The following is a 57,671-nucleotide window of genomic DNA, read 5'->3' as shown; positions in this document are numbered from 1 at the left end:
TTGCAGAGAAAACGGATACATGACATGATAGTGCATGTGAGGTATGCGCTTTCAAAAGAAAACATGAAGGAGGAATAAAAATGGAATTGTCATCTAAAACAGTCCATTCCGGGACACGCCCGAAAACACGTTGGGAAAAGACAAAGATTAAAATTTTCCGTGGACGTCAGTTATATCTTTTCGTACTACCAGCATTACTTGTAACTTTAATCTTCTCATACATTCCAATGTATGGAGTAATCATTGCGTTTAAGGACTTTATTCCATCGTTAGGCATCTGGGGCAGCCCTTGGGTCGGCTTCAAACATTTTCAACGCTTCTTTGATTCTTATTATTTTTGGGACTTAATCAAAAATACTCTAGGAATTAGTATTTACTCGCTGATCGTTGGTTTTCCGTTGCCAATCATTTTGGCTCTGGCGTTAAATGAGTTGAAAGATGGTCGTTTCAAAAAATTCACGCAAACTGTGACTTATGCACCAAACTTCATTTCTGTTGTAGTTGTCTGCGGGATGGTCATCGCGTTTTTGACACCTTCTACCGGTATTATCAACCACTTACTTGATTTCCTCGGCTTTGAACGCATTGCCTTTATGACAGATCCGAAATGGTTCAAGACCGTGTATGTTCTTTCCGGTGTTTGGCAAGGAACAGGTTGGGGCTCAGTTATCTACTTGGCAGCCTTGTCTGGTGTCGATACCCAGTTGCATGAAGCAGCTACTGTTGATGGGGCCACTCGCCTGCAACGAATCTGGTACATCAATATCCCGACAATCATTCCAACGATGGTCATTTTGTTGATCATGAACGTGGGTAGCTTGATGTCCATGGGTTATGAAAAGATTCTCTTGATGCAAAATGCACTGAATATGGATTCTTCTAATGTGATTGCTACCTTTGTTTATAAGCAGGGTCTCTTGGATGCACAATACAGCTATGCTTCTGCGGTAGGACTCTTTAATGCTGCGATCAATGCCTTCTTGTTGATTGCCGTTAATAAGATTTCCCGTAAAGTCAGCGAAACCAGTTTATGGTAAGAAAGGAGACGAACCGAAAATGAACGTAAAAACAATCAAACCATCAAAAACCGATCGGATCTTTATGGGCTTTGTCTACCTTTTTGTCGCATTGGCTCTGATCTTGGTTTTATATCCGTTGATCTATGTGATCAGCGCATCAATTTCCAGTCCGACTGCCGTAAACTCCGGTGAGATGTGGCTGTTGCCAAAAGATGTTACTTGGGAAGGCTACAAGACAATCCTGGGATATGATACGATTTGGCAGGGTTACCGCAATACAATCTTCTATACAGCTTTAGGAACCTTCATCAATTTGGCTTTCACGTTGCCTTGTGCGTATGCGATGGGGCGTCCAGAATTTTTTGGTCGCAACGTGTTTATGAAATTCTTGATGGTACCAATGTTTATCGGTGGCGGATTGATTCCCAGCTACTTGTTAATCAAAAACCTGGGTATGATTGATACTGTTTGGGCGATTACAATTCCAGGTGCTGTTTCTGTCTATAACATCGCCATCACACGGACATTCTTCCAAAGTACGATTCCACGGGAAATGGAAGAAGCCGCCCTTATTGATGGATGTACCGATATTCAAATGTTCTTTAAAATCATCTTGCCATTGTCGATGCCGATTATTGCCGTTATGGGTCTGTTCTGCGGTGTCGGTCACTGGAATAGCTACTTCAGTGCATTGATCTACTTTACTGATAAATCCATGTATCCATTGCAATTGGTTTTGCGGGAAATCTTGGTCAATTCCGATATGGCAAAAGGTGGCACGGAAATGAGTGCCGCGGCAGCAGAAGTTGCCTACAGCAAACAGCAGTTGGCAGCTGTTATCAAATATGGTGTCATGATCGTGTCCACCTTGCCGATCATCATCGTATATCCATTCTTACAGCGTTACTTTGTTAAAGGCGTTATGGTTGGTTCTTTGAAGGGCTGATCAAGAAAATATTTATTACACGAAAGAGAGAGGGAAAAGAATGAAAAAGAAATATGTAGCGATTGCATCACTTTTGTTGGCAACATCCTTACTGACTGCTTGTGGCGGCGATACTGGCAAAGCAGACACCAAATCTGATGTCAAAGTTGAAAAGACTGGCATGCCGATTGTCAAAGACACCATCAAAATGACCATGATGGCACCAGGTCTCGGTAAAACCGAATGGGATGATTTGGCTTCTGCTAAAGCATTGGAAGAATTGACCAACATTGATTTTGACTACATCACACCTCCTGATAGTGATTTCCAAACCAAATTAAACTTGGCTTTTGCTTCCGATGAATTGCCAGATGTGATTTTTGGTGCCGGTAGCAAATTGAGTAACTCACAACAAGCAGACTACGGTTCACAAGGCCGTCTGATTGCCTTAGAAGATCTGATTGACGAATACGCACCAAATCTGAAAGCTATTTTAGACGAACACCCAGAATTCAGAAAATCAATCACTGCACCAGATGGACATATCTACTCACTGCCTCGTCTGTACCCAGAAGAAACGTCAAGCCCGCTGTACATCTCACCACTTTGGTATAACGGCGACTGGATGGAAAAATTGGGCGTGAAGGAATTGCCTAAAACAACCGATGAACTATATGATTTGTTAGTTCGTTTCAAAAATGAAGATCCAAACGGCAACGGCAAGCAAGACGAAATTCCATTGTCTGATGGGAATAAATTATTGATTATCCGTACTTGGTTGATGCCGGCATTTGGTATGAAGTCTCAAGGAATTGAAGAAGTTGACGGTAAAGTACGCTTTGCAGCTGCATCTGACAACTACAAAGAATACCTGGAATTCCTGCACAAATGTTACGAAGAAGGTCTCTTGGATAAGGAAGTCTTCTCTCAATCTTCTGACCAATATCAAGGGAACACAGAAACAAATAAAGTCGGCTTGTTCGGCGCTTATGCTTCCTACATGTCAACTGGTAAAAACCCTGAAGATGCTTTGACTGATCCAATGTTCATGCAATTGACATCTGATGTTCAAGAAACACCTTTGGCACCAGGACATCCACGTGTTACCACTGGTGTATTTGCCATCACTAACAAGTGTGCCTCTCCAGAAGCTGCAATGCGTTGGGCAGACTACTTGTACACTGAAGAAGGCAATGCCCTTATGAGCCAAGGTCCTGAAGGCGCATGGTGGGAATATGCTGAAAACTCTGAAGGCGAAAAAGTCCGCGTCTACAAAGGCGAAGACAAACAAAAAATGGAAGAAGACCGCGGGAAAGTCGGTATGGACTACGGCTTAGTAACACCAGGGATTTCCGTTGATAACACAGATGATCCAGTTCGCGCCAATGCAGACGATCCAACAATCAGCGTTTGGAACGAATTCCAATCAAAAGAAAAAGATGAAAAAGTAATGCCTTATACTGAAGTACCATTCCCAATCGTTTATATGACTAAAGATGAAGTAGATAAGATTGCTGAAAACTCTACAGATATCTTAACTTATGTTGAACAAATGGAAGCGAAATTCATCACTGGCGTTGAAAGCTTGGATAAATATGATGACTACGTGAAAACATTGAAGGGCATGGGCTTGGACGACTACGTGAAAGTTTACCAAGGTGCTTATGATCGCTGGGCTTCAGCTGAATAAGCTTACTAAGCACAACCACGTTCAACAAAAAGCAGATATTCATTATCTGGCTGCATCACGGAGACAATAAAACAGGAGGAACCCACCGATTTGCTCGGGGGATCCTCCTATTTTTTTGTGATATAAAAGCAAAAGGACAAATGTCGCGTCTAATTGCCAAACTGTAGATCGCTGACTTTCAGAAACTGGCGGGCGGTACTGGCAATGCCGCCAATCAAGACGGCCTGCTCTGCCAGTCGAGTATTGCGGATTTTTACTTGCTCGGCAAACCGGCTGTTGATTCCTTGTTGGACCTCAGCTATCAACCAAGGCAATTTGCGGTACACAGAGCTGTTAATTACCACCAACTCTGGATCTTGCAGCATCACCAAATTATTGATCCCGATAGCCAGTAAACGAGCTTTTTCCTTTAATAAAGAGGCGAGAAGTTCGGGGTGTTGCTGCCAAGCTGCGGCTAGTTGCTCTGAATTGTTGATCTCGCCAGCGACTAAAGCCGTGGCTTCCCGATAGATTACTGTATTGGAGACATATTGTTCCAAGCAGCCATGATTGCCGCAGGGACAAGGGGTTCCGCTAGGATAAAGAATCGTGTGTCCAATTTCTCCAATCTGACCATGGGCACCGGTATCTAGCTGACCATTGACTACGACGCCGGCACCGACACCGCTGTGGACGCTGATACTGATTAGGTTATCCGAGGCTGAAGCATAGGTGTATTCTCCTAAGGCGGCTAAATTGGCTTCATTTTGTAAAATCACTGGAAAGCCTAACTGCTCTTCCAGCAGGGGTGCAAGAGGCAGCCGCGTCAAATCGTAATAAGGTGCAAAGCCAATCTGCTGCTCATGAACCAAACCATGGACGGCCACTGTCATACCCACGATGCCATGGCGAGTCTGGGGCAGGTGTTCTTTCACTTCAGCAACGATAGCTAAAATCAAAGGGACCGCATTTTCGCTGGTTACCTTCTGGCGTTTTCTTTCCACTGTGGCGATGACCTCGCCGTCCGGATAGCTGAGAATACCTTCTGCATAGTTTGCTCCCAGATCGACAGCAATTACCACCCCGCAATGAGGAGCAAAGGTCAAAAGAATCGGTTTGCGCCCGCCAGCTTGAGAGGCGTCTCCGATTCCGGTTTCCGTAATCAGTCCATCATCCAGCAACTGCTTAGTAATGGCAGAAACTGAAGCTTTATTCAGGCCGACACGATTTGCCAGATCCGCACGAGAAATTTGTTTCTTGGTAATAATTTCTTGCAGAATACGTGCTTCATTATGTTCACGAATTGTGTATTTAGTAGAGATCACAAGATCCAACTCCTTTTTTGACAATAGTCAAGCAGCTTTATTCTACCCGAAAAGAAAGAGTTTCGCCGCCAAATCGACTGTTGTTGTTAGAAAAAATATTTTTTTGAAACCGCTTGACATTCGCCGATATTCTTCGTAAGATTGTCTTGTAAGTTAGTTTATCGTACAAACTATCCAAAAGCAATCAAAATTTGCGCAAGAAAAAAGGCGCTTTTTAAAACAAGGAGGATCCACCATGACCACTTATTTTCCAAATGTTGACAAGATTCAATACGAAGGCAAGCTGACAGCCAATCCATTTGCCTTCCGCCATTACAATGCTGACGAAATCGTAATGGGCAAATCTATGAAGGAGCATCTGCGCTTTGCAGTAGCTTACTGGCATACCATGACACAAGACGGCTCCGATCCTTTCGGCAACCCGACCAACATCCGTACTTGGGAAGCGGAGACGCCAATGGCAACTGCGAAAAATCGGGTGGAAGCTTTCTTTGAAATTCTGACCAAACTAGGTGTTGAATACTTCTGTTTCCACGACATTGATATCGCGCCAGAAGGGGATTCGTTGGAGGAGTTTTTTGCCAATATCGATGAAATCACAGATCTGATTAAAGAAAAGATGGATGAAACTGGCATCAAATTGTTGTGGAATACTGCCAACATGTTCTCTGATCCACGTTTCAACAATGGGGCGGCTTCCTCTAATAACGCGGAAGTTTTTGCCTATGCAGCCGCTCAAGTCAAAAAAGGATTGGATATCTCTAAAAAACTCGGCGGTCAAAACTATGTTTTCTGGGGCGGTCGTGAAGGCTATGAGTCTCTGTTGAATACGGATATGAAATTCGAACAAGACAACATCGCTCGCCTCTTCAAAATGGCGATTGCCTATGGTGAAAAGATTGGTCACAAACCACAATTCCTCATTGAGCCTAAACCAAAAGAGCCTTCTAAGCATCAATACGATTTCGATGCAGCAACTACAATGGCGTTCATTCAAAAATACGGTTTAGAAGGCGACTTCAAATTGAACTTGGAAGCCAACCATGCGACTTTGGCTGGTCATACATTTGAACACGAATTGAACGTTGCTCGTTGCTACGATGCTCTGGGTTCCATTGACGCTAACCAAGGGGATACGCTTTTGGGCTGGGATACAGATGAATTTCCAACAAATATCTATGACACAACATTGGCGATGTACGAAATCTTGGAAAACGGCGGCATCGCTCCAGGCGGGATCAACTTTGATTCAAAAGTTCGTCGTTCTTCTTTTGAAATGGACGATCTGCTGCTGGCTCATATCGCCGGAATGGACACCTTTGCTCGGGGATTGAAAGCTGCTGCGGCTCTGAAAGAAGATCGGTTCTTCGATGAGTTGAAGGAAAAACGTTACGCTACCTATCAAGAAGGAATCGGCGCCAAAATTGTTGCCGACAAAGAAGATTTAGAAACATTGACAGACTATGCTCTGCAGCATGATGATGTCAAATTGGAATCTAGTCATCTGGAAATGGTGAAATCTCGTCTAAACGATTACTTGGTGTAAACGTTTAAGTCAAGCATACAAGTGAAGCCGGTGCTTAGTTGCGCCGGCTTTTGTAAATTTATCAGCAGCAAAGAAAGCCAGCGCAGCCTGATTGCTGCTAATCACAATGGAGGAAAAAAGATGAGTTATGTATTGGGAATTGATCTGGGCACCAGTTCGCTGAAAGGGCTGCTCATGAATAAAGCCGGTGAAGTAATTGGGCAGGCTAGCAGTGATTACCCATTGCTGCATCCGGCGCCGGGTTTTTCTGAGCAGAATCCGCAGGAATGGCTGACAGCTTGTGAAGGAGTTTTTGCTCAGCTGAAAGAACAGGTGGCAGATTTCACTACAAAACTAGCCGGAATCAGTATCTCCGGTCAGATGCATAGTCTGGTTTTGCTGGATGAAAGAGACGATGTCTTGCGTCCGGCAATCTTGTGGAACGATGTTCGAACCACCAGCCAATGTCGTGAAATTATGTCGCGTTTTGGCGATGAACTGCTGCAAGTGACGAAAAATATCGCTTTGGAAGGCTTCACACTGCCAAAAATTTTATGGGTTCAGGAAGAAGAACCAGAAATCTGGCAACAGGTAAAAAAAATCTTATTACCTAAGGACTATCTGGGATTTTGGCTCACAGGCACTAAACACATGGATTATTCCGATGCGGCAGGAACCCTGATGTTGGATATAGCAGCTGGTCAATGGGCCCAGCCGGTATTGGATGAATTTGCAATTCCTGCGACATACCTGCCGGAATTGATTGATTCTACCGGCGAAATCGGGGAAATACGAAAAGAACTGGCAGAGGCGTTTGGCTTTGTTGGCCCAGTGAAAATTTTTGCCGGTGCTGCAGACAATGCCTGTGGAGCAGTGGGTGCCGGAATTTTAGATGACAGCGTGGGTATGGCCAGCATTGGGACTTCCGGGGTCTTTTTGTCATTGGAAAACGCGGCAGATAACGAATATGGCGGCAAACTTCATCTTTTCAACCACGCCGCAGCCGGTAAGTACTATGCAATGGGCGTGACCTTAGCAGCCGGCCACAGCCTCAGTTGGTTCAAAGATACTTTTGCACCAACGCAAGATTTTTCCGAACTGCTGACCGGTGTCGGAGAAATTGCGGCAGGTTCTGGCGGATTGCTGTTTACCCCTTATATCGTGGGGGAACGGACACCTCACGTGGACAGCCAAATCCGAGGCAGCTTTATCGGCATGGATACGACGCATACGCTGACTCATTTTGCACGGGCTGTCTTGGAGGGAATCACTTTTTCCCTGAAGGACTCACAGGTGTTGATGGAAGACGTGGCGCAAAAGCGTTTCAAGAAGATCGTCTCGGTAGGCGGCGGTGCGAAAAATCCTGATTGGTTGCAGATTCAGGCGGATATTTTTGATGCGGAAATTGTTACACTGACAGCCGAACAAGGGCCTGGTTTGGGAGCTGCTATGTTGGCAGCCGTGGGACTGGGCTGGTTTTCTGATCTTCAAAGCGCCAGTGAGGTATTTGTGTCTTACCAAAAAGGTGCCGTGCCGAAATCGGAAAATGTGGCGAAGTATGCAAAATTGTACCGCAGCTATCGAAAAGTCTATCCCGCAACGAAAGAACTCTGCCATGAGCTGGCGGAATTTCGCTGAGTAAAGACTAAAACCGTCAGTTATCGATTACAATTTGAAAGCAATGCTCGCTTTGTCGAAATGAACAACTCATTAGTTTTTGTGGTATTTTGCGAAAAAGCCGCGAATGTGCTATAATAGTTGATACGCGAAAGATATTATTATTCACAGAAATGTCGAAGTCACTTTTTATGAAATTTGATCCAACTGGCGCAGCTTAAGGGCTGCAAGGGCGTGTTAGAGGTTATGGGAACACGCTGTTTAAATGAGAAATACTTGAAGTTTCAGTAATAGTCTGATCCAACTTAAAAAATAAGAATATTGAGTAGTTAGATGGCCTTCTTCCTTTTGGGAGAGGGCCATCGTCAATTTAAGGGGTACTACGCTATTTGCAGATAAAAAAGACTCCTTCACCCACATCCAAATGAAAACAATTAAAGAAACAAATGAACCGGTTCAAAAATATCGCAAAAACTATTGCATTTCTTGAAATCGTTTGCTATTATCCTTTTGAACCGGTTCAAAAAATATGGAAATGAGGAGCAATACTATGAAATTCGTAGACAAACTGTCTGAGAAATTATTGCCAATTGTGTCAAAAATCAACAATCAACGACATCTGCTGGCAATCCGTGATGCCTTTATCATCACGATGCCTCTGGTAATGGCGGCATCATTTATGGTCTTATTGAATGCTTTAATTTTTTCCAACGCGGCTGTTCAAAAAATCGTTGACTTGAGCTTTTTGTCAGAATTAGCAGTAATTGTCAACAACGGAACAATGAGTATCTTGGCGATCATCGTCTGCTACAACATTGGTGTCAATTTGGCTAATCACTACATCAAGTCAAAAGCCATTGATGACCCGGCGTTCAATGCAGTTCATGCCGGTGTCTTAAGTTTGGCGACCATGTTTATTTTGATGCCGGCAAACACCTCTGTGACTTTGGCAGACGGTACGTTGGCAGAAGTTAGTGGTGTTTTTCCGCAAGCCTTGACTTCCAGTTCGGGTCTGGCAACTGCAATGATCTGTGCCTTGTTGAGTACAGAGCTGTTTGTCCGTTTAGCGAAGTTTAAAAAATTGAAGATCAAAATGCCTGACGGAGTGCCGCCGGCTGTTGCGACTTCTTTTAACTCGTTGGTACCAGAAGTGTTGGTAATTTTAGTATTTGGGATTTTCGTCTTTGTATTGAACAAAACTACCGGACTGAATGTACCGGATTTGATCAATTTGGCGATTCAAACACCGTTGAAAGGTTTTGTCTTGTCGGTACCGGGGATGCTGTTTATCCAATTTTTCTCAGATTTTCTGTGGGTTTTCGGGATGCATGGTTCCAGCATTTTGGCACCAATCAAGCAAGCACCAATGCTGCAATCCATTGAAGAAAATATGACGGCTTTCCAAAATCACCAAGCGATTCCCAACATCATCACCGAACCTTTTGCTAATGCTTTTGGTTTGATCGGTGGCGGGGGCTGTATCTTGCCGTTGGTCATTGCCATTTTGTGGGTGTCGCGCCGCCGTGACCAACGACAGATTGCAAAAATGGGGCTGACGACCTGTTTGTTTAACATTACTGAACCCGTGATGTTTGGGCTGCCAGTAGTGATGAACCCGATCTTTATGATTCCTTGTGCCATCATTCCTTCTATCAATTTAATCATTGCTTATTTTGCAACAAGTGTCGGACTGGTGGGCAAAACCGTGGCAGCTGCACCATGGATCACACCGCCAGTGATTCAATCTATAATCGCCACCGGTGGGAACCTGATGGCGGGAGTTCTGACGATTTTACTGATTGTTTTAGATGTCTTTTTATTCTTACCTTTTGTGATGGCTTCAAATAAAGCAGCCCAGCTGAGAGGAGACGATTTGATTGGCTGATTACCCTTATCAAAATTCTGACTTAACGATCCGCCAGCGGGTCTCAGACTTGTTGAGCCGCATGACCGTGGCCGAAAAAGTCGGTCAGGTAAACCAGCATCTCTATGGCTGGGAGTGTTATGAAAAACAGGCTGACGGCAGTGTTCAGCTGACTGAAAAATTTAAAGAACATGTCAGCTGGGGGGGTGGTCTGGGTGCACTTTACGGGTTGTTTCGTGCCGATCCCTGGTCAAAAGTCGGATTTGATAACGGGATCGCCCCGGAAGCTAGTTGGCAGCTAGTAAATCAGGTTCAAGCCTATGTAATGAGTCAGTCTCGTTGGCAAATTCCGGCACTGATTGTTGAAGAATGTCCTCATGGGCACCAAGGGCTGGGGGGCGTTTCTTATCCGACAAATCTCGGGCGCGGCAATACCTTCAACACGGAATTGATTGAGGCTTCCAGTCGTTTGATGGCACGGGAACTTGCGGCTAAAGGCGTCCATTTAGCGCTAGTCTCGACGCTGGATTTGGCAAAAGATCCCAGATGGGGACGCTCAGAAGAATGTTTTGGAGAAGACCCGATTTTGGCTGCCAAGATGAGCGAAGCGGTGGTTGCCGGATTTCAGGGACAACTGATTAATGAAACCAAGCCGTTTCTAGATCAGACGACAAAAGAAATTGCGAAAACACCTGAACAGATGGGTGTTGTGCTAAAACATTGTATCGCTCAAGGCGAGGCACTTGGGGGGCACAATTCCGGGACAGTGACAATCAGTGGCCGTGAATTTAATGACGTTTATCTGCCGCTTTTAAAGAGCACTCGCAATGCGGTGGGTGTGATGGCTGCTTACAATGATGTTGACGGCGTTCCTTGTCATATTAACGGCGAACTTTTCCGAGAGACGATGCGGGAACAGCTGGGATACCAAGGTTTAGTCATGGCTGACGGGGTAGCGCTGGATCGGCTGGGAGATGTTTTTTCTACAAAGATTGAAGGTGCGAGTGCCGCATTAAAAGCTGGTATCGACTTGAGCTTGTGGGACCAGACTTACCTGGAAATTGCGGATAGTATCACAGCCGGTATCGCTTCTGAAGCTGACCTGGATGAAGCCTGTGGACGCGTTTTGGCGATTAAATTTCTGCTGGGGCTGTTTGAGCAGCCTTTTGTGACAGACCCTAAAGACCGTTTTGCTGAATTGCTTTTAGAATCACAAGAGCTGAATCTGCAAGTGGCAGAAGAATCGTTGACACTGGTGAAAAATGACGGGATTTTACCACTTTCCAAAGCAAAGAAAAAGATTGCAGTTATCGGACCTAGTGGGGATAGTCTGTACCAGCTTTTGGGAGATTACACTGCCCCCCAAGAAGCGACAATGAATGACAAGACGATTTATCGACAGCTGAAGTCAGTGTTCTCCGATTCAGAAGTGGTTTATGCAGAAGGCTGTGAAGTGCGTAACCCAGAAGGTCAGGAAGAAAAAATCAGTGCAGCCGTTGCTTTGGCTGCAACTGCCGATGTGATCGTATTGGTACTAGGCGGCTCCAGCGCTCGTAATTTCGATATGGAATTTTTGAGCAACGGGGCAGTTTCTTCCAAAGGCATCAATATGGATTCTGGCGAAAACGTCGATGTTGCTTCTTTAACACTGGGAGGCAAGCAATTGGATCTGCTTGCAGCTCTCGCCCAACTGGACAAGCCGATTGTTTCAGTCATCATCCAAGGGCGGCCCTATGATCTTCGCGAAGTACATGCTGCATCACGAGCTGTTTTAATCGGTTGGTTCCCAGGCCAACAAGGTGGAGCGGCTATTGCAAGAACCTTGGCAGGAAGCAATAATCCCAGCGGTCGTCTAGGAGTAAGCTATCCGCTGAATTCCCAACAATTGCCGGTTTATTATTATCAAAGGGCAGCTTCAAAACAAGACGATTACTATGACGAATCCGGTGCGCCACTGCATGAATTTGGTTATGGGCTGAGCTATACGGAATTTACGTACGACAGCTTGCAAGTTACGGCAGATTCTGACACAATAACAGTGAGAGTGACAGTGAGAAATAATGGCCGCTGTGCTGGTAAAGAAAGCGTCTTGTTGTTTGTCCGCCTTCTAGGTGGCTCAGTGATTCAACGACACAAGCTGTTGAAAGATTTTGTCAAAGTTCAGCTGGAACCGGGGCAAGAACAGGAAATCACGCTGCTTTTGACTACAGAGCAGCTAAGCTTCACTGATCTTGATCGGGCAGTCAAAGCGGCGGCTGGTTGCAAGGTAATGGTGGGAAATCTGTCACAAGAGATCTATTTCAAAAAATAATAATCCCTTGCGATATGGCGGTCGGCAGTTTGTCGGCCGCCTTGTCGAGGCTTAAGAGCGGGTGCTGATGCTTGTTTTGAGCCGCAGAAGAAAGGAACCTACGTTATGTCATCCATCCGTGAAGTTGCCAAATTGGCAGGAGTCTCAGTGGGCAGTGTTTCGCGTTATCTCAATGGTCAGCAGTTAAAGGCTGCAAACATGGAGAAAATTGCTGCTGCTATCGAAGCGCTGGACTATAAGGAAAATATCATCGCCAAAGGGCTGAAAAATAATCGCAGTTTTTCGGTGGGGCTCTTGATGAATAGCATCTCCAGTCAGTTTGGTGCAGAGACAGTCAGCGCAATTGAAGGCGTCATGGAAGAAAACGGCTACTCCATTCTTTTGAGCGGGTTCAAAGGCGATGTTTCCATGGTAGATAAAAAGTTGGACTACTTGATGCAGCATGCTGTGGATGGGTTAATCGTATTTATGTCAGAACAGGATTGGGATGGCATGGAGCGCTTGGCGGAGTTGGATATTCCAGTTTTGATGATCAATAGTCCGGCACAAATGGCCGGCGTGGATCGTATCCAGGTAGAAGATTATAAGAGTGTTGAAACAGTAGTGGCCCACTTTGCTATTGCAGGACACCGTCGAATTGGTATCTTAGCCGCACCGCAAAATGATTTCGTGGCTCGAGAACGTCTGGCCGGTGCCGAAGATGCGGCTGCCGCCTATCCGCAAGTTCAGCTAGTGACAGCTATTGGGGATTACTCCCGTTCCAGCGGATATAACGGGGCAAAAGAACTTTTGTCACAAGAAATTACGGCCTTGTTGGTGACCAACTACAATATGGCAATGGGCGCTTTGGAGTACTTGCAGGCTAGCGGTGATCCGCGGGGGCGCCAGTTGTTGTTGGCGCACTATGACTATACTAGTGAGATGGCAGAACTCAGAAATGACCGAATCATCATCAAAGCACCTACCAAAAAGATTGGCCAATTGTCTGCTGAACGGTTGTTGTTGCGCATGAATGACACGTCTTTAACAGAGTCGGCGAGCCTTTCAGTGGCAAATGATATTTTTGGTATCCCTGATAAATAAGTTGCAGCTTGGGAAGCAAAGGACGCTTTTGTTTATCGGTATGGTCGAGTTTTATAACAAGCAGTAAAAACATATTCGATCTTGGGAAACGGGCTGTCAAAAAACGAAAATTAATAGTAAAATGGCAATGTAAACCGTATCCGTAAAAATTTTCACGAAGCGTCGACAGCCGGTTAAAAAAACAGGTTCGCTAAGATATTTGCAAAAGACCTGTTTTGTTGCAAGAAGCACCGGATATGGAAGAAGCGCAGCAATATCATATGCGAGGTCGTCGGCAAGATTCGTTGCAGGACATTATCTAAGGAGGAACAGACATGTATCAATTTCCAAAAGGTTTCTTGTGGGGAGCAGCAACTAGTGCCCCTCAATCAGAAGGCGCAGCAGCTAAAGACGGCAAAAGCCCTTCAACGTGGGATAAATGGTTCGAAATGGAGCCGGAACTCTTCTACGATCAAGTAGGACCGGAAAATACCTCTAACGTTTACGAAATGTATAAAGAAGAAGTTGCCAACATGAAGGCAATGAACTTGAATTCTTACCGGACATCAATTGCCTGGACGCGTCTTTTGCCAGATGGTAAAACATTGAATCCTAAAGCGGTTGCCTTTTATCGCTCTTACTTTCAAGAAATGGTCGACAATGGTGTTGAGCCTATTATCAACTTGTTCCATTTTGATATGCCTTGGTGGCTGATGGAAAAAGGCGGCTGGGAAGCACGGGAATCTGTGGATGCTTTTGCTTATTATGCAAGTGTGGCATTTGAGCAGTTTGGTGACATCGTTAAAAAATGGGCGACATTCAATGAGCCACTGGTTCATATCGAATGCGGTTATTACGGAGACGCTCACTGGCCAAAAGTTCACGATTTCAAACGGGCGCTGCAAGTCGGCTACCATACCATGTTGGCCCATGCCAAAGCAGTAGCTGAATTCCGTAAATCAAAATACAACGACGGCAAGATTTCTATCATTTTGAACTTGTCGCCAGTTTATCCTAAGAGTGATTCACCTGAAGATCTGGAAGCAGCGAAATGGGCAGATCATATCTATATCCGCAGCTTCTTGGATTGCGCGGTGAACGGGGCTTTCTCTGATGAATTTGTCAACATGTTGAAAGAAGCTGACTTGGCACCTGTGACAGAAGCTGGGGATAAAGAAATTTTCTTGAACAATACCGTTGACTTTGTGGGTTGCAATTACTATCAACCACTGCGAGTTCAAGCTGTACCGGCAGACCAAAAAGTATGGCCAATCAGCGAACCTCGGGATCTCTTTAGAGGCTACGACTGGCCGGAAAAACGCATCAATCCTCACCGTGGCTGGGAAATCTATCCACGAGGCATCTATGATATCGCAATGCGCCTAAAAGACAGCTACAAAGATATTCCATGGTATATTTCTGAAAACGGCATGGGTGTTTCTGAAGAAGAGCGCTTTGAAAATGGTGACGGGATTATTGAAGATGACTATCGTATCGAATTTATCGAAGATCATCTGGAAGAGTTGCACCGGGCGATTGAAGAAGGTTCCCCTTGCTTTGGCTACCACCTATGGACCTTTGCTGACTGCTGGAGCTGGCTGAATGCTTATAAAAACCGTTATGGCTACTATCGAGTAGATCTGAAGGATAACTTCAAGCGGACACCGAAAAAATCCAGCTTCTGGATGGCTGATGTCATTGAGCATAATGGTTTTGATCGGGAACATGTATAACCTTTTTGCATCTTGGCAAAAAGAACAGATTTGAAAATTGGACACTGTTTCGAAAACGAGGCCTGGCTGCAAGGGTCTGTTTTCGAAACGGTGTTTTTTTGAGGCGTTGTAGCGGGCTGAAGGAAAAAGCATAGGGATACGCCGGCTGCCAGCAGTGACAAAAGTAAAAAAACAAAGAGCAGTCAAAAGTTACACATCCCCGGAAGGCTAGCCACTATTGAAAGCGTTTGATAAATAAACTATTATACAGAGGTCTTTTTAAAAGATGGATGGAAAGGAGCAGGAAATCATGAAACATATTCAAATTTTGATCAAGCCGGCTTCTTCTTTATGCAATTTGCGTTGCAGTTATTGTTTTTATGCGGATATCAGCTCCATGCGGCAAGTACGTTCTTTTGGACGAATGAAGCCAGAGGTCACGGGGAAACTGATTGAGAATGTTTTTGCAGATTTGGAAGACGGAGACCGCTTGACCATCGGCTTTCAAGGGGGAGAACCTACCTTGGCCGGCTTGAAGTATTTTAAAAATTTTACTAGCTTGGTGAAAGCACAGTCTAAAAAAGTAATCGTATCCTATGCAATCCAAACCAATGGAACCAAGATCGATGAAGAATGGTGCCGCTTTTTAAAAGAAGAGGATTTTCTAGTGGGGCTTTCGATCGACGGCGGGCTTGAGTTTCATGATCGTCATCGTCCAGATGCTGCCGGCAGAGGGACCTATGGGCGGGTTTTGGCTGCCAAAAAGCTGTTTGATCGTTACGAGATCGAATACAACATACTCTGTGTACTGACGCAGGAGATGACAGAAAATGCTCCTTTGGTTTGGGAGTTTATCCAACAAGAGGCGATTTCCTTTATCCAATTTATTCCTTGTTTGGCAGAACTAGGAGAAGAGGAAAATGAATTTGCGGTAACACCAAGAGGGTTTGCTGCTTTTTATGGTGAACTTTTCACTCTCTGGCAGCAAGGAATGCAGCAGGGACAGTGCGTTTCTGTGAAACTCTTTGACGATATTACAAATCTGCTGGTAAATGGTGTTGTAGGTTCCTGTGGAATGCTGGGCCGCTGCCAGATGCAGTATGTGATCGAAGCCAATGGAAATGTGTATCCTTGTGATTTTTATGTGCTGGATGAGATGTGCGTCGGCAATATCACTCAACAGACGTTGCGGGAGTTGTTTGAACAGCCTTTGACGCAGCGTTTTATCTGTGACAAACGAGACTATCGGACTTGTGTGGGGTGCGAATTTTACAAGATGTGTCGTGGCGGCTGCAAACGTATGAAAGATGCCTGCTATGTCGGAGCTGAAGATGATGGCTATTGCGGCTATCGGGAAGTTTTGAAACAAGTCTTGCAGCCATTATTAGCGATGGCAGCCCCTCCTGTCCATTAATGTGTGAACCGTTTTTAAAGGGATACCCCTGTAAAATAATGAATGATTAAGAGAAAGAAGGAAATAATGATGAAACTGCAGTATTTTGGGACCGCCGCCGCAGAAGGCGTACCGGCGCTGTACTGTGAATGTCCCCTGTGTCAAAAGGCAAAAGCAAACGGTGGTAAAGATATCCGGACACGTTCCCAATCCCTCGTGGATGATCGCTTATTGATTGATCTGCCAGGAGATACCTATGCCCATTATTTGAAGTACGGGTTTGATTTGTCCAACATTGGTCACCTGTTGGTCACTCACAGCCATTCAGATCATTTTTATGCTGAAGAGCTGGTTTTGCGCCTGAGCGGCTATGTACCACAAGTCCCGCAGACATTGAATGTTTACGGCAATCAACGGGTTTATGATTTCATGAAGCGGGTGTTTGACTTGGAAGGCTACTGGGAGAAAGACCGCGTTGATTTTCATCTGGTGACACCGTTTGAGTCCTTCCCTGTGTTGGATTATGAAGTGACACCGCTGGCGGCAGATCATGATCAACGAGAAACCTGTCTGATGTATGATATCACGGACGGCAATCGTCGCCTGCTTTACGCCCACGATACCGGAGAGTTTCCACAAGAAACATGGGACTATCTGGAAACTGAGCGGCCCTTTTATCATTACGTGTCCATCGACTGTAACCATCAAGCTGACAACAGCGTTCGCAATCACCAGGGCTTTCCCAATAATTTAAAAACACGGGAGCGGTTGTTGGCTTTGGGAATTGTTGATGAAAAAACCGAGTTTGTCTGCAACCACTTTTCTCACAATAGTAAACTGACTCATCAGGAGATGCTGGATCTGGTTACCCCTCATGGATTCGATGTCGCTTATGATGGTCTGATCAAGGAGTTTTAATGGATGACTAATCTGCAAAAATTTATCAGAAAAGAAGGCCCGGCATTGGCAAAAGTCACGTTGGGAACGGCATTGTTGGGGTTTGCCTATGCACAATGGATGAAGCCCAATGCCATCATCAACGGCGGGGTTACCAGCTTGTCGATGATTGCCAATGAATTCACTGGCTGGTCGTTACTGTGGTTCACCAATGGCATCACTTTACTATTGTTGATTTTGAGCGGCATTTTTTTAGGGCGGGGCAACTTGCTGCGCTCGGTGTATTCCAGTATCTGCTACAACATCTTTTTCAGTTTGTTTTACTTGGCGCCGATTACAGCTCAATTCAATCTGCCGCTGGATTTTCTTTTCGCCAGTTTGTTTATCGCTGCCGGCTATGCCTTGTGTCTGTCTTCAGATACCTCCACAGTCGGACTAGATGTGGTGGCGCTAATTGTTCATAAGTACCGCCCACGATTGGGTGTATCCGTAGTTTTAAAATGGCTGAATTGGAGTGTTCTGGTCTTGGGACTGTTTGCTTATAATTGGCAGGCGGTTGTGATTGGCGTTTTGTTCAGTTACGTGAATAGCTTGCTGTTAGGTCTATTCTTGCGAGAAGCAGACAATCCGCTGGAACGTTGGTGGGGTCGTTTTCAATCAGGCGCTTTTCACCTAAGCAATAATAAATAATTTATTTCCCACATATTTGGCAAACAGATTACTGGGACAAAATGAGTTGGAGGAAAAGTCATGCAAATCAACACTATAAAAGCCGACAATCGGACATTGGCGTGTGCCAAAGCGTTCAATCGGATTTGGCAGCGTTTTTACGACGAGGAACTACTCGTCTCTTCTGAAAAAGGGGAACTGCAGCTGTCAATTGCTCCTGAGTCTCCTAAAAGCAGCATCGAGGTGTTGGCAGACGGCACTGTCAAAATTACCGCTCCCGATGAAAAAGAATTGTTTAAGAGCAGCATGATTTTTCTACAAGAAGATGTTAGCGACAAGCTGCAAATCGGCAAAACCGAGATTGCTACCAGTACACAGGAAAAACTGTTGATGATAGATATCGGACGCAAATACTTTTCATTGGCAGCTTTGAAAGAACTAGTTGATCTGTTGGCACTCTTTAATTTCGATCAGCTGCAGCTGCATTTTTCAGAGAATGAAGGGTTTCGGATTGAATCTGAGCAATACCCGTGGCTGGCTTCCAAGGAACATTTGAGTAAAGGGGAAGTACGGGAGCTGATCCAGTATGCCCATGCCAAATATATTGAAATTATTCCCGACCTCGATACGCCAGGTCATCTGATGCATGCCTTGGCGGACAAGCCTGAATGGCGTCTGGACAAGCGCATGGCAGATGGCAGTATCCAAAAAGATCCCAAAGCATTGGATATTTTAAATCCGGAAGCAGTTGCTTTTATTCATTCCCTTTACCGAGAATACGGCGAGCTGTTTTGTGATTGTCGTTATTTCCATATTGGGGCTGACGAATTCGTTCCTTTTGACCAGCTTCACGATTACCCTACTTTGGAAAAATATGCGGCTGAAAAATATGGTTCAGCAGCTAGCGGGATTGAGGTCTTTATCGAATACGTCAACGAGACTATCGAATATGTGCGACAGTTGGGTTTTGTGCCACTGGTTTGGAATGACGGCTTTTATCGAGTGAATCGAACAGAAGGACTGCATCTTTCAAAAGACTGCGTGGTCAGCTACTGGACACGTTGGGATCGTAATATGGCACCGGTGGAAACTTTCTTGGAGCAAGGCTATACAGTAATCAATCACAATGACAATTATTTCTATTATGTTTTGGGGGAACACGCTTCTTATGATTATCCGACTTATGAAAAAATCATGGCGGATTGGCGCCCAGTGAATTTCCCGCAAAAACAAGTAATCCAACCGCAGCAGCTGAAACAATCAGCCGCCAATGCGATTGCGATTTGGAGTAACGTTGCCGCAGCCAAGAGTGAAAAAGAAGTCAACGAAGATATCTTCTACATTGCGGCAGCTTTGATGCAAAAAGCCGACGAGCGTACTCTTGGTGACAAAGAGACAATCACTAAGCTTTATGATAAATTTTTCAACTGACAATCTGATACAGAAGGAAGCTGACAATCGATATGAAGAAAAACGTTCTGTTTTTGCTGGCAGATGACCAGCGTTTTGATACAATCCACGCGTTGGGAAATGACGAAATCCAAACACCAAACCTGGATCGTTTAGTCGAAAACGGGGTAGCATTTGAGAATGCCTATATCCCCGGCGGAACCTCGGGAGCGGTTTGCATGCCTTCACGAGCGATGATGCACACCTCCAAGCACTTGTTTGAGCTGCAAGATTTAGGAGCGGTGATTCCAGATGAGCATGCCATTTTAGGAGAAGAGCTACAAAAAAATGATTATCAAACTGTCGGCATCGGCAAATGGCACAATGGTATCAAAGGGTACGGCCGGGCTTTTACCGATGGCGGAGAGATCTTTTTTGGCGGGATGTGGGACCACTGGAATGTACCGGTGAATGAATTTGATATTCATAAAGAATACCAGGATTGGAAAACCTTCACGCAAGATCCGTTTTCCACCAACCACACGATTCAAATGCCTGCCGATCACGTAACGATGGGCAAGCATTCCACGGATCTATTTGCCGATAAAATTATCGAAAAAATTCATGAAACGGCTGCTAATGATAAACCTTTCTTCATGTTCGGGGCTTTTTTGGCACCTCATGATCCAAGAACAATGCCTAAAGAATATCAAAACATGTATGATGCTGAAAACATCACTTTGCCGGAAAACTTCCTGCCAGAACATCCTTTTGAATTTGACGTGAAACGAGAGCGAGACGAAAGCTTGGAAGTCTACCCGCGGCCGGCCGCAAAAGTCAAACAACATATCGCTGACTATTACGCCATGATTAGCCACATTGATGCGCGTATCGGCACGATTTTAGATGCACTGGAAGCCACCGGACAATTAGAGGATACCTTGATTATCTTCAGTGGGGACAATGGTCTTTCTATTGGGCAACACGGGCTAATGGGCAAACAAAATCTGTATGAACACAGTATTCATGTGCCTCTGATTATGTCTGGGCCTGGTTTGCCAAAAGGAAAACGAATCACTGAGCGGGCACTGCTATTGGACATCATGCCGACGATCTTGGAATATACAGAAACACCAATTCCTGAAGGGCTATTTGGTCATAGCCTGTTGCCGGTTATTACGGAAAATGCCGGCGGGCGAGACACTATTTTCCTCAGCTTTACAGAAAAAATCCGTGGCCTGCTGCAAGGAAACTACAAACTGATCGAGTATGCGACTGATTTTGGACGCTACACGCAGCTGTTTGATTTGAAAACAGACCCTAAAGAAATGGATAATTTGGCTGAAAAACCAGAGTACGCTGAAAAATTGGCGGATATGCGGTCAGCCCTACTGGAACAAGCAGGCCAATTAGGGGACTTCGAATTTTCTCAAGGAAAAGCATACTGGCAAAAACGAGAGGAGTTAGAGGCAAAATGACCAAGCAACCAAATATTCTTTTCATTCTGACTGATCAGCAGCGAAAAGACACGTTATCAGCTTACGGGAATTTGCCCGTTGAAACACCAAATCTCGATGCGCTGGCTGACAGCAGTTTGACCTTTGACAATGCCTATGCTGTTTGTCCAATCTGCACACCGGCCCGAGCTTCAATGCAGACGGGACTGTATCCGATGCATCACGGCATGTTGACGAATTCTTACAACTACGGCACGATGGTTCAAGAATTGCCGGACACACCGGAGCTTTTGAGTCGCCGCTTGCAAACGGCAGGGTATCAGATTGGCTACACCGGCAAGTGGCATTTGGGTACCGGTGCCGAGGCTGTTCGTAACGATGGGTATATCCAGCAATACATGGGGGATATCCATTTTGCCGAATTGGCATTAGATGCCCGTTCGGTTCCTACGACAGTTGGCTACCAAGGGGATGATTTTCCTGGACATGGTTTTGGCGGCTATATCTATGATGAGTTGAAGGAATATGTTGCCAGTTTGGGCAAAGAAACCAAGATTGAACACATCATTTCCGGCAACTATACGTCCCATCAAGCAGGAGAGATTACTTCGGGCTTGGATACGACCATTGAGCATTTTCTGGTGGAACGCACGAAAAAATGGCTGACAGAGTTCAAAGAGCAGGAGGAGCCCTGGTATTTCCAATTGAATTTCTGGGGGCCACATGAGCCTTACTATGCACCGACGGAGTTTTTGGACCGTTACCGTGACATGCCGATTGAACCGTGGTCAAATTACGCCGGCGACAGCGACAATAAGCCGCGAATCCACGATGTCAAACGAGCCAACAACACGGATTGGGAAGAATTTGTTCCTTACATCCGGCATTATTATGCCAATATGAGCCACATTGATTATCAAATTGGTCGTTTGATCGACTTTTTGAAAGAACAAGATTTGTATGATAATACCCTCATCATTTTCAGCTCAGATCACGGGGAATCGCTAGGCATCCACAATGGTTTGTGTGACAAGGCAATCTTTATGTATGAAGAAATCACCAGTGTGCCGCTATTGCTTAAATTACCGGCGCCAGAAACTGCAGGAACCGCTGAACATCAGCAACCGCAACGGATTGCTGAGTTTGTTCAGACTTGTGATTTGTATTCTACGATTTTGAATGCCGCTGGACTACCGGAAGAAACGGTTTCCCGCGACGGGCGTTCACTGCTGCCGCTGATTAAAGAAGGAGCGATGGCTACCAAGTGGCGGGATTGTGTCGTAACGGAATGTTCCGGAATTGGCGCGGTCTTATTCTCGCAACGAGCTTTACGCTGGCAAAATTGGAAATACGTCTTCAATGCCGGCGATATTGACGAATTGTACGATTTGGCGGCAGACCCTGGAGAATTGCAAAATTTGATTGATGACAGTGATCAAAAAGATACATTGGAAGCATTGCGCCAAAAGTTGGAAGATTGGATGGAAGACCATCGTGACAATCTGATTTTTGAGTATCGCTACCTGCGTCGCCGTTGATTAGTAAACCGTTGCCGGAAATTGGGCAACGGTTTTTACTTGGCGAGAAGTAGGAGTTTGCGGTAGTCTGGAAATAAGGTCAGTAAAGCAGGAGGTAAGGAATGGACCAGCAGATTAGCAGCTTTTTTGATGGGATCTTCAAGGAGATTGTGGCGAATATTAAAGATCCTTCTGAATTTACTGGAAAACTAGCAATGACGTTGATCTTGGCAGTTTTCTGGTTTATCTGCGAGAGGTTGGTCAGTCATCTGGCACTTCAGCAGATGAAAGATATCAAAGCACTAAATGTATTTTTTAGCATTAGTCGCTTTTTGTTGCGACTACTGTTTGTTATAGGAGTCACTTGGATTTGGCTGAATGCACTGGATGCTTTGCTGATTTTGGTGCTGGTGGGGGCAATTTTTCTTGGCTTGTCGGTCAAAGGTTTGATTAGCAATATCGTCGGTTGGCTTTTAATCATAAATCGCCACCATTTTCGGGTCTATGACCGCATTGAAATCGACGACCTGAAAGGAGAAGTCTTATCGGTAAATCCGCTTTTTTTTACTCTAATGGAGTTGGGGAACTGGTATACTGCCGAAGCCCCCACTGGGCGTACCGTTAAATTTCCAAACAATATCATTTTGTCGAAAAAAGTGACCAATTATAATGAGCTGACCCCTTTTGTCTGGAAAGAGATTGGCTATCTTGTCACCTTTACCAGCGATTGGCAAAAGGCACATCAAATCATGTTACAAGTGACCGAAGAATATTATGAGGAGTTTCAGCGAACTTATTTCGCCGATCCACGTCAACGAGAAAAGTTTGAGATACAATTCCAACTGTTTGACGGTGAGCCAAGTCCGCAAAAAATCATCGATGTTCAGGAACAAGGAGTGGCATTGAAGATTCGCTATCCTGTTTGCTACACAGAAGGAACCAAAGTTGCCACCCAGCTCCATGAAAAAATTTTGACGGCTTTTGCTACTGAACGTGATATTGAAATGGCCGGTAACCGTCTATATATCTCAAGTGAAGACTAATTATGGTTTCTACCTCCTCATCGCAGGAGGTTTTTTTATTTTAAAAGAATGGTTTCAGGGCCTAATTTTGCGGTACATGATAATTATTTCAAGAAAAAGATTAGATAATAAAGAAAATATGACTAGTGTTCTACGTGATTTATATTGCAAGGTATCGTATATTTATTTTGAAGAGATAAAGCGTTTTCTCTCCTTCTAATAAACTATTTGAAGCCGCTGAAGCTAGGAAGGTTTTTTTGAAATAGTTATTTAATTATAGAATGTTTGTTTTTTTAATTCCCTGTTTCAGCAATAGATGTGGAGGTGGATAGTAAATAAGTTAGTTTCAAAAGGACCAAGGAAAGATACATCGTAACAAGGTGCGAGGACAGCACTGAAAAAAACACAAGGAGTGAAGTTATGGCAACAATCGATTTGGACAAACTGACGACAGAACGCAGAAATGAAGCCACGTTTGGATTGGATGAAATGTCAGTGGCAGAAGCCTGCCGCAAAATGAACTGGGAAGATCAACGAGTAGCGCTAGCGGTCAATGAAGCGCTGCCTGCTATTCAATGGGTCATTGAAGAAACAATCAAGGCCTTTAATAAAGGTGGCCGCTTAATCTATATGGGTGCAGGAACTAGCGGACGTTTAGGCGTGTTAGATGCTGCTGAATGTGTACCGACTTTTGGTGTCGAACCAGAAATGGTAGTGGGGTTAATTGCCGGTGGAAAAGCTGCAATGACTGTGGCTGTTGAAGGGGCTGAAGACTCCTACGAATTGGGACAACAAGACTTAAAAGATCTGCAGCTGAATGCCAATGATTTGGTGGTGGGCATCGCTGCTAGCGGCAGAACGCCGTATGTAATCGGGGGACTGAATTATGCCAATCAAATAGGCGCAGCGACAGCGACAATTTCCTGTAATACAGATGCTGAAATTTCCAAACACGCACATTTTCCTATCGAAGTTGATTGTGGCGCTGAATTTTTGACAGGTTCAACTCGGCTGAAATCTGGTTCGGCGCAAAAGCTGATCTTGAACATGATCTCAACTATTTCGATGATTGGGATTGGCAAAGTTTACAACAATTTGATGGTAGATGTGAAAGCTACCAATGAGAAGCTGGTGGAACGCAGCAAGCGAATCATCATGCAAGCAACAGAGGCAGACTATGAAACCGCAGCCCGCTATTTTGAAGCAGCAGATCAAAATGTGAAATTGGCGATTGTGATGCTGCTGACAAATTGTGAAAAAGAAACGGCAGCAGCTAAACTGACAGCAGCAGGCGGATTCGTGAAAAAAACCTTAGTAGGGGACTCGATTGCAGAAGCAATCATATAAGAGGAGTGAAAGCATGGCGAAAAACGAACTGACAATCGAACAGCTGGCTCAAGAAATCTACCAAGGAGCTGGCGGCATGGCAAACGTGGAGTCGGTAAACCATTGCATGACTCGTGTACGGATGTCCATTAACAATCATGAGAAGGTCAATAAAGAATATTTGCAAAAAATTCCCGGTGTTTTAGGAGTTGTCGATGACCAACAGCTGCAGGTGATTATCGGTCCTGGAAAAGTAAATAAGGTTGCTAAAGCAATGGCAGCCCAAGCCGGAGTCGCTTTGGGAGAAGCCATTGTTGTCGGTGATAGCGCTAGCGGCAAAGAAGCGCTGAATGCTAAAGCTGCTGAAATGAAGGCCGCTCAAAAAGCCAAACAAAAACAGTCACCGCTAAAAGCATTGCTAAAAGACATCTCTAATATTTTTGTACCGATGATTCCAGCCTTTGTTGGGGCGGGGCTAGTAGCGGGGATTGGCTCGATTATTGCCAATAATATCACGGCCGGTAATTTAGATGCAGCAACGTGGCAGCAATTTGTGGACTTATCGAATATTTTGAAAAATGGAATGTTCTCCTTTTTAGTGATTTATACTGGAGTGAACGCAGCGCAAGTCTTTGGAGCCACTCCGACATTAGGGGGAGTAATCGGGGGTGTCGTGACCTTGACCGGTATGCGTCCGGATGCCCCACTGACCAACTTATTCACAGGACAACCACTGGCAGCGCAACAAGGTGGAATCCTCGGTGTCATCTTTGCAGTTTGGCTGTTGGCGCAGATTGAGAAACGACTGCATGAAGTGGTGCCAGAAGCGGTGGACATCATTGTGACGCCGACATTGTGTCTGTTAGCAGTGGGACTGGCTGAAATCTTCTTCATTATGCCCCTTGCAGGATTTATCTCTAACGCACTAGTGGGTTCAATCAATTGGGTATTGGGAGTTGGCGGTGCCTTTGCCGGCTTTGTTCTGGGCGCAAGTTTCTTGCCGATGGTGATGTTCGGCTTGCATCAAATTTTAACGCCAATCCATGCGCAGATGATCGAAGCGACGGGTTCTACCCAACTGTTACCGATTTTAGCAATGGCTGGTGCCGGACAAGTGGGTGCCGCATTCGCATTGTGGATTCGTCTGCGTAAAAATAAAGAGTTGACTGAGATGATTAAAGGGGCATTACCGGTAGGAATCTTGGGAATCGGTGAACCGTTAATCTATGGTGTGACACTGCCGCTGGGACGTCCCTTCATCACTGCTTGTATCGGTGGCGGGATTGGTGGTGCAATCATTGGCGGGTTGGGCAATGTTGGGGCAACGGCTATCGGGCCTTCCGGTGTAGCATTAATTCCGCTGATTGGTGGCGGCCAATGGTGGGGTTACGTGTTGGGTCTTTTAGGTGCCTATGCCGGCGGGTTTGCGGCAACGCTGGCTTTTGGAATTCCAAAAGAATCGCTGGATACAGAACAACAAGAACAAGCAGTAGTGACAACCGCTATTTCCGGTACAGCCGCATTTCATAGTGTGGCTAACGGAATCATCAAACCAGTCACCGAGTGCAGCGATCAGGTATTTGCTGACAAGATGATGGGAGACGGTTACTTGATAATCCCAGAAGACGGGCGAATCTATGCGCCGGTGCGGGGCGTTGTTTCTAACATTTTCCCGACAAAGCATGCAATCGGAATCACCACAGAGAATGGGTTGGAAGTTCTGTTGCATATGGGACTCGATACAGTGGAATTAGCAGGAGAGCCCTTTGACCTGCAAGTAGCACAAGGACAAAGCGTCACCCCAGATACCTTGCTTGCCAAAGTTGATTTGGAGCTGATCCGCTCCAAGGGGAAAGCCACTGATATTTTGGTGCTGGTGACCAATATGGAAAAAGCCAGTCACAAAGGTTTGCACCGTAGCGGTCGTCACGATGCGAAGCAACCGGTGATGGTGTTTGAGACAGAATAAAATAAAAACCGCACCAAACTTCCGCTTTTTTGACGGAGGTTCGGTGCGGTTTTACTGTGTGTAGCTTCGAGCTCGAAGCTTATCACGGTAAGTTTACTGCCATTATTCAGCGATTTTGTTGTAAGAAATTACGATACCAGTGAAAGCTGTCTTTTTTATAGCGAGCGTAAGAGCCATTTCCGACATTATCAGCATCTACATAAATAACACCATAGCGTTTATCCATTTCACAGCTGCCGGCGGATACGATGTCGATGATTCCCCAAGCCATGTACGCGCGCAGGTCGACACCTTCTGCCGCAGCTTGCTTGATAGCAGCGAAATGCTTGGCAAAATAGTCGATACGGTAGTCATCATGGATTTTTCCATCAGCAGTCAGCTGGTCGTGGGCGCCAAAACCATTTTCCGAAATAATCACCGGTTTGTTATAACGATCATAGACTTTATGCAGGGTGGTCTGTAACCCGGTTGGATCAATCTGCCAGCCCCAATCACTAGCTTTCAGGTAAGGATTTTTGTGAGTCGCTACCAAGTTGCCTGCTTGTTGCTGCCCACTTTCCTCTGTAGTTACAATGCTAGAAGAATAATAAGAAAAAGAAACGAAATCACAAGTGTAGGCTGCTAATAGTTCCAAATCTTCCGTTGTTTCAGCCAGATCAACTTGATGTTGAGCAAAAAAACGTTTCATATAATAAGGATAGTAGCCTTTTGACAAGACATCCATGCAGAACCATTGATTGATCTGCTCGTCCAAAACCAACTTCAGATTATCCTCTGGCTTAGGTGTCAGTGGATAGTAACAGAAACAGGCGATCATACTGCCAAATTGTCCTTTGATGCCCAATTGGCGCCCTAGTTGGATTGTCTTTGCGCTGGCGACAAACTGGTGATGGAGGGCGCGGAAAATCTGGTTATAATCGTAACTGCCATCTTCTTTTCGCAACACCCCTAACCCATTGAAGGGGCTGAAATAACCGGCGTTGATTTCATTGAAAGGTAACCAATAATCCACTAGATCACCCCAGTGCTCCAGTACTGTACGAGCAAAACGTAAGTAGTGCAGGATGGTTTTTCGATTTGTCCATCCACCTTGAGACAAGACCAACTCGACTGGCAGTGCGTAGTGATTCATCGTCACAAAAATTTTGATTCCTGCACGGTTCAGGCGGCGAAAAATATGGTCATAATAGGCAATGCCTTCGAGATCCGGTGTTTCTTCGGTACCAGTTGGAAAGAGGCGGCTCCAACTGATAGATAACCGGTAAATCTGTAATCCCAGTTCTTCCAATAAGTCCAAGTCTTCATCGGTGTGTTCGATTCCTTGGGCGCCTCGACGAAACGGATAGTTACTGTCGCTATCTGGTGTCAAAGCAGATAGCACGTTGTCTCTTGTCAATAAACGAGTGGCAGTGGTTGCCACGCTGGTTCGTGGCAAGTAAGGACGCACATCTTGTGTATCCAAGCCTTTACGAGTCCCCCAGCCTTCATATTGACTGGCTGAGGTGGCCCCGCCCCATAAGATATTCTGCATGATTGTTCCCCTCTCTTTTTAAGTATCAATGTTGGCAATATCTTCAAGCCGAAAAAAAGTTTCACTATTACGTGGAGCAGCCTGAAATAAAAAAGAGACTGCTGATTCGGTAAGGTATCCCCTTTATATGTATCAATTATAGAGTTATAGAAATAAAAAATCAATTTTATATTTTTACTATTGAAATTTCATTTCATGAAAGCTATAATAGCACTGTAAATGAAAGCGAACCCAAAAAGGGGCGCCTTCGTACAAATCAAACCGGTCAAATTTGTTATCGATAGGGCCGGTCCAACCAAGAGGAGGAAGAAACATGATTAAAAAGATAACGGATTTCGTGGAGCTGCATCTTGCAGGGCCTATGGAAAAACTTGGGAGACAACGTCACTTACGAGCGATCCGAGATGGGATCGTTGCTACTTTGCCATTGATTATTGTCAGTTCATTCTTTATGATCGTTGCATTCCCGCCAATCCCACAAGACTGGGGTTTGTATAAGTTTTTGTCGGCCAATGCTACGACAATCTTGTTGCCTTATCGCATGACCATGTACATCATGAGTCTGTATGCGGCCTTTGGTATCGGTCACAGCTTGGCCCGCTCTTATAAACTGGATGCACTTTCTGGTGGGATCTTAGCTACGATTGCCTTTTTGCTGACGTTTACTCCCGTAAATATCCCAGCAGAAGCAGCGGATGCCGCAGGTGTTTCAGGATTTGTTCTGCCGATGACTTACCTTGGCGGTGGTGGGATGTTTGTTTGTATCATCACTGCGATTTTAGCGGTAGAAATTTTCCGTTTGACAGACAAATCCAAGTTTAAAATCACAATGCCAGAACAGGTTCCACCGTCAGTTGCCCGTTCCTTTGAAGCCCTGACACCAACAATCGTCGTAATCTTAGGCATGGCGACCATCACTTATTTCTTGAAATTTGACTGGCATACCTTTATTGCCAAACTGATTTCTCCAGTAGTCACTGCTGCTGACTCACTGCCTTCTGTCTTGTTGCTGGTATTCTTGATTACCTTCTTCTGGAGCTTCGGGATCCACGGTGTGTCCATTATCGGTTCGATTGCTCGTCCCTTGTGGTTGCAGTTATTAGAAGGCAACACTACCGCTTTGGCAGATGGCAAGGCATTACCAAATATTGCCGCTGAACCTTTCTTCCAATGGTTTATCTGGGTTGGAGGATCAGGTTGTACGATTGGTTTAGCAATTTTACTGGCGTTTTACTGTAAATCACAATATGCTTCTAAGCTGGGCAAGACTGCATTGGTTCCGTCAATCTTTAATATCAATGAACCTATCATCTTCGGTACACCGATTGTATTGAATCCGGTTTTGATTATTCCATTTATTGTGGCACCAATGATTTCAGCAACGATTGCTTGGTTCTGTACGCAAGCGGGCTTAGTCAATAAAGTAACGGTAACTGCACCTTGGACATTGCCTGGGCCGATTGGTGCATACCTGGCTTGTGGGGGTGACTGGCGAGCAGCTGTTCTGAATGTATTGCTAATCATCTTATCAGTCATCATTTACTTCCCATTTGTGGTAATGTATGACAAAGAGCAATTAGAAAAAGAAAAAGGCGAGATCCCGGCTTAAAAGGTGATCCGTAGCAGCCGGAGACAGCGAGTGCTGTTTTCCGGCTTTTTTTAAAGAAAGAGGTATGTCATGGAACTATTGCTGAAATTCGCATTTGTATTTGCCGGTCTGGCAGTCATCTTGGCCGCCTATTTTGCTGTAGATAAATTCGCTAAAACCGTATTTGCTCGCTGGCATTGGCGGTGGGCACTGGTGGCGCTGTTGGTAATTTTTATTCCTTATGCAATCCCGGGGACGCCTTTTTGGGCACTTTGGCTTAGCTATGGATTGTGCCTGTTTTTTGGGGTGGTCTTTTTTGAACAAAATCGCCGTAAAAAGCAGCAGCGGGAACAAAAAACGACGCAGTCCACTAATGGAGGTCCCAAATGACGGCTTTTATTTTAAGTGGCGATTGCGGCGGGACCAAGTCTACTTTTGTTACTTTGGATGAAGAGACAGGTAGCCTTAGAAAAACGGTGACACTGGGACCAGCTAATGTAATTGCTGATCCTGTTGGGAGCATCGAAGTTATCAAGTCAGGGGTATTGAGGTTGCTGGCAGAAGAAAACCAGCCTTGTGCCGGTATCGTCCTGGGGATTGCCGGTCTGGCAACTGCGGGGATTCAAGAGGCACTAAGCCGAGAATTAGCGGTAGTTGATGGGCCGATTTACCTAATTGATGATGCCTTGTTAGCATTGTATGGCAAACTGGCGGGAAAAGACGGTGTTCTCTTGATCGCAGGAACTGGTTCGATTGCCTACGCCCGCTATCAAGGAAGTTTTACTCGGGCAGGCGGCTTTGGACATCTTTTAGGGGATGAAGGCAGCGGTTATTGGATTGGAAAGCAGGGCTTTTTGCAGGTCTGTAAAGCTGCCGATTCTCCACATAAATTCTTTGGGTTGGCAAATGAGCTGATGGTAAAAGAAAATAGTGCAGACCCTTATGAGGTAATCCGTAAGTTTTACACCTTGAGTAAAGCAGAAATTGCGGCCTACGCTCCTCTTGTAGCAAATTCAGCCACTGCAGAAGCAGAGGCGATTTTGCGCCAAGCAGCAGAATACTTGGCGCAGCTGGTTTTAAATTTGCAAGAAAAGGCGGGTCTTCCAGAGGGATTGCCGTTGGTGTTTTCAGGTTCGGTGTTAACAAAAAATCCCGTTGTGAGACAAAGAGTGGCAGAATTATTAGGTACAACTTTTGATACGTTACCAGTCACAGAAGAGGGTATCTTGCAAGGGGCATTTCATTATTTTAATGAACAGAAGCTAAAAAAGACGGACTCTGGCAAAAAGGATTTGAAATAGTTTTTGTAAAAACATCGATAAAGATGGAAAGGAAGTCATAGGATGGTATTGGCAGTAGGAATCATGAGTGGCACATCGTTAGACGGGATTGACACCGCATTGGTAGAGATTGACGGCGTTTTGGAAAATATGACAGTAACATTGGTGGATTTTGCTACCATGGATTATCCAGAAGGACTGTTACAAGAGATAAGACGCGGCTTGGAGTCGCAGCAGTTGTCTATGCAACAGGTTTCAAATCTGAATTTTCGCTTGGCTGAGGCTTATAAGGAAGCTGTTTGCCAACTCTGTCAGAAAAACGGAGTAGTACCTGCTGACTTAGCCTATGTTGCTTCTCATGGACAAACGATGTTTCATCAACCAGTGACAGAAGGCGTGTATGGGCCTTCGACACTGCAACTAGGGGATGCAGCGATATTGGCACAGGGCTTAGGCTGCCGGGTTGTCTCAAATTTTCGTGAAGCGGATTTGGCTGTGGGTGGACAAGGGGCACCGATTGTTCCTTTTGCTGATTTTTATTGCTACCGATCTGCCGATAAAGATCGCATCTTGCAAAATATCGGTGGCATTGGCAATTTGACTTGGATCAAAAAAGGCGGAAAGCTGTCTGATTTAGTCGCTTTTGATACTGGTCCCGGCAATATGGTCATCAACGAGCTGACTCGTCATTTTTACAATGAAGCCTACGATCACAATGGCGCCCATGCAGCTTGTGGTCAGGTGAAAGTATCGTTGGTAGAGAAATGGTTGAAACTGCCGTATTTTAGCCTACCCTATCCTAAAACGACTGGTCGAGAGCTTTTTGGAAAGCCGTTTGTGGATCAAATTCTACAAGAAACAGCTGACATTTCCCCAGAAGATGTGATTGCTTCTGCTACGATGCTGACAGCACAATCAATCACAAAAGCAGCTGCTCAGTTGACGAAAAATTCCTGTGAACTAATCGTAGCCGGCGGAGGGGCCTACAATCCGGTTTTGATGGAGATGATCCGGCAAACCGCTTCGAAAAATATGAATGTGTTGACTCAAGAGGAGTTAGGCTTTTCATCAGATGCCAAAGAAGCTGTGGCAATGGTCATCTTGGCCCAACATACCCTGCACCGATTGCCAAACAATGTTCCGAGTGCTACCGGTGCCACCAGAGAAGTAATTTTGGGACGCATCACAGAAATTTGATGACAGAGGTCAGTTGTACGAAAAAATACCAAACGCCAACTATCCCGCCCAGTATTCTCAGCTGAAAGAAGCTGAGGGTGAGTAGCTAGTTTTCGTTTGGTATTCAGCAGTAGTGCAAGATGGAAGCAGCCGACAAAATTTTTAAGTAATTAAAATGTCTGGGCCAATTCACGAGCATTGGCAGAAGCCGCAGATAGGATCATTTCCGCTTGTTCGGGATGATGATCGATGCCTTCGATGAACAGTTGATCCACTTCTTCAATGCCGACAAACTGCAACACTTGTTTGACATACTGAGAAGAAAAGTCTTTGCCGTTGAAGGTTCCGCCGTTGGATTGGATGTGGAGGGCTTTTTTACCCAATGCCATACCTACAGAGCCATTTTCGGTGTAACGGAAGGTTTTTCCTGCTACACAGATGGTATCAAACCAGGATTTCAGCCGGCTAGGAATATTCAAGTTCCAAAGCGCATTGGTGATTACGACTTTATCGGCAGCCAAAAATTGTTGCGTCGCCTGATCAAAAGCTGTCAATTTTTCTTGTTGGCTTTCTGACAAGGATTGGAAAGCATCACCTTGTCGCAGTTGCTGCCAGGCCAGCAAAATTTCACCGTCGATTTCAGGAATAGTCTGTTCATAAAGATCGACGCAAGTTATCGTATCTTGGGGATTTGCCCGTTGATAATCTTCCAAAAATTCTTCAAAAATACGGACAGAACGGGAAGATTCTCTGGTCATTGGGTGGGCTTTGATTGCTAAGAGTTGGCTCATGTTCAGTCTCCTTTATGGTTACATATGAATCTGGCAATCATCTTAAAATAACTACTTAAATATGACAAGATTTGTGCTTGTCTACTTTTTCACTTATTTGTGAAATGTAAATTCATATAAAAGTTTAAAATAAAGAAATTTTATTGCGAAGAAGTTGCTTTTTTTGTATCATAAATTAAGAAGCTGAAAAAAGCAGAGACTGCGATGAATAATAGGAGGTCCACGATGAAAGCAATCGACTTGGACAAATTAACCACTGAAAGACGCAACAATGACACCTTTGATTTGGATCAAATGACTGTCGCTGAAGCATTGGGAAAAATGAATCGAGAAGACCATAAAGTAGCAGAAGCCGTAAAAAAACAACTACCTGCTATTCAGCCGGTGATTGAAGCCGCTGTTGCTGCCTTTGAAAAAGGAGGACGCCTTATTTATATAGGAGCTGGAACCAGTGGGCGGCTGGGTGTATTGGATGCCGCCGAATGTGTGCCAACATTTGGTGTTGATCCAGGACTAGTCATTGGCTTGATTGCTGGTGGACAAGAAGCGATGACAGTTGCCGTTGAAGGGGCAGAAGATGATCCTGACTTAGGCAAAACTGACCTGCAGAAACTCGCGTTGACTGCAAAAGATCTGGTAATCGGAATTGCTGCCAGCGGTCGAACACCGTATGTCATCGGTGGTTTGGATTATGCCACTCAAATCGGCGCGACCACTGCGTCAATCGCTTGCAATCCAGAAGCTGAGATTTCACAGCACGCCACTTTTCCTGTGGAGGTAGACTGTGGGCCGGAATTTCTTACCGGATCGACACGACTGAAGGCTGGCAGTGCACAAAAGATGATCCTGAACATGATCTCTACAATCGCTATGATTGGAATCGGAAAAGTATACAATAATTTGATGGTAGATGTGCGACCAACGAATGAAAAACTAATCGAACGCAGCAAGCGAATCATCATGGAAGCTACTGATGCAGACTACGACACAGCGGCTATTTATTTTGAAGAAGCTGATAAAAACGTCAAACTGGCTATCGTTATGCTTTTGACGGGAGCACCAAAAGCAGAAGCAAAACGCCGCCTGCAAGCAGCAAAAGGTTTTGTGCGCAAAGCAACGGAAAACGAGGAAGGGTAGGCAAAAAGCTGCCCAGTAAGTAAAAAAGCCGCGGCAACCGATTTTACGAGTTGCTGTGGCTTTTTTATTGAAACTATTTTTCATGGGGTGAATTCTACAAGTACGTTTCTCGATAGTCCTGCACACTTTGATAAGAGCGGTGGATCCGTTGGGCATTTTTTTGATCTTTGCCGATGTAGATATAAAACAATAAATCAATGGCCAAAAGATGAGCAATGATTGAGTTGGTGGCGGCACTGCGCAAATCGGATTCCTTGCCGCGGGAAACTTGCAGCGAGACGTCACCTAATTTACTAAGCGGATTGTGACCTAAGCGAGTCAGGGTGATGACTGGGATGCCCAGTTTCTTTGCAGTTTCCCCCAAATGTAAGATTTCGGGAGTAACACCAGTGTTGGAAATCAACCAGAGTAAGGAGTTGTCGCCGGCATTTACCAACTGGGGCAAAAGAGCGTTGTAGTCGTTTTCCACCGTCACGGGCTTTCCTAATCGACTCCACTTCTGGCGGATATCGACAGCCACCAACTCGGAAGCACCGACGCCGGCTACAAATAAGCGTTCTTTGCTGCGAATCAGCTGAATTGCCGCTAGTAATTCTTCTTCTTGCAGGATGTCAGATGTTTCCTTCACGGTAACCTGGGCATTGCGGGAAAACAATCGTTTCAGCTCATCAACAGAAGCCTCGGGATCCAAATCGGCGTAGCCTTTCCCGAGAGCGGGTTGTTGGTTGTCGACTGAAAGCTGCATTTTGAAGTCGGCCAAGCTTTGAAAACCAACTTTTTTCGCAAAACGAACCACGGTGGGGGCACTAATCTTAGCTGCTTGTCCCAACTGTTCAGCAGTCATTGAAGGAACTTTGTCTGCGTGGGTTTTGATGTATGCAAACAGACTAGCTTCTGCCGTGGAAAGTTCACCTTGCATGCTTTCAATGCGACTCAAGACACTCATGTATGTTCTCCCTTTCAAAAACAAGAAATTTTTAAGAAATTCGATCCCTTTGCTGCCAATCCTTTGGGCAACAAGATCACCTACAGTATAACATATTCAAAGCTTTTTCCACCGCCGCTAAATGCCCTGCTTCTATTGAAAAACACTTGCCTTTTCGGTAGGTTTCCGGTAAAGTATTAGCTGTGTGCAGAACACACCAACTGCTGCTTGGTTTGACGATTCACCAACGTGATACTCAGCTGCAGGGGACAAACAGAGAAAGAGGTGAAAAAAATGGCAATTTCAAAAGAACGCAAAAACGAAATCATCAAACAATTCGCACGTTCTGAAGGAGATACTGGTTCTCCAGAAGTTCAAATCGCTGTTTTGACTGAAGAGATCAACGAACTGAATGCGCATATCCGTGTTCACAAGAAAGATCACCACTCACAACGTGGTTTGATGAAGAAAGTCGGTCATCGTCGTAACTTGTTGGCATACTTGCGTAACAAAGACGTGGCTCGCTACCGCGAATTGATCCAAGCTTTGGGATTACGTCGTTAATTATGAGAAGAGCGAGGTTCACATTGAATCTCGCTCTTCTTTGTATGGTTTAACAGGCCAAAAGCAGTAAGGTGAAGCTGCAAACGGCCACATCACAGCCTGTGACAGGCGGTGTATTCAACTACTAACCAAAGAAAAGCAGTCAATCCCTGCGAGAGACAAAAAAACTCCGGGAACAATGGCTGAGATTCGCTGTTTTTCTTTGTTTAGTAGCGAAGGCCCGCTAGTCACAGAGAAACGGAGCATAAGATGACGAAACAAGTATTTGAAACGACCTGGGGCGGACGCCCGCTGAAAGTTGAAATCGGCCAAATGGCAAAACAAGCCAATGGCGCAGTTTTGGTTCGTTACGGCGACACTGTCGTATTGAGTGCGGCAGTCGCCTCAAAAGAAGCCAAAGACTTTGACTTCTTCCCTTTGACGATCAACTATGAAGAAAAAATGTATGCTGTCGGTAAGATTCCTGGTGGCTTCATCAAACGAGAAGGCCGTCCATCCACTGATGCGACATTGACTGCTCGTCTGATTGACCGCCCAATCCGCCCAATGTTTGCGGAAGGTTTCCGTAATGAAGTCCAAGTCACTAACATTGTTATGAGTGTGGAACAAGACTGCTCACCAGCGATGGCAGCAATGTTGGGTTCTTCATTGGCATTGTCGATTTCTGACATTCCATTTGACGGGCCAATTGCAGGTGTCGAAGTGGGTCGGGTCAATGGCGAATACGTCTTGAACCCAACTGTTGCCCAAAGTGAAGAAACAGATATCGACTTGACAGTAGCTGGAACCAAGCACGCCATCAACATGGTGGAATCCGGCGCGAAAGAAGTTTCTGAAGATGATATGCTAGGCGCATTGCTCTTTGGTTTTGATGCGATCAAAGAACTGGTTGCCTTCCAAGAAGAAATCGTTGCTGCTGTTGGCAAACCCAAGATGGAAATCAAGTTGTTGCAAGTCGATGCAGACTTGAAAAAAGACGTCTATGACCAATATTACTCTGTTATGAAAACAGCCGTCATGACTGAAGAAAAACTTGCCCGTGAAGACGAGATTGAAAAGGTTAAAGAGATTGTTAAAGAGGTTTACGGCGAAAAATTTGCTGAAGATGAAAACAGTGACCAGATTGCCAAAGAGCTGAAACAAATTGCTGAAGATCTGGAAAAAGATGTGGTTCGGGAACTGATCACTATCGACAAAATCCGCCCTGATGGCCGTAAATTGGATGAAATCCGTCCGTTGGCTTCAGAAGTTGGCTTACTGCCACGGGTACACGGTTCCGGCTTGTTCACACGGGGACAAACACAGGCTTTGTCAGCTTGTACGTTGGCGCCTTTGGGTGAACACCAGATTATTGACGGGTTGGGTGTGGAAGATTCCAAACGGTTCATCCACCACTACAACTTCCCACAATTTTCTGTTGGGTCTACCGGTCGTGCCGGCTCTCCCGGACGTCGTGAAATCGGGCATGGTGCCTTGGGTGAACGGGCATTGTTCCAAGTCATCCCGGATGAAACTGAATTTCCTTACACCATTCGTCTGGTAGCAGAAGTCTTGGAATCAAATGGTTCTTCTTCACAAGCGTCAATCTGTGCTGGTACGTTAGCATTGATGGATGCCGGTGTACCAATCAAAGCGCCAGTCGCCGGGATTGCGATGGGCCTGGTTTCTGATGGGGAAAACTACACCATCTTGACAGATATCCAAGGGCTGGAAGATCACTTGGGCGACATGGACTTTAAAGTAGCTGGTACCCGCGATGGGATCACTGCGTTGCAAATGGACATCAAGATTCAAGGAATCACTGAACAGATTTTGACAGAAGCTTTGGCACAAGCTAAAAAAGCTCGTTTTGAAATCTTGGAACAGTTGCAATCTACATTGGCAGAACCTCGTAAAGAGTTGAGCCCTTACGCACCGAAGATTGAAATGATCCAAATCGACCCTGAGAAGATCAAAGTCGTGATCGGTAAAGGCGGCGAAACTATCAATGGAATCATTGATGAAACTGGCGTGAAGATCGACATCGATCAAGAGGGTAAAGTTTCCATCGCTTCATCTGATGCTGAAGCAATTCAAAAAGCAATCAAGATCATCGAAGAACTCACAAAAGAAATCAAAGTCGGCGAAGTTTACTTAGGTAAAGTTGTCCGGATTGAAAAATTTGGCGCCTTTGTCAACTTGACCAAAGGCAAAGATGGCTTGGTTCATATTTCCCAATTGGCCAACGAACGGGTTAACAAAGTCGAAGATGTTGTAAAATTGGGCGATGAAGTCTTGGTGAAAGTGACTGAGATTGATCGTCAAGGTCGAATCAACTTGTCACGCAAAGTCTTGTTGAAAGATGACACACAAGAAGCACCGAAAGCTTAAATGAGAAACGAGACTGGGACAATCCTCCAGTCACCGGCCTCCAAAGCTTACACTACCCAATATGAGCCTCAAAAAGCCAAGTCACTTCCATTAAAAACAGTGGAAGCGACTTGGCTTTTTATTGTTCGGCCAAGATAGGCGCTTTTCTCGTGCTACGAATCGGTATTATCCCCCTTTGCTTTTAGGGTAAAAAGGTTTTGGGGAAAACGATTGCTGCGAAATAGAGTACATTTTCAGTGAGGTGAAGAAAATGTATGAACTGCTTTTGGAAAAGGAAGAGAGATTGTTTTTTGCATTGTATCAACAGTTGAAACGGCAGAACTACAGCAACATAGATGACCTTTGCCTACATTTAGGCGTGACGGCGCCGACACTTTTACAAGGTGTGCGCAATTTTCAAATCAAGGGCTATCATTTGAAGTTGGGCATGGATATCGTCAAAGACGGCCGACGCTTATATTTACTGACTCGAAGGGAGTTTAGTGAACGGCGGCTGTTCACCTGCCTATTAGAAAAGAGTATCGGACTGGAATTGTTGCTGGAAATGTGGCGTCATCCCAGCTGCAGCGCTCCAGAACTGGCGAAAAAGACCTACCATAGCTGCCAGACTGTCCGACGGCGGTTACGAGGGCTGGAGGCGTTGTTAGCGTGTTATAATCTGCGCATCGTTTTAGAAAAACGCCCCATGTTGCAAGGTGCCGAGGCTCAGATTCGCTTTTTTTACCTGCATGTACATATTTTGTTAGAAGAACCCCTTTATCGCAGCGAGGTAAGCGAAGTTTGGGGGCGAATTGTTTCATTATCAGAAGAGCGACTCGCACGGCGATTTCGAGTGAAGAAGGCCTGGTTCAATCGACAATACGTCAATAAAACGTTAGGCTTGGCGGATTATTGTCTGAATGAGCGAGGGTATCGCTTTTTATGGCAACAGCTATTAGGGTTGGAGCCTATCTGGCTAAAGAAACCATTTTGTGAAGTACTCAGTCAGTATTTCAAATTTGATGATAAGCTGGCTAAAAAGCAAGCGGGGATCAGCAGGGATCTCTATCGTTTGCATTTGATGGCACATCTTTTTCATGGTGATCTAACCGTTTCCTTTACCCGCGAGCAGGTCTTGGATACAGCGGCAAAACGATTGGAGCGATTGTTTCGTGACAAACTCCCGGGTTATCCACAATTGTTGGCTAAGCATCCGGAGCTGCCGCTATGTTATGAGATGATCTTACGACGGTACCGATTGGAAGAAGCGGAGTCTCCGCTGACGATTGTGATTTAAGAATAAGCAAAAAGCCACAGAGCTGTGTGAAATCATGGGCATCTTGCACAGCTCTTTTTATTTGCAGTAACAGAAAATAACTACTGGTTGTTCAAGACTTTTTTTGGCAGGTAAGGTAGAATAATAAGTATAACAAGTGACAGTCTAAGTGTAACCGTTACCAAAGGAGGAAGTGCCATGGGATTGTTCCAACGGCTGTTCGGTAAAAAGAACACGATGCCGGAAATTTCAGAAGAACAGCCTTCAGTTCTCAAGCAACCAGTGATTGAAGAGGAATTGTCTGGTTGGGTGGAAGTTCCATTTTATGTGGATGCCCCTGACGTGGAAAAAGAGCTGGTGACAGTGATTGCTACAGCGATTGCTGCCGGCGATCAATCGACTAGTGAATTTCGAGTGAAAAAGATTCAAGCAAAGAATCCGGAGGCGCAACTGGTCAGTCTGATTGCTGCGGGAATTGCTGCCGGAGACCAACCGGAAACAAGATTAGCTGTGAAAAAAATTTATAAACGACCGTAGATGGGGGAGACACATATGTTACGAAAATTTAAAATCACGATTGATGGAAAAGAATACCTGGTTGAGATGGAAGAAATCGGTGGCGTACCACAACCTACAGCACCGGCACCCGCAACAGCACCTGTAGCGCCGGCACAACCGGCCCCGGCCCCTGCTGCTGAAGCAACACCCGCGCCGACGCCCGCGCCAGCTGCTGGTGGGACGGATGATGCCATGGGAGCACCGATGCCAGGAACGCTGTTGAAGATTTTGGTAAATGTAGGGGACAGTGTCAAAGAAAATCAGCCGGTGATGGTTTTGGAAGCAATGAAGATGGAAAACGAAATCGTTGCCCCACATGATGGCACCGTGACTGGCATTCATGTCAGCCAGGGAGATATAGTCAATCCCGGACAGCCACTGCTGACTATTTCATAGAAAAGGGGCACTCGCGATGACAAAAACGATACGATTTATGGAGACAGTCTTACGAGACGGCCAGCAGAGTCAGATCGCTACTCGGATGCCCACCAGTGACATGCTGCCGATTTTGAAGACGATGGATGAAGCAGGCTTTTATGCGCTGGAAATGTGGGGGGGCGCCACCTTTGATTCCTGCCTGCGCTTTTTGAATGAGGACCCGTGGGAACGTCTACGCAAGATTCGTTCTGAAATCAAAAATGCCAAGCTGCAAATGCTGCTGCGAGGCCAGAATTTATTGGGTTACAAAAATTATGCTGATGATGTGGTACGGGAATTTGTGACTAAATCAATCGCAAACGGCATTGATGTGGTTCGAGTCTTTGATGCATTGAACGACACGCGTAATTTGCGGACTTCCGTTGAAGCCTGTAAGGAAGCGGGAGGCCATTGCCAGACCGCAATTTGTTACACCACCAGTGATTTTCACACAGTGGATTATTTTGTTAAATTGACCAAGGAGATGGCTGCGTTAGGTGCAGATTCTATCTGTATCAAAGACATGGCTGGCGTGCTGACCCCAGGAACGGGATTTGAGTTAGTGAGCCGCATCAAAGAGGCAGTGGATCTGCCACTACAGGTGCATACCCATGCCACTGCCGGAATCAGCGAAATGACCTATCTGAAATGTGCCGAAGCCGGTGCGGACATCATTGATACCTGTATCTCTTCTTTTTCCGGTGGAACCAGTCAGCCGGCAACAGAGTCGGTGGCTATCGCATTGGAGGGAATGGGGTTTGTTACTGGATTAAAGCAAGACAAGCTGGAGACGATTGCAGATCATTTCGACCCAGTACGGGATCGTTTTCGAAAAGAAGGACTGTTGAATCCTAAAGTCAAAGACACGGAGCCAAAGTCTTTGGTGTATCAAGTGCCTGGCGGTATGTTGTCCAATCTCTTGAGCCAGCTGACAGAACAAGGCAATGCTGACAAATATGAACAAGTTTTAAAAGAAGTGCCGAAAGTTCGGGCGGATCTAGGTTATCCGCCGCTGGTCACCCCCTTGTCGCAAATGGTAGGGACTCAGGCACTGATGAATGTGTTGTCTGGTGAGCGCTATAAACTGATACCAAAAGAAATCAAAGACTACGTGAAAGGCCTGTACGGCAAACCACCGGTAGCCATTGCGCCGGAGATGGTCAAAAAAATTATCGGGGATGAGCCCGTCCAAGCCCTGCGTCCTGCTGATCTCCTGCCGCCTGAAATGCCAGGCTTTGAAGCGGCGATAAAAAAATACGCCCGCTCCACTGAAGATGTTTTGAGCTATGCGGTATTCCCACAACAAGCCAAAGACTTTCTTGGTCGTCGGGAAGATCCATTTTACGATGTGCCGGTGCAACAGGTGGCCGTCCATTTAGAAGTCTGAAAGCCAAAGGGAATGTGACATAAGTAATTTCCAAGTGCTAAACAGCGGCTGTTTAACCACAATTAATAAAAAGTATACGGATGAGGAAAAAAATGTGACGATCTTGATGTCTTAGTCCGTAGAGAGAACATTACCATACGTGTCAAGAGAAAAAAGTGAATTAGGCTGACTTCCCTTGATGAAATCAAGGGAAGTCAGCCTTTGAAATTTTTAGCAATGAAAAGCCGATTATCTTCCAATGATTCTAATGGAAGATAATCGGCTTTTGCTTGCGGCTCACGTTTGGTAGTGTTCGGTTCGTAGGACGGTGGCTCAACTATTGCCACATTTCCTTTTGGATAGTCCGCTTCAACAGATTAATTGGTTTCACTTGGTAGTAAGATTGTTTGCCGGCTACCATCATCATAGGCATAGACTTCTTTGGGAAGATCGGCAGAATAAGGGAATGGCAAATCTATAGCCATTTCTACTTCACTGTCTTCTTGAGAAAAGTGCATCGTGACCTGACCGTTATTGTCAATCAAATCAAAGGTAATCAAATTATTCAATGGGATCACACCTTTTAGATCCAGATCAATAATCACCCAGATGCTGTCGATGAGTTCACCCGGCATACTGGAGACGATGCCCACGGAGGCATAACGGCTACGGTGACTGTCAAATACTTCGTACATAAAAAAACCTCCCGGATATGATGAAGAGCTGAACGTGGCGCAGGCCCTTTCTCGCTCTTGCAACATCTTTAAATTCACACTTATTAAAAGAAAGCAGGGTTTCTACCAATATGATACTTGAAACCTGCTAAAATGGGAAAGAAATTGTCTTGTTGTTTAAAAATGTACAAAATCATCGCAGACCAAAACTTTAGCTAGGTTACTTTCCGTCTTCTGATAAATGCTTACGACAATACAGATAAAAAAGCAGGCCAACGACTGTTCCTGATAACTGAAGGGCAGCCACTCCATCAAAACGCCGCTCTACGATTAGACGATAACCCAGCAACAATAAAAAAGCGACTATTAAAATTAAACTAATGCTGATCCAAAAATTCCAAAACTTTTTCATAAAAGCTCCTCTTTAACCTAAGAAACGACACCTGCCAGAAACTTTTCTTTATTTAAGTGTAACCTGTCAGTATGTATCTACAAAGAGATAAATATCGTTATGATTGAAGGCTTTCCTCTCAGCGACGACGTTTTTTTAAGGGACCTTTGATAGGAAAAATGGGCTTTTCTTGGAAGGATGATTGAATTGGCGACAAGCCAAAATAGGCGACCAGCTTGAGATTTTTCTCAAAAAAGTATCTTCGTAAAAAAAGCCTGCGTCGAAAGGGATTCGACGCAGGACCAGTTTATTGATTTAATTGGTTGCAGAAAAGTTATTCGGCTTCTTTTTCACCGATTACCTCTGGTTGTGGGCTTTCACCGGCTTCATCATCTGCTGGTTCTTCAGCTTGTGGTTCCATGATGGCAACGATTTGTTCTTCACCGTCTGTTACGATGGTGTAGTCGGCAGCTTTTGGCAGATCAGCTACTGTCAATGAGTCACCGATTTCCAAATTGGTGATGTCTACTTCTACCCGTTCAGGCAGTTTGTCTGGTGTAGCAGATACCACGACGCTGTACAGGTTTTGGGCAACGACACCGCCGGATTTGGCACCGACAGATTCACCCACCAGCAGAACTTCTGCTTCTACTTCGGTTTCTTCTGTCATATTTACAGACAAGAATTCTACGTGAGTCAACGCACGAGTAAAGGTATCTGCTTGGGTTTGTTTGATCAGTGTATTGACTTTTTTACCGTCAACATTCATAGTGATTACGGTATTGGCACCATGTTCCCGCAGGATTTTTTCCAAATCAGCTGCTGAAACGGCTATTGGTGTACTTTCTACTTGGTAGCCATTGATAATGGCAGGAACTTTTCCTTCATGACGCAATTGATTGCGTAGGAAACGGGGACGTACGGGTCTCTTTTCAACTGTTAATGATACTGACATAACTAAATTCCTCCTAAATTTGTTTGCCACAGGGGCATTCATTTTTAAAAGCAAATCTCGTTACTCTGCACATCTCAGTGGTGCGTACAAAAAGTACACAAAAAAGGTAGTTGAGGACACAACTACCCAGCTTAAAGTCAAGTTCAACTTCGCCACCAGGCATAACACTGTGTGAGCAAGATGTATTTACTTTACTAATTAACCTTAGGACGATTTTTCAATTAAGTCAAGGGAAGTGCTGTCGGCGCTTTTCAATAATCAAAAATATCAGTGCTTTTTTTCGCAGAGAAAAGCTCTGTCAGCGTGGTCAGCACAGGCTGCAATCCAGATAAGAAGAGGGGCAAAAAATGCGTTTGGACAAATTGATCGAAGCGGAACTGAAAACCAGCCGCAAGACATTAAAGCGGCTTTTTTTAACTGGACAAGTGCGAATTGATGGTCAACGAGAACTTCAAGAAAACCGCAACGTGGATTCTCGACTTCATAAGATTGAGGTTGCCGGTCGTCAATTAGTGACCAATGATGTCTATTTTTTGATGAACAAACCGGCAGGAGTCGTCACTGCCAACCGCGATGGCGAACATCAGACAGTGGTGGATTTATTGAATGCTGCGGATCGCCTGGCAGGAATTTATGCTGTTGGTCGGCTGGATCGTGATACCGAAGGACTGTTATTGCTGACCAATAATGGCCAGTTGGGTTTTGAACTACTGCATCCTTCGCGGAAGGTGAGTAAAACTTACGAAGCAGTCGTGAACGCAAAAGTGACTGAAACCGATGTAGCAGCCTTTGCCAAAGGGATTGTCTTTGACGGTGGTGAAGTCTGCAAGCCGGCGGAACTGAAACCGCTGTGCTATGATGAGAAAAGAGGCTGCAGCCGTGTCCAGCTGACTATCACCGAGGGCAAATTTCATCAAGTGAAGAAGATGTTTTTAGCTTGCGGTAAAAAAGTCATCTATTTACAGCGAAGGAACATGGGGCCGTTGCAGCTGCCCAAAGAGTTGCAAACAGGCAGCTACCGCGAACTTTCTGAAGCAGAACTTCAAAAGTTAAAGCCTTATTTTAGATAAGAAGAGAGTGAACAAGATGAATTATCGTAATCTGCTATTTGACGTGGACGATACCCTGTTGGATTTTAAAGCAGCGGAAGACCAGGCATTGAAGCAGCTTTTCGCAGAGACGGGAGTTGATTGGTCTCAAGACTTAAAAGAACGTTACCAGGCAGTGAATCATCAACTGTGGCAGGAATTTGAACAAGGACAGCTTTCCCGAGACGAGGTGACCGGCGGACGTTTTGGGCGCTTTTTTGCCACCCTCGACCGAGAAGTAGACAGTCAGGCAATGGATCGCCAGTACCGCTACTATTTAGCTCAAGGCAGCCAACTGTTGGAAAATAGTAAGGAAATCGTTGCTGACTTGGCAAAAAAAGCGGATTTGTACGTAGTAACCAACGGTGTCTCTGAGACACAGTATAGCCGTTTGCGGGCAGCTGGACTCTTGCCTTATTTTAAAGATATTTTTGTTTCTGAAGATACTGGCTATCAAAAACCGATGCGGGAGTATTTTGACTTTGTTTTCAAACGAATCCCTAATTTTGAAAAGCAACAGACTTTGATTATCGGTGATTCATTGACCTCTGATATCAAAGGCGGACAGACGTCGGGCATTGATACTGTGTGGCTCAATCCACACGCACAGCCGTTATTGCCGATGATTCGACCAACCTATGAGATTCGCCACTTGCAGGAACTTTATCAAATCTTATCTTGATTGCCTGCTGCAGGCCCTTGTTGACGACGTTTTCTTGTAAAAGTTCTGTTTCTTTCATGGAAAAACATAGCTTTTTCCCGGCTTTTTATTATAATGTTACGTAGCCTATAATTAAAAAGGAGAAACCACATGCCAGAAACCAAACCCATCCTAATCGGGGTCACCGGCGGCTCCGGGAGCGGTAAGACCAGCGTCAGCCGAGCAATCTTCAACAACTTTCCTGATCATTCCATCATGATGCTTGAACAGGATTCTTATTACAAAGACCAATCAGAGCTCAGTTTTGAGGAGCGGCTGAACACGAACTACGACCATCCTTTTGCCTTTGACACCGATCTGTTGATCGCCCATATTGAAAAACTGATGAGTTATGAAGCGATTGAAAAGCCGGTTTACGATTATGTGGCTCATACCCGTTCGACGGCGACAATCTTGCAAGAGCCCAAAGAAGTCATTATCTTAGAAGGGATTTTGATTTTGGAAGACGAGCGCCTGCGAGATTTGATGGATATCAAGATCTACGTCGATACTGACGATGATATTCGGATTATTCGTCGTATCAAACGAGACATGGAGGAACGAGGACGCACACTGGATTCGGTCATTGACCAATACTTGTCAGTAGTCAAACCCATGTATCACCAGTTCATCGAGCCAACTAAGCGCTACGCCGATATCATCGTACCGGAAGGCGGCGAAAATCACGTCGCCATCGATCTAATCGCGACAAAGGTTGGAACTTTTTTGAATCATGACTAATCAAGATTAAATTCAGGCGTTGTAAGGAGTTGAAACACTCTTTACAACGCTTTTTTGTAAAATTTCGAAAGCGTTTTTAAAATTTGTTGATAGTATATACCGAATAGTATATACTAAATTTCAAAAGATGAACAAGGAAGGTAACTATGGATAAAGGTGTAGGGCGCAAGTTGTTGGTGGCGCTAGCGTATAGTGTGATCTCGTCAGTGGGCTTGAATATGTTCTGGTTGCCAGGAAACATCTACGCAAATGGGATTACTGGTTTGTCACAACTCTTGGTTCAAGTGCTGGAAGATCAGCTGGGGATTCAATTGACGATTCCGGCGTTGGTATTGGTGTTCAATTTGCCATTATTAGCTATCGCCTGGCAAAAAATTGATCGGAAGTTTACCTTGTACACGGTTTTTGCTGTAGTGGTGACGTCCTTTGTAATGAAGCTGGTACCGGTAATTACTTTGACTACTGATCCGGTAATTTGTGCGGTATTTGGCGGGGTGCTCCACGGATTTTCAGTGGGGCTGACTTTGAACAGCGACTTTTCTACTGGCGGTTTGGACATTATTGGTATTTTGGTGAAAAAGGCAACGGGTCGAAGTATCGGCAGTTTTTTTATTGCCTTTAACGTGACCTTGCAGTTTTTCGCAGGATTGCTGTATGGGTGGCAATTTGCCTTTTACAGTGCTGCCGCCGTTTTTATCAGCGGACGGGTGGTAGATTATGTGAATGCCAAGCAAAAACGGGTCCAGCTGATGATCGTAACAGAGCATTCCCAGCAGGTAGCCGGCTCGTTGCAAGCGAGCTTGACGCGGGGAATTACGATTATCAATGATGTGGAGGGTGCCTTCGATCATCAAGAGAAAAAGTTGTTGATGATGGTGGTTTCACAGCGGGAGCTCAAAAAAGTCAAAGAGACGATCCATCAGGCAGACCAGCAGGCGTTTGTTTCAGTGGCTTCTGGGGTGAGCACGAATCGGGTCTTTTATGAGTGGTAAATGGATACAAAAAAGAAAGGGTGAGGCAAATGAAGAAGTTAACAGCCTTTCAACAAGTAGCGGCAGAATTGCGAGAGAAAATCAATAGCGGAAAGTACCAGCCGGGGCAAAAGCTGCCGTCAGAATACGAATTGGCGGAAATCTTTCAAGTGAGTCGTTTGACAGTACGCAAAGCAGTAGCGGTTTTGATTGATGAGCATCTATTGGCAAAAGAACCCGGTAGAGGCACCTACGTGATGCGGCCAAGTAAGATTTCCAGTGGCTCAGGGGGCTTGCAGGGGTTTACTGAAAAGGCATTAGAAGAAGGTCGTGAGCCCCGGACAAAAGTTTTGAGCTGCGAGGTGGCAACAAGGATTCCTGAAAAGGTGACTGCTTTTTTTGGTGAAGAAAGAGCTAATAATCACTTGGAACCGCTGCTGCATCTCAGCCGTCTTCGATTTTTAGAAAATGAACCGATGACAGTGGAAGATTTATACTTGCCACAGCGCTATTTACCAGTTGTGTCTGATGAATTATTAGAAGGTTCTTTGTTTCGTGAGTTGGAAAAACAAGTGGAGATTGGCTACTCTCATCAAGAGGTAGAAGCAGTTTTGGCAGATGAGCAGTTGGCCCAGTTGCTGCATTTGCCTGAGGGGGCGCCACTATTGTTGGTTCATTCCCTCACGTATTCACCAGACGGACGACCAATTTTGTATGATACGTCGTTTTATCGTGCAGACAAATATACCTTTCGAAATACATTGCAGAGGAAGCGGTACCGATGAGAAATTATAAAGAACTGACAGAAAATAATTGGCCGGAATTTCTCGGTGTTTTAAAACAAATGATGCAGATTGCCAGCGTGAAAGGTGAGCCAGCACCGGGGGCACCTTTTGGCAAAGAGCCTCGTCGGGGAATGGACCTGGCAATGACATTAGGGCAGAGCTGGGGCTTTGAAACCGGAGTTGTAAACAACGCGGTAGGCTATGTCCAATGGTCGGGAAAAAACTCGGCTGACGGGCATCAGAAAAAAGCGGTAGCAGCCAACGACGAACCAGACAGAGAATATATTGGAATCGTTGGGCATCTGGATGTGGTGCCGGCAGGGGAAGGTTGGCATTTTCCACCCTTTGATCTGACGGAAAGCGACGGGGTACTTTATGGTCGTGGCATTCTTGACAATAAAGGGCCAATCATGAGCTGCTTTTACGGAATGAAGGTACTTAAAGACGACGGTTTTGTGCCGGATAAAACACTGCGGATTTTATTTGGTACCGACGAGGAGAGTGGAATGTCAGACATTCCTTTGTATCTGGAGCAAGAAGCACCACCAGTATTTGGCTTCACCCCCGACTGCAAATACCCAGTCGTCTATGGGGAGCGGGGCGTGGTAGGAGTGACGATTACCACAGATTTTGAAGCAGCAGAATTGGCCGAATTGTCAGAAGTAGTAGGGGAGCAAAACCGGGCCAGCGTACCTAATCAACTATCAGTGACATTGACCGGTACTGGAGAAACAATCCAAGTCAATGGCAAGCGTTCCCCCAGCAATGCACCGGAACTAGGTGAAAATGCAATTACCCTTTTGGCAGGCAAGCTATCGGCGTGTGAAGCATTGTCCGCTCGGTTACGGGCTTACTTTAGTTGGTTGTACGATAGTTTTCATGAAAAACATTACGGTGAAGGGATCAATCTGGCGTTGGCAGATGCAGATTCTGGAAAGCTGATTTTGACACCGGTCACTTTTCAAAAGCTCAATGACACGCAATTGGCGTTGTCCCTGTCCTTTCGTTATCCGGTGACGGTAACGGAAGCAGAAGTGATAAGCGGTATGCAACAGGCATTGTTTGAGGGGGCGCATTTAGCGGTGACTCGCAGTATGCCGGGGATCATGAAGGACAAAGAAGGGCCGGAAATCCGCAAGCTGACAGCCATCTATGAAGCAGCAACCGGTGCAGATGGCACGCCAGTAACGACTACCGGTGGGACCTATGCCCGCAAGATGCCCAATATCATTGCCTTTGGTCCATCATTTCCGGGGCAAAAAGGAATCGCCCACAACAAAGATGAATACATGGCAGTGGCGGATCTCAAAAAAAATATGGAAATTTACATGGCAGCAATCGAAGCTTTGACCATTAATGACTAATCTGTGCCAGAAAGCTTCAGTAAGAAATGGGTGCTGATTGTCAAAATTAGAGGTTTTGGCGGCTATGGGGAAATCATCAGATAAGCAAATAAATACTTTAAATCGAACAGAAACGAGGAAACAATCATGTGGGGAATTATTGCAACGTGGCGGATGGCTCACGACGGTGTTTTGGCAGCAAAAAAAATGCTGGAGGCGGAGGCTTTTGCCGGGGATGCGATGGAAACGGCCATCAAATCAGTCGAGGATTATCCGTTTTATAAATCAGTCGGCTATGGCGGGTTGCCAAATGAAAACGGCATATTGGAAATGGATGCAGCCTATATGGACGGCGACACGTTTGCTATCGGTGCTGTAGCGGGAATTACAGACGTAGCCAATCCTATTTCAGTAGCACGAAAATTGAGCCATGACAAATTTAACAGCTTTCGCGTCGGTGACGGAGCTACTCAATATGCGATGTTGGAAGGCTTTGAGCGAAAAAACATGTTAACGGAGCGGGCCAAAAAAATCTGGGAAAAGCGCTGTGAAGAAATCGCTAAGACCAATCTGAGTCCTTATGACGGCCACGATACAGTGGGAATGGTCTGTTTGGACAAGCAGGCACGAATGACGGCGGGAACTTCCAGTTCGGGCTTGTTCATGAAGAAAAAAGGACGAGTTGGAGATTCGCCGTTGTCGGGTTCGGGATTTTATGTGGATGCCGAAGTAGGTGGCGCGGCGGCTACCGGTTTGGGAGAAGACTTGATGAAGGGCTGTCTTTCTTATGAAATCGTCCGCTTGATGGCGGCGGGCCTGACGCCACAGCAAGCGTGTGACAAAGCGGTCTACGAGTTTGCGGATACTTTGACTAGACGCTATGGTAAGGCGGGGGCTTTTTCGCTGGTGGCAATGAACAATGAAGGAGCCTGGGGAGTAGCAACCAATGTAGAATTCACCTTCAGCGTGGCAGTAAAAGACGGAACCTGTGGTATATTTATGGCCAATCCGGGACCAGATCATACCACTTTGATCCAACCAATCACACAGGAGTGGCTGGATGCTTATGAAAAGCGGATCAAAGCGCCGGTATAATCTTTTAAAGCGGCTAAAAACAACTGACTCATTGCTAAAGGAGCCCATACAGTAGCTTTTTGGTGAGAAGCAAGGATTGCCAGAATTAATTCGTGAAAAGATTGACAACTGCTGATTTCCTGTTATGATAAACAACATGCGATGAGCCGAAAAGTTGGCTTGATGCCGACGATTCAACCATAGCCGCAACGAGGTTCGCACCTCACCTGCCGGATTTGCAGGGTGGCTGAAGTGAAGGTAGTGGACGACCGGCACTTCTATCACCGTTATGGTGGTATTGGACAAAGCGAGCAGCCTTTGGGTTGCTCGCTTTTTTTGACTTCTGTTCGGGACGGTCTCTTTGCTCTTTGATGGAAGACCCTGTTATACTGAAAAAAACTGAGCTGCTGTTTTATGAAAGTCAGAGCAGTTGGTAAATTTCACGGAGGTGATCCAGATGATCCGTTACGGCATCATCAGTACTGCACAAGTCGTCCCTCGTTTTGTCGCCGGGGTCAAAGAAAGTCAAACAGGGACGGTGGTAGCCATCGCTTCCAGAGGTATTGAAAAAGCGCAGCAAGCCGCAGAAAAACTAGGGATTCCCCAAGCCTATGGCAGTTATGAAGAGCTGTATGCTGACCCTGCTGTTGATATCGTCTATATTGCGACTTACAACAAGGGCCATTATGACGCTGCCAAACAAGCCCTCATTGCCGGTAAGCCGGTGTTGTTGGAAAAGCCCTTCACTTTGAGTGCCGCAGAAGCAAAAGAACTTTTTGAGTTGGCACAACAGCGGGGACTATTTCTGATGGAAGCCCAAAAGTCCCTATTTTTGCCAGTGACACAGGCGGTTCGACAAGCTCTTCGCGAAGGGCGCATTGGCGCAGTAAAGAAAGTGGCTTCGGTTACGTCTTATCCGCATATCGACCACATCACCTGGTTTCATGATCTTTCAGCCGGTGGCGGGGCACTCCATAGTTCTGGCAGCTATCCGCTACAATATATGCAATACATCACTGATCGGAAAATTTCCGCAATCAGTGGCAATGCCATTTTGCCGGCAGGTGAAGGTGATCTGCAGACAGAGCTTTCACTAAAGCTGGCGCAAGATGTGCTGGCAGATATTTTTTTGACGGTGGAATTGGATCTGCCTAGCGGGATGACAGTGTATGGGACGAAAGGCGAGATTCATATTCCCAATTTTTGGAAGACCGATACCGCAACAATTCATACGGCCACCGGAGAAGAAGTCTTATCTTTCCCTTATCAAAGTGAGTTTGTCTATGAAATCACTCATGTGAATGAGTGCCTAGAAAAAGGATTGATTGAAAGTCCGGTAATGACTCATCAGCTGACGCTTGATACGGTAGAAAAAGTAGCCCGTCTCTATCAGCAGTGGCAACAATAAATTGACTATGCTGGAACAAAAAAACGTCTAGTCATCGTCCCCAGAAGCAAACAATAGCAAACGTGAGACTTCAAAAGCCAAGTCGCCTCCACTAAAAAACAGTAGAAGCGACTTGGCTTTTTCTTTTTCTCTTATTTCGTAGGGAAATGCGCCTGCTACGAACTCTGGCACAACTCCTTTTAGGAATTAGTGACAAAGCGGTCTTTTTGATTGCCGGCAAAAGCTATTTGATTGGCAATTTGATACGGAAGCTCACTCCTTGGGGCTGCCAATCGTGAACGGTGATTTTTCCTTTATGAGCGGTAACAATCTGTTTAGCAATCGCCAGACCCAGACCGTAGCCGCCGGTTTCTTTGCCGCGGGCTGGATCGGTTCGGTGAAAACGTTCGAAGATTTGCTTTTTCTCATCATCCGGGATTGAAGGGCCGGAATTTTTGACTTCCAAAAGCCAGTTATCACCACCAGAGATTTCAGATTGCAAGACGATTCTATCACCGGCCACCGTGTATTTTAGGGCATTGTCCAATAAGATCACCAGCAGTTGATGGATCTTGCCTTCATCGGCTGTTACTGGGACTTTGGCAAAATTTTCCACCAGTAAGTGTTTGTCTTCCAGTTGGGCAATTTCTTCAAAGGGTTTGATTAATTCATGAATGAAAGTTTCCGGCGAGAAAGACTGTCTATCCAGTGTTTCCTCATTGGCATCGCTGCGGGCAATGGTCAAAAGGTCGGTGGTCAAGCCGTTCAGTCGGCGGGTTTCGTTTAGCGCTTGGGCGATGCTTTCAGATTCTTCCAAAATGGTGCGATTTGGCTTGGTGAATAAGCGCTGTAGGGAGTTCTGAATGATGGTCAAGGGTGTTCGCAGCTCATGTGAGGCATTTTCAACGAATTCTTGCTGCTTTTGCCAAGCTGCCAAAACGGGTTTCATGTTCTGTTTGGAGATGAAATAACTGATGGCAATAGACAACAACCAAAAGACCACCATACATAAAATCAGGATTGTGCGAAAAGTACTCATCGATTCGGCGATTTGATCGGTATTTTCCAGAAACTGAACATAAGCCACATCGTCGTGGTCGGCATCTGGTAAGGAAATTGTTATTGAGTGGAAAGTCAACTTGGCCCCAGAGTTCTCGTTGCTGGCAACCTTGATTTCAGTGACAGCATTCAATTTTTCAGTATCCAGTTTCAGATTTTGCAGCTCATTGAAGCGGGCACCTAAAACGTCTTTATTCAATACTTTGCCGTCTGCAGACCACAAGACAACTTGAGAGTTGAAACGGTTGTTGGGGCCATTCCCTGATTGAGATTGGGGTGGTCGGGGCATGGTGGTGCCGGGATCTAAAAAAGGGTTGTCTTCTTGATACCGGTCAATTTCAATTTTGATTCGATCAGCATTTTCCGCCATTTGCTTTAAAGATTCATCTGTCTGTCGATAAGCAGAGCTTTGCAGAAGCTGCAAGATGATAAAACCTAATGCCAAGAAGATCGCCGCAAATGCTGCAACATTCAGTAAAAAGAAGTGCAACCGTTGTTTTCGTGACAGTTCATTAGTCAAAAGTGTTCCTCCTCTGATAGGTAGGCTGCAACAAGGACCGAAGGGAAAATTTCATCAAGACACGCGAGTTCGCTGTTACGTGAGACTTTCTAAAATATAGCCGACATTGCGCAGTGTTTTGAACTGCTTGTCCACTCCGCTGGGCTTTAAGTGCTTGCGCAGATGGCTCATATAGACTTCGACAACAGTCAGCGTGGTCTCGGAATCAAAGCCCCAGATTCGGTCAAAAATCTGTTCTTTGGTGATGATGACATCTTTGTTTTGAATGAAGTAGACCAAAAGCTCAAATTCCTTTCCTTGAATGGGCAGTGGTTCATTTTGCCAGGTCACTTCGTTTTTGGATAAATTGCAGGTGAGGGGACCAAAGGCTAAGGTATTTTCTTCGTATAGGCCCAATGAACGTTTCAGTAAAGCTTTGACTCGCAACGTCAATTCTTCTCGATAAAAGGGTTTGGTGAGATAGTCATCGGCCCCTTTTTGAAAGCCGGTCACCTTGTCTTCCAGTCCATCTTTGGCAGTCAGGATCAAAACAGGTGTCTGGATATTTTGCCCCCGCAGTTCTGCCAAAACTTGGTAGCCATTTTTTTCCGGCAGCATCAAATCTAACAAAATCAGATCATATACACCGGTTTCCGCCTCATATAAACCTTCCTCACCGTCATAAGCTTGGGTGATTTCACCGATGGGAGCCAAGATTTCCTTGATGTCCTCAGAAAGGGTTCGCTCATCTTCCACTACTAATAGTTTGATCATCCTTTTCACCTCGTTTTGCGGTCCCAGAGATCGCTGCATCTGTTCTGAATCCATTTTACCATTGTTGCCATAAGAACAGCTTAAATGGCTGTTGGCATATTTTTTTGAAGTTAAGTGACGCTTAAGAAAGGCTTATTAAAGTCGTCGGTATCAAAGAGACGCAGCTTTGTGTTAGCTGATGTTATCTTGATGGCTGTTAACAGCAACGGGATGGCTTAAAAAATTTTTTTATGATTTAAGCTAGGCTTAAGTCGCAGAAAATAAAATGATGCTACTAAAGTCAGATAGCGGTGTCACTAAGCGGAGATGCCGACTTGACTGTAAAGGAGAAATGATTATGAACTTTATCAAACGGGCTTTGCAGAGCTTATGGGCCAAAAAAGGCCGCAGCCTGATCTTAATTGGTGTTTTTTCGGCAATTTTGATCTTTGTTTTAGCAGGGTTGACCATCCGCAGTGCGGCTGATTCTGCGACTGATAATGCCAAAAAGAGCGTTGGTGCGACAGTCACCTTGAGCGCCAATCGACAAAATATGTTCAATCGCGACCAAGACAGTGACAGTAGTGAAGATTCGCGGCCGGATCCCAGCAGTTTTCAGATGACGCCGGTAAATCTTGCAGATGCTGAGAAGATTGCCGCACTATCAGGTGTGAAATCTTATTCTTTTGAAGTCAGCACGTCTGCTTCCAAAGGTGACGACATCGAGCCTATCTCCAGTGAAGATGAAGATGACAGTACCGAAGCCTCTGACGATTCCCAAGAAAGCCAACAAATGGGCGGCTTTGGCGGCATGGGCATGGGTGGCGGCAATATGGGGGGCATGGAGATGGGAGACTTCCAAATCACCGGTGTCTCTTCCAGTGCCGACTACAGCTCGTTTTCTGGTGGCACAGCCAAAATGACCGATGGGGAAGCGTTGACCGCAGAAGATGAAGGAACCGATAACGTGTTAGTGGAATCAGCGTTGGCAGAAGCCAATGACTTGTCAGTCGGCGATACGTTCACTTTGAAAGATGCGGATGACAAAGACGTCAAAGTAACCATCAAAGGAATTTATGAAACATCTGATGCCGGGACATCAATGGGAATGATGTTCAACTTTATGAATCCTGCCAATACGATTTTCTCTTCTTACACATTGGCAAATACGTTGAAAGGCGAGGACGCTGATACTGAAACGATTGATTCCGCAGTGTACAACCTGTCAGACCCCAATGAAATGGATTCTTTTGTAGCAGCTGCCGAAAAATTGATTGATACCGATTCCTTCAGCTTGCAAACCAATGACCAAATGTATCAACAAATGTTGTCACCTTTGAACAATGTATCCAGCTTTGCTAAAAATATCATCATCTTAGTGGCGGCTGCCGGGGTTATTATTTTGACATTGATCGTCATGATGTTGATCCGTGAGCGGAAATATGAAATTGGCGTGCTCTTGTCTCTTGGGGAGGCGCGCAGCAAAGTCGTTTTACAATTTTTCACTGAAGTGGTAGTCTGCATGATTTTTGCCCTGGGAATTGCCTCCGCTAGTGGGAACTTGGTAGGGAATGCTGTGGGTCAGCAATTGCTGGATCAACAGACGGAGACTACTACTGCTGATGCCGCCCAACAAGGACCTGGCGGTGGCGAAATGCCAAGTGGCGGAGAACGTCCAGCAGGTGGCATGGGTATGGCTGGAGGCAGAGGCGGGGGCATGAACTTTGCCAATGCCTTTAGCCAGACAGAAGAAATCAAAGACTTGGATATTACCGTTTCAGCACAGCAAATTGCCGCGTTGGCGGGAATCGGTATCGGCATCAGCCTGATCTCCATCTTGTTGTCCTCAGCGGGGATCTTACGGTTGAATCCGAAGAAAATCCTGATTTCCTGAGTTGCTGGTTCCCATTGTTGCGTTGACACTGATTCTAAAAAGGAAATGAGGAAGTAACATGACATTAACCACCAAAAATTTGGGCTACTGGTACGGGCCAGAAGCGCCTTTGTTCCAACATATCAATCTGACTTTTGAGCCCGGAAAAATTTATGCCATTTTGGGGTCCAGCGGTTCGGGAAAAACGACTTTTCTGTCTTTGATCGCCGGGCTGGATACGCCAAAAGAAGGAGACATCGAGTATAACGACGCTTCCTTGAAAAAAATCGGGTTACGGGAATATCGCCGCAAAGATGTGTCAATCGTTTTTCAGGCCTACAACTTGCTGCCGTATATGTCGGCACTGGACAATGTCATTTGTGCGATGAAAATTGCCGGTACCCAACAAGCGGATCCTAAAGCTTATGCCTTGGGAAATCTAGAAAAATTAGGGCTCACAGCAGACCTGGCTAAAAAGAAAGTCACTCAGCTTTCCGGTGGACAGCAACAAAGGGTCGCCATCGCTCGGGCCCTGTGCTGTGATCACGAGTTGATTGTAGCGGATGAACCTACTGGAAATCTGGATACAGCGACTTCCGCAGACATCGTGAAGCTGTTTCAAGAAATCGCTCATGAACAGAAAAAATGCATTGTCTTGGTCACTCACGAACAAGATGTCGCTGATGCCTGTGACGTAGTTTATGAATTGAAAGATAAAGATTTCCAGATTCGTGCTTCTTGAGAGAGCAAGACCAGGGAAAAGCGGTGAAAATCGCTAGTTAAATCACAAAACCGGTTTGAACAGAGCTTACTAAACAGGCGCTGTTCAAACCGATTTTTTTGGCTTGAAAGAAAGTATCTGACTTGAAGGACGAGCAGGTTGTGCAACTCGCAGCAGTTCTAGCGGCAATTGCTATTTAGACTGGGGCTTACCAGTGAGGCCTTTTTTAAGTAGAAACAGAAAGCAGAGTGGAAATGTCCGGCTGCAAATTTTTCTGCTAAAATAAAAGACAGCAATTACTTAAAGACAGAATGGGGAAAAGACTATGCGATTTATTATCGACGGGGATGGTTCACCGGTGAAAAATGAGGTCATCCAACTGGCGCAAAAATTCCAACTGCCAGTGGTAATCGTCACCAGTGTCGATCATTTCACCAATAAAGAGTATCCGCCTCACGTCAGTTTTATCTATGTGGACAAAGGAGCAGATCGGGCAGATTACCGCATTGTTAAAGAAATCCAACGCGAAGATTGGGTAATTACGCAAGATTACGGACTGGCTTCTTTGGTACTGGGTAAGCAGGCACGGGTTTTTCACCACAGCGGGAAAGAATACACTGCCGCCAATATAGATGAGCTGCTGACCCAACGATTTATGGGAGCCCAGCTGCGAAAAGCCGGGAAACGCACCAAAGGACCCAAACCTTTTACCCTCCAGGATCGGGAACATTTTACTGAAGTGATGACTGAAAATTTGAAAGAAGCAAAAGCAAATAACTAGCAATCAACGCTGTAACGAGTCTTTTTCAAGTAGATGAAAGTGAAGGATATGGGCTTTTCTCGATACAATCACGAGTAGTCAGCAATTGAAAATTTTGAATTTGAAAAGACGACTACCAGCCAGTCATTTTAATGGCAGATAGTCGTTTTTTGGTGTCTCACGTTTGGTATTGTTCGCTTCACAGGACGGTAACTCAACCATTGTCACCGTCGTTTTTTAAGCAGTTACGGCGGTTTTTTTCATGACTTTT

At 45.3% G+C, this 57,671-nt stretch carries 50 protein-coding genes (1 of these 50 only partly in view); 40 read left to right on the top strand and 10 right to left on the bottom strand.

Annotated elements, in window-relative coordinates; genetic code table 11:
- The first annotated feature begins 80 nt into the window (after positions 1 to 80).
- Genes BAU14_RS02780 through BAU14_RS02770 form a run of 3 tightly spaced genes read left to right on the top strand, consistent with a single transcriptional unit; the run spans position 81 to position 3,634 of the window.
- Complete coding sequence (locus BAU14_RS02780; RefSeq protein WP_161898562.1) at positions 81 to 1,037, top strand: ABC transporter permease; 957 nt, start codon at positions 81 to 83, stop codon at positions 1,035 to 1,037.
- Between the two features lie 19 nt (positions 1,038 to 1,056).
- Entirely contained in the window at positions 1,057 to 1,965 is a 909-nt protein-coding gene (locus BAU14_RS02775) for a carbohydrate ABC transporter permease (protein ID WP_161898561.1), read from the top strand.
- A gap of 40 nt (positions 1,966 to 2,005) precedes the next feature.
- On the top strand, positions 2,006 to 3,634 hold the full coding sequence (locus BAU14_RS02770; RefSeq protein ID WP_161898560.1) for an extracellular solute-binding protein: 1,629 nt from the start codon (positions 2,006 to 2,008) through the stop codon (positions 3,632 to 3,634).
- A gap of 149 nt (positions 3,635 to 3,783) precedes the next feature.
- Here the strand turns inward: BAU14_RS02770 and BAU14_RS02765 are convergent, their stop codons facing one another.
- Entirely contained in the window at positions 3,784 to 4,938 is a 1,155-nt protein-coding gene (locus tag BAU14_RS02765; protein WP_161898559.1) for an ROK family transcriptional regulator, read from the bottom strand.
- Positions 4,939 to 5,173: 235 nt separating this feature from the next.
- On the opposite strand from BAU14_RS02765, the gene xylA reads away from it, so the two are divergent.
- From xylA to BAU14_RS02690, 15 genes are all read left to right on the top strand, one after another.
- On the top strand, positions 5,174 to 6,484 hold the full coding sequence (xylA, locus tag BAU14_RS02760; protein ID WP_161898558.1) for a xylose isomerase: 1,311 nt from the start codon (positions 5,174 to 5,176) through the stop codon (positions 6,482 to 6,484).
- 120 nt (positions 6,485 to 6,604) lie between these two features.
- Positions 6,605 to 8,101, top strand: a complete 1,497-nt coding sequence (xylB, locus tag BAU14_RS02755; RefSeq protein WP_161898557.1) for a xylulokinase — start codon at positions 6,605 to 6,607, stop codon at positions 8,099 to 8,101.
- A 529-nt stretch (positions 8,102 to 8,630) separates the two neighbouring features.
- Positions 8,631 to 9,965: a PTS sugar transporter subunit IIC gene (locus BAU14_RS02750; protein WP_161898556.1), complete on the top strand. Its 1,335-nt coding sequence runs from the start codon at positions 8,631 to 8,633 to the stop codon at positions 9,963 to 9,965.
- Positions 9,958 to 12,255 (top strand): glycoside hydrolase family 3 N-terminal domain-containing protein, encoded by a 2,298-nt coding sequence (locus tag BAU14_RS02745; RefSeq protein WP_161898555.1) that lies wholly within the window; start codon positions 9,958 to 9,960, stop codon positions 12,253 to 12,255. The genes BAU14_RS02750 and BAU14_RS02745 overlap by 8 nt, the downstream gene beginning before the upstream one ends.
- 105 nt (positions 12,256 to 12,360) lie before the next feature.
- Positions 12,361 to 13,338 (top strand): LacI family DNA-binding transcriptional regulator, encoded by a 978-nt coding sequence (locus BAU14_RS02740; protein WP_161898554.1) that lies wholly within the window; start codon positions 12,361 to 12,363, stop codon positions 13,336 to 13,338.
- Positions 13,339 to 13,652: 314 nt separating this feature from the next.
- Positions 13,653 to 15,050 carry a glycoside hydrolase family 1 protein gene (locus tag BAU14_RS02735; RefSeq protein ID WP_161898553.1) on the top strand — a complete coding sequence of 466 codons (1,398 nt, stop codon included), beginning with the start codon at positions 13,653 to 13,655 and terminating at the stop codon, positions 15,048 to 15,050.
- A 289-nt stretch (positions 15,051 to 15,339) separates the two neighbouring features.
- Positions 15,340 to 16,443, top strand: coding sequence for a radical SAM/SPASM domain-containing protein (locus tag BAU14_RS02730; RefSeq protein WP_161898552.1), 1,104 nt, complete (start codon positions 15,340 to 15,342; stop codon positions 16,441 to 16,443).
- 69 nt (positions 16,444 to 16,512) lie between these two features.
- The gene (locus BAU14_RS02725) at positions 16,513 to 17,340 is read left to right on the top strand and encodes an MBL fold metallo-hydrolase (RefSeq protein WP_161898551.1); all 828 of its coding nucleotides are present in this window, start codon (positions 16,513 to 16,515) and stop codon (positions 17,338 to 17,340) included.
- A 3-nt stretch (positions 17,341 to 17,343) separates the two neighbouring features.
- Entirely contained in the window at positions 17,344 to 18,009 is a 666-nt protein-coding gene (locus BAU14_RS02720) for a YitT family protein (RefSeq protein ID WP_161898550.1), read from the top strand.
- Positions 18,010 to 18,069: 60 nt separating this feature from the next.
- Complete coding sequence (locus BAU14_RS02715; protein ID WP_161898549.1) at positions 18,070 to 19,419, top strand: family 20 glycosylhydrolase; 1,350 nt, start codon at positions 18,070 to 18,072, stop codon at positions 19,417 to 19,419.
- A 32-nt stretch (positions 19,420 to 19,451) separates the two neighbouring features.
- Complete coding sequence (locus tag BAU14_RS02710; protein ID WP_161898548.1) at positions 19,452 to 20,855, top strand: sulfatase-like hydrolase/transferase; 1,404 nt, start codon at positions 19,452 to 19,454, stop codon at positions 20,853 to 20,855.
- The gene (locus BAU14_RS02705) at positions 20,852 to 22,372 is read left to right on the top strand and encodes a sulfatase-like hydrolase/transferase (RefSeq protein ID WP_161898547.1); all 1,521 of its coding nucleotides are present in this window, start codon (positions 20,852 to 20,854) and stop codon (positions 22,370 to 22,372) included. Before BAU14_RS02710 ends, BAU14_RS02705 begins: the two co-directional genes overlap by 4 nt.
- Positions 22,373 to 22,473: 101 nt before the next feature.
- A complete protein-coding gene (locus BAU14_RS02700; RefSeq protein ID WP_161898546.1) occupies positions 22,474 to 23,394 on the top strand; it encodes a mechanosensitive ion channel family protein in 921 nt (306 codons plus the stop codon).
- 399 nt (positions 23,395 to 23,793) lie between these two features.
- Positions 23,794 to 24,720, top strand: coding sequence for an N-acetylmuramic acid 6-phosphate etherase (gene murQ, locus BAU14_RS02695; RefSeq protein ID WP_161898545.1), 927 nt, complete (start codon positions 23,794 to 23,796; stop codon positions 24,718 to 24,720).
- Between the two features lie 13 nt (positions 24,721 to 24,733).
- Positions 24,734 to 26,668 (top strand): glucose PTS transporter subunit IIA, encoded by a 1,935-nt coding sequence (locus BAU14_RS02690; RefSeq protein WP_161898544.1) that lies wholly within the window; start codon positions 24,734 to 24,736, stop codon positions 26,666 to 26,668.
- A 106-nt stretch (positions 26,669 to 26,774) separates the two neighbouring features.
- Here the strand turns inward: BAU14_RS02690 and BAU14_RS02685 are convergent, their stop codons facing one another.
- Complete coding sequence (locus BAU14_RS02685; protein WP_161898543.1) at positions 26,775 to 28,199, bottom strand: glycoside hydrolase family 1 protein; 1,425 nt, start codon at positions 28,197 to 28,199, stop codon at positions 26,775 to 26,777.
- Positions 28,200 to 28,512: 313 nt separating this feature from the next.
- Here BAU14_RS02685 and BAU14_RS02680 point away from each other — a divergent pair, with 313 nt between their 5' ends.
- From BAU14_RS02680 to BAU14_RS02665, 4 genes are all read left to right on the top strand, one after another.
- Entirely contained in the window at positions 28,513 to 29,808 is a 1,296-nt protein-coding gene (locus tag BAU14_RS02680; RefSeq protein ID WP_161898542.1) for a PTS sugar transporter subunit IIC, read from the top strand.
- Positions 29,809 to 29,877: 69 nt separating this feature from the next.
- Complete coding sequence (locus BAU14_RS02675; RefSeq protein ID WP_161898541.1) at positions 29,878 to 30,177, top strand: hypothetical protein; 300 nt, start codon at positions 29,878 to 29,880, stop codon at positions 30,175 to 30,177.
- Entirely contained in the window at positions 30,174 to 31,088 is a 915-nt protein-coding gene (locus BAU14_RS02670) for an N-acetylglucosamine kinase (protein WP_161898540.1), read from the top strand. Before BAU14_RS02675 ends, BAU14_RS02670 begins: the two co-directional genes overlap by 4 nt.
- Positions 31,089 to 31,130: 42 nt before the next feature.
- Complete coding sequence (locus BAU14_RS02665) at positions 31,131 to 32,264, top strand: anhydro-N-acetylmuramic acid kinase (RefSeq protein ID WP_161898539.1); 1,134 nt, start codon at positions 31,131 to 31,133, stop codon at positions 32,262 to 32,264.
- A 149-nt stretch (positions 32,265 to 32,413) separates the two neighbouring features.
- Here the strand turns inward: BAU14_RS02665 and BAU14_RS02660 are convergent, their stop codons facing one another.
- Positions 32,414 to 33,034 (bottom strand): FMN-dependent NADH-azoreductase, encoded by a 621-nt coding sequence (locus tag BAU14_RS02660; protein WP_161898538.1) that lies wholly within the window; start codon positions 33,032 to 33,034, stop codon positions 32,414 to 32,416.
- Positions 33,035 to 33,259: 225 nt separating this feature from the next.
- Here BAU14_RS02660 and murQ (BAU14_RS02655) point away from each other — a divergent pair, with 225 nt between their 5' ends.
- Complete coding sequence (gene murQ / locus BAU14_RS02655) at positions 33,260 to 34,171, top strand: N-acetylmuramic acid 6-phosphate etherase (protein WP_161898537.1); 912 nt, start codon at positions 33,260 to 33,262, stop codon at positions 34,169 to 34,171.
- A 94-nt stretch (positions 34,172 to 34,265) separates the two neighbouring features.
- On the opposite strand, the gene BAU14_RS02650 is transcribed toward murQ (BAU14_RS02655), so the two are convergent.
- Positions 34,266 to 35,117 (bottom strand): MurR/RpiR family transcriptional regulator, encoded by an 852-nt coding sequence (locus BAU14_RS02650; protein ID WP_161898536.1) that lies wholly within the window; start codon positions 35,115 to 35,117, stop codon positions 34,266 to 34,268.
- 273 nt (positions 35,118 to 35,390) lie between these two features.
- On the opposite strand from BAU14_RS02650, the gene rpsO reads away from it, so the two are divergent.
- The 6 genes from rpsO (at position 35,391) to BAU14_RS02620 (ending at position 41,647) form a co-directional block, all read left to right on the top strand.
- Positions 35,391 to 35,660, top strand: coding sequence for a 30S ribosomal protein S15 (rpsO, locus tag BAU14_RS02645; RefSeq protein ID WP_161898535.1), 270 nt, complete (start codon positions 35,391 to 35,393; stop codon positions 35,658 to 35,660).
- Between the two features lie 249 nt (positions 35,661 to 35,909).
- Entirely contained in the window at positions 35,910 to 38,030 is a 2,121-nt protein-coding gene (pnp, locus tag BAU14_RS02640; protein ID WP_161898534.1) for a polyribonucleotide nucleotidyltransferase, read from the top strand.
- 250 nt (positions 38,031 to 38,280) lie between these two features.
- On the top strand, positions 38,281 to 39,306 hold the full coding sequence (locus BAU14_RS02635; protein WP_161898533.1) for a helix-turn-helix domain-containing protein: 1,026 nt from the start codon (positions 38,281 to 38,283) through the stop codon (positions 39,304 to 39,306).
- Between the two features lie 177 nt (positions 39,307 to 39,483).
- Entirely contained in the window at positions 39,484 to 39,822 is a 339-nt protein-coding gene (locus tag BAU14_RS02630; RefSeq protein ID WP_237580394.1) for a hypothetical protein, read from the top strand.
- A 15-nt stretch (positions 39,823 to 39,837) separates the two neighbouring features.
- Entirely contained in the window at positions 39,838 to 40,239 is a 402-nt protein-coding gene (locus BAU14_RS02625; RefSeq protein WP_161898532.1) for an acetyl-CoA carboxylase biotin carboxyl carrier protein subunit, read from the top strand.
- Positions 40,240 to 40,255: 16 nt separating this feature from the next.
- A complete protein-coding gene (locus BAU14_RS02620; protein ID WP_161898531.1) occupies positions 40,256 to 41,647 on the top strand; it encodes an oxaloacetate decarboxylase subunit alpha in 1,392 nt (463 codons plus the stop codon).
- Between the two features lie 356 nt (positions 41,648 to 42,003).
- Here BAU14_RS02620 and BAU14_RS02615 read toward each other — a convergent pair whose 3' ends face one another.
- The 3 genes from BAU14_RS02615 to BAU14_RS02605 form a co-directional block, all read right to left on the bottom strand.
- On the bottom strand, positions 42,004 to 42,321 hold the full coding sequence (locus BAU14_RS02615; protein WP_161898530.1) for a DUF960 domain-containing protein: 318 nt from the start codon (positions 42,319 to 42,321) through the stop codon (positions 42,004 to 42,006).
- A gap of 199 nt (positions 42,322 to 42,520) precedes the next feature.
- A complete protein-coding gene (locus BAU14_RS02610; protein ID WP_161898529.1) occupies positions 42,521 to 42,712 on the bottom strand; it encodes a hypothetical protein in 192 nt (63 codons plus the stop codon).
- A 313-nt stretch (positions 42,713 to 43,025) separates the two neighbouring features.
- Positions 43,026 to 43,646 (bottom strand): 50S ribosomal protein L25/general stress protein Ctc, encoded by a 621-nt coding sequence (locus tag BAU14_RS02605; protein ID WP_161898528.1) that lies wholly within the window; start codon positions 43,644 to 43,646, stop codon positions 43,026 to 43,028.
- Between the two features lie 347 nt (positions 43,647 to 43,993).
- On the opposite strand from BAU14_RS02605, the gene BAU14_RS02600 reads away from it, so the two are divergent.
- From BAU14_RS02600 to BAU14_RS02565, 8 genes are all read left to right on the top strand, one after another.
- Complete coding sequence (locus BAU14_RS02600) at positions 43,994 to 44,716, top strand: 16S rRNA pseudouridine(516) synthase (protein ID WP_161898527.1); 723 nt, start codon at positions 43,994 to 43,996, stop codon at positions 44,714 to 44,716.
- 16 nt (positions 44,717 to 44,732) lie between these two features.
- On the top strand, positions 44,733 to 45,416 hold the full coding sequence (locus BAU14_RS02595) for a YjjG family noncanonical pyrimidine nucleotidase (RefSeq protein WP_161898526.1): 684 nt from the start codon (positions 44,733 to 44,735) through the stop codon (positions 45,414 to 45,416).
- A 129-nt stretch (positions 45,417 to 45,545) separates the two neighbouring features.
- Positions 45,546 to 46,175 carry a uridine kinase gene (udk, locus tag BAU14_RS02590; protein WP_161898525.1) on the top strand — a complete coding sequence of 210 codons (630 nt, stop codon included), beginning with the start codon at positions 45,546 to 45,548 and terminating at the stop codon, positions 46,173 to 46,175.
- A 146-nt stretch (positions 46,176 to 46,321) separates the two neighbouring features.
- Positions 46,322 to 47,167, top strand: coding sequence for a YitT family protein (locus tag BAU14_RS02585; RefSeq protein ID WP_161898524.1), 846 nt, complete (start codon positions 46,322 to 46,324; stop codon positions 47,165 to 47,167).
- A gap of 29 nt (positions 47,168 to 47,196) precedes the next feature.
- The gene (locus tag BAU14_RS02580; RefSeq protein WP_161898523.1) at positions 47,197 to 47,931 is read left to right on the top strand and encodes a GntR family transcriptional regulator, LSA1692 subfamily; all 735 of its coding nucleotides are present in this window, start codon (positions 47,197 to 47,199) and stop codon (positions 47,929 to 47,931) included.
- Positions 47,928 to 49,295, top strand: coding sequence for a Sapep family Mn(2+)-dependent dipeptidase (locus BAU14_RS02575; RefSeq protein ID WP_161898522.1), 1,368 nt, complete (start codon positions 47,928 to 47,930; stop codon positions 49,293 to 49,295). Before BAU14_RS02580 ends, BAU14_RS02575 begins: the two co-directional genes overlap by 4 nt.
- Positions 49,296 to 49,421: 126 nt before the next feature.
- The gene (locus tag BAU14_RS02570; RefSeq protein ID WP_161898521.1) at positions 49,422 to 50,369 is read left to right on the top strand and encodes a N(4)-(beta-N-acetylglucosaminyl)-L-asparaginase; all 948 of its coding nucleotides are present in this window, start codon (positions 49,422 to 49,424) and stop codon (positions 50,367 to 50,369) included.
- A 430-nt stretch (positions 50,370 to 50,799) separates the two neighbouring features.
- Complete coding sequence (locus BAU14_RS02565; protein ID WP_420022073.1) at positions 50,800 to 51,756, top strand: Gfo/Idh/MocA family protein; 957 nt, start codon at positions 50,800 to 50,802, stop codon at positions 51,754 to 51,756.
- A 223-nt stretch (positions 51,757 to 51,979) separates the two neighbouring features.
- Here the strand turns inward: BAU14_RS02565 and BAU14_RS02560 are convergent, their stop codons facing one another.
- Both BAU14_RS02560 and BAU14_RS02555 read right to left on the bottom strand, forming a co-directional pair.
- Entirely contained in the window at positions 51,980 to 53,314 is a 1,335-nt protein-coding gene (locus BAU14_RS02560; RefSeq protein ID WP_161898519.1) for a sensor histidine kinase, read from the bottom strand.
- A gap of 75 nt (positions 53,315 to 53,389) precedes the next feature.
- Positions 53,390 to 54,067: a response regulator transcription factor gene (locus tag BAU14_RS02555; RefSeq protein ID WP_161898518.1), complete on the bottom strand. Its 678-nt coding sequence runs from the start codon at positions 54,065 to 54,067 to the stop codon at positions 53,390 to 53,392.
- Positions 54,068 to 54,404: 337 nt separating this feature from the next.
- Between BAU14_RS02555 and BAU14_RS02550 the strand changes: the two genes are divergently transcribed.
- The 3 genes from BAU14_RS02550 to BAU14_RS02540 all read left to right on the top strand — a co-directional run bounded on the left by BAU14_RS02550 (position 54,405) and on the right by BAU14_RS02540 (position 57,421).
- Positions 54,405 to 55,940: an ABC transporter permease gene (locus BAU14_RS02550; protein WP_161898517.1), complete on the top strand. Its 1,536-nt coding sequence runs from the start codon at positions 54,405 to 54,407 to the stop codon at positions 55,938 to 55,940.
- Between the two features lie 58 nt (positions 55,941 to 55,998).
- Positions 55,999 to 56,661 (top strand): ABC transporter ATP-binding protein, encoded by a 663-nt coding sequence (locus BAU14_RS02545; protein ID WP_161898516.1) that lies wholly within the window; start codon positions 55,999 to 56,001, stop codon positions 56,659 to 56,661.
- A gap of 304 nt (positions 56,662 to 56,965) precedes the next feature.
- Positions 56,966 to 57,421 (top strand): YaiI/YqxD family protein, encoded by a 456-nt coding sequence (locus BAU14_RS02540; RefSeq protein WP_161898515.1) that lies wholly within the window; start codon positions 56,966 to 56,968, stop codon positions 57,419 to 57,421.
- A 216-nt stretch (positions 57,422 to 57,637) separates the two neighbouring features.
- Here BAU14_RS02540 and BAU14_RS02535 read toward each other — a convergent pair whose 3' ends face one another.
- On the bottom strand, positions 57,638 to 57,671 hold the final stretch of the coding sequence (locus BAU14_RS02535; protein ID WP_161898514.1) for an RnfABCDGE type electron transport complex subunit B. It continues 782 nt past the right edge of the window; only the last 34 of its 816 coding nucleotides appear in the window; its start codon lies beyond the right edge, outside the window; its stop codon occupies positions 57,638 to 57,640.

Source organism: Candidatus Enterococcus leclercqii (assembly GCF_009933135.1).
Classification (GTDB): Bacteria; Bacillota; Bacilli; order Lactobacillales; family Enterococcaceae; genus Enterococcus_C; species Enterococcus_C leclercqii.
Note: the sequence above shows the minus strand (reverse complement) of the source record. Positions and strands in the feature narration are given on the sequence as shown.

Coding starts and splice junctions, on each gene's coding strand:
- BAU14_RS02780 (WP_161898562.1), top strand. CDS start 81: ATGGAATTGTCATCTAAAACAGTCCATTCCGGGACACGCCCGAAAACA.
- BAU14_RS02775 (WP_161898561.1), top strand. CDS start 1,057: ATGAACGTAAAAACAATCAAACCATCAAAAACCGATCGGATCTTTATG.
- BAU14_RS02770 (WP_161898560.1), top strand. CDS start 2,006: ATGAAAAAGAAATATGTAGCGATTGCATCACTTTTGTTGGCAACATCC.
- xylA (WP_161898558.1), top strand. CDS start 5,174: ATGACCACTTATTTTCCAAATGTTGACAAGATTCAATACGAAGGCAAG.
- xylB (WP_161898557.1), top strand. CDS start 6,605: ATGAGTTATGTATTGGGAATTGATCTGGGCACCAGTTCGCTGAAAGGG.
- BAU14_RS02750 (WP_161898556.1), top strand. CDS start 8,631: ATGAAATTCGTAGACAAACTGTCTGAGAAATTATTGCCAATTGTGTCA.
- BAU14_RS02740 (WP_161898554.1), top strand. CDS start 12,361: ATGTCATCCATCCGTGAAGTTGCCAAATTGGCAGGAGTCTCAGTGGGC.
- BAU14_RS02735 (WP_161898553.1), top strand. CDS start 13,653: ATGTATCAATTTCCAAAAGGTTTCTTGTGGGGAGCAGCAACTAGTGCC.
- BAU14_RS02730 (WP_161898552.1), top strand. CDS start 15,340: ATGAAACATATTCAAATTTTGATCAAGCCGGCTTCTTCTTTATGCAAT.
- BAU14_RS02725 (WP_161898551.1), top strand. CDS start 16,513: ATGAAACTGCAGTATTTTGGGACCGCCGCCGCAGAAGGCGTACCGGCG.
- BAU14_RS02720 (WP_161898550.1), top strand. CDS start 17,344: ATGACTAATCTGCAAAAATTTATCAGAAAAGAAGGCCCGGCATTGGCA.
- BAU14_RS02715 (WP_161898549.1), top strand. CDS start 18,070: ATGCAAATCAACACTATAAAAGCCGACAATCGGACATTGGCGTGTGCC.
- BAU14_RS02710 (WP_161898548.1), top strand. CDS start 19,452: ATGAAGAAAAACGTTCTGTTTTTGCTGGCAGATGACCAGCGTTTTGAT.
- BAU14_RS02705 (WP_161898547.1), top strand. CDS start 20,852: ATGACCAAGCAACCAAATATTCTTTTCATTCTGACTGATCAGCAGCGA.
- BAU14_RS02700 (WP_161898546.1), top strand. CDS start 22,474: ATGGACCAGCAGATTAGCAGCTTTTTTGATGGGATCTTCAAGGAGATT.
- murQ (WP_161898545.1), top strand. CDS start 23,794: ATGGCAACAATCGATTTGGACAAACTGACGACAGAACGCAGAAATGAA.
- BAU14_RS02690 (WP_161898544.1), top strand. CDS start 24,734: ATGGCGAAAAACGAACTGACAATCGAACAGCTGGCTCAAGAAATCTAC.
- BAU14_RS02685 (WP_161898543.1), bottom strand. CDS start 28,199: ATGCAGAATATCTTATGGGGCGGGGCCACCTCAGCCAGTCAATATGAA.
- BAU14_RS02680 (WP_161898542.1), top strand. CDS start 28,513: ATGATTAAAAAGATAACGGATTTCGTGGAGCTGCATCTTGCAGGGCCT.
- BAU14_RS02675 (WP_161898541.1), top strand. CDS start 29,878: ATGGAACTATTGCTGAAATTCGCATTTGTATTTGCCGGTCTGGCAGTC.
- BAU14_RS02670 (WP_161898540.1), top strand. CDS start 30,174: ATGACGGCTTTTATTTTAAGTGGCGATTGCGGCGGGACCAAGTCTACT.
- BAU14_RS02665 (WP_161898539.1), top strand. CDS start 31,131: ATGGTATTGGCAGTAGGAATCATGAGTGGCACATCGTTAGACGGGATT.
- BAU14_RS02660 (WP_161898538.1), bottom strand. CDS start 33,034: ATGAGCCAACTCTTAGCAATCAAAGCCCACCCAATGACCAGAGAATCT.
- murQ (WP_161898537.1), top strand. CDS start 33,260: ATGAAAGCAATCGACTTGGACAAATTAACCACTGAAAGACGCAACAAT.
- BAU14_RS02650 (WP_161898536.1), bottom strand. CDS start 35,117: ATGAGTGTCTTGAGTCGCATTGAAAGCATGCAAGGTGAACTTTCCACG.
- rpsO (WP_161898535.1), top strand. CDS start 35,391: ATGGCAATTTCAAAAGAACGCAAAAACGAAATCATCAAACAATTCGCA.
- pnp (WP_161898534.1), top strand. CDS start 35,910: ATGACGAAACAAGTATTTGAAACGACCTGGGGCGGACGCCCGCTGAAA.
- BAU14_RS02635 (WP_161898533.1), top strand. CDS start 38,281: ATGTATGAACTGCTTTTGGAAAAGGAAGAGAGATTGTTTTTTGCATTG.
- BAU14_RS02630 (WP_237580394.1), top strand. CDS start 39,484: ATGGGATTGTTCCAACGGCTGTTCGGTAAAAAGAACACGATGCCGGAA.
- BAU14_RS02625 (WP_161898532.1), top strand. CDS start 39,838: ATGTTACGAAAATTTAAAATCACGATTGATGGAAAAGAATACCTGGTT.
- BAU14_RS02620 (WP_161898531.1), top strand. CDS start 40,256: ATGACAAAAACGATACGATTTATGGAGACAGTCTTACGAGACGGCCAG.
- BAU14_RS02615 (WP_161898530.1), bottom strand. CDS start 42,321: ATGTACGAAGTATTTGACAGTCACCGTAGCCGTTATGCCTCCGTGGGC.
- BAU14_RS02610 (WP_161898529.1), bottom strand. CDS start 42,712: ATGAAAAAGTTTTGGAATTTTTGGATCAGCATTAGTTTAATTTTAATA.
- BAU14_RS02605 (WP_161898528.1), bottom strand. CDS start 43,646: ATGTCAGTATCATTAACAGTTGAAAAGAGACCCGTACGTCCCCGTTTC.
- BAU14_RS02600 (WP_161898527.1), top strand. CDS start 43,994: ATGCGTTTGGACAAATTGATCGAAGCGGAACTGAAAACCAGCCGCAAG.
- BAU14_RS02595 (WP_161898526.1), top strand. CDS start 44,733: ATGAATTATCGTAATCTGCTATTTGACGTGGACGATACCCTGTTGGAT.
- udk (WP_161898525.1), top strand. CDS start 45,546: ATGCCAGAAACCAAACCCATCCTAATCGGGGTCACCGGCGGCTCCGGG.
- BAU14_RS02585 (WP_161898524.1), top strand. CDS start 46,322: ATGGATAAAGGTGTAGGGCGCAAGTTGTTGGTGGCGCTAGCGTATAGT.
- BAU14_RS02580 (WP_161898523.1), top strand. CDS start 47,197: ATGAAGAAGTTAACAGCCTTTCAACAAGTAGCGGCAGAATTGCGAGAG.
- BAU14_RS02575 (WP_161898522.1), top strand. CDS start 47,928: ATGAGAAATTATAAAGAACTGACAGAAAATAATTGGCCGGAATTTCTC.
- BAU14_RS02570 (WP_161898521.1), top strand. CDS start 49,422: ATGTGGGGAATTATTGCAACGTGGCGGATGGCTCACGACGGTGTTTTG.
- BAU14_RS02555 (WP_161898518.1), bottom strand. CDS start 54,067: ATGATCAAACTATTAGTAGTGGAAGATGAGCGAACCCTTTCTGAGGAC.
- BAU14_RS02550 (WP_161898517.1), top strand. CDS start 54,405: ATGAACTTTATCAAACGGGCTTTGCAGAGCTTATGGGCCAAAAAAGGC.
- BAU14_RS02545 (WP_161898516.1), top strand. CDS start 55,999: ATGACATTAACCACCAAAAATTTGGGCTACTGGTACGGGCCAGAAGCG.
- BAU14_RS02540 (WP_161898515.1), top strand. CDS start 56,966: ATGCGATTTATTATCGACGGGGATGGTTCACCGGTGAAAAATGAGGTC.